Below are 54,863 nucleotides of genomic sequence, written 5' to 3' on the forward strand. Positions count from 1 at the left end.
ACGAGGCTCGCGCCGTCCTTCGACCAGGGTGTCGCAGCATGTCCGGCGGCTGCACCCGGGCGAGGTCTGGTGCGTTCTTCCGGGGCGCCGCTGCGGCGCTCGGCATGCAGAAGGAGGAAAGCCATGGCCGACCGGACACCCGAGATGGCACGGGCCCAGATCGCGTTCGCATTGCAGGCCAAGCGGGATTCCCTGGCGGCCGCGTCCCTCGCCCTAGAGGCATCCCCCGAGGATCCCGAGGTGCGGCGCATGGTCGAGCGACTGAGCGAGGATGTCGGCCGCCTGGAGATCCAGCTGCGCGGCGCCGTCTGAACGTCCCGTGAATCCGTGCCGCGAAGCCGTGGACGAGGCGTCGGTCGTCCGGCGCTTCGCCCGCCCGCGGTCGTGTCGGGTCGCAGGCTCTGCCGCCGCGTCGGCCGGCTCGTTGCCGGGCCGGTTCAGACGACCTGCGGCGGACCCTTGAGATAGCCCTTCGCCCGAAGATAATCCCGCAGGATCAGGCAGATCGCTTCGCCGCGGGAGCGCTGCTCCACGGCCGCGAACTCCGTCAGCGCCAGCGCGAGATCGTCCGGGATATGGAAGGCCTCCTCGTCGCCGGGATCGGTCGAGCCGGCATGAGGCGTCGTCGGATCGGGCGTCTCGGCGGGGTCGGTCATCGGGCGCCTCCGGCTCCGTCGGGTATCGCGCCGTCGCGGCGATCGTTCCATGCCGGTTCTTCCCGCCGGTTCATTCCGCCGGACCCTTCGGCCTGATCCCCCGCCCGTACCGCGGCCGGTCGACCCCGATCGGCGGAAGGAGCGGGGCGACGCCGCCAGAGGGGGCGCTTGCCCGGCCGCCGGCTTCCGGCGGAGAACGGGTCTCCGCGCGGCGGGGGAGAGGGGCATGAGGTCGATTCGGGAGGGCGACCTGCGGTCGATCGCGCGTTGGGCAGGCCTCGCCTGCCTGCCCGCGCTGGTCTGGCTGTCGTGGATCCCCAAGGCATGGGAGGTCCGCACCGGCGCCGTGGGTCAGCTCGAGCACCTCGTCGCCTATGCGGGTACGGCCGGGCTCCTCGCCCTGGGTTGTCCCCGCGTGCCGGCCTGGCGCATCGGCCTCGGCCTCGCGATCCTCGCGGGCATCCTCGAGATCGGGCAGGTCTGGGTGCCGGGCCGTACCGCCCAGGTCATCGATGTCGCGGCGAGCGCCGGCGGCGCATTCCTGGGGCTCGCCGCCCGCACCCTCGCCGGAAGCCGTCTGGGACCCGGGTGAGAACGACCGGGCGCTGCCGTCAGGCAGCGCGAATGCTGCCGTCAGGCAGCGCGAATGCTGCCGTCAGGCAGCCCGGACCATCCGCGGCCGGGCCGGTCGCGGCGCCAGGCCGAGGCGCACCGGCTCCTCCGGTCCGCGCACCGTGAGGGCGAGGCTCACGGTCAGGACCGGCTCCCCGGTCCGGTCGCGGACCCGCACCTTCAGGTCGGAGAGGTCGGCGCCCGGCAGACCCGCACCGGCGAACGCGATCGCCGTCCGGGTGGCCTCGCTGCGGATCTCGTCCTGGCTGCACAGGATCAGACCGATATCGTCCTGGCACTGCCAGCCGCCGGCACTCAGATCGAAGAAGTAGCGCTGCACACCGTCCTCCCCTGTCATTCTGGAAAGAGATGTGCACAGACCGTCAGGTCTATGCTTTAACAAATTTGAAACGCATCGCCGAGACGGCACGCTGGCGTCCGGTCCGGTCCGCCTCCGGGGTCGAACCCGCCGCCGCCCGAGGTGCCGCCATGCCGGTGCGGACGGAAGACGCGTCGATCGACGATCACGATGCCTCGGCCGGCGCCTCTCAGCCTGACGGTGTCGTGGAGAAACTGCCGTCTTGCATGGCCATCGATGGCATCGGTCCTGCGCGGGCCGGCCCGCGCGGCCTGCCACGCCACGATGCCGGGCATCGGCATCCCGCCGGGCCGAAGCCTGGGCCAGGACGGTGCGCGCCGCTCGCGGCGGCCGGCCCGCGGCCCGCCTCGTACCCTCGATGAGGCGCTCGTGCGGGTGCCCTCCTGCGGATGCCCATGAAGAAGGGCGGCCCCGCCGGGCCGCCCTGTTCGGGGACGCCGACCCATTTCGGGATCGGACATCGAGGGCGGAAGGCTGGACGCGTGCCGCCCCGCCTCCGTGGACCGATCCTCAGATCGACCGCACGGCCCCGCCATCCACCCGGATCATGCTGCCGGTGACGTAGGAGGCGCGCTCCGAGGCCAGGAAGCAGGCCACGTCGGCGAATTCCTGCACGCGGCCGTAGCGCTTGGCGGGGATCGCCGCGCGGGCGGCCTCGGCGATCTCCTCGCGCGACTTGCCCTGCGCCTTGGCGTTGGCGGTGTCGAGCTCGCCGGTGCGGTCGGTCTCGATGCGGCCGGGCAGGATCATGTTGACGGTGACGCCGTCCGCCGCGACCTCGGCCGAGAGCGTCTTGGCCCAGCCGGCGATCGAGGCGCGCAGGGCGTTCGACATCACCAGGTTCGGGATCGGCTGCTCGACGCCGCTCGAGGCCACCACCACGATGCGGCCGAAACCGGCCTGGCGCATGCCCGGCAGGACGAGGCCGGCGAGGCGGAAGACCGGGGTTACCATCGCCTCGAACTGGGGCGTCCAGGCCTCCGGCTGCACGGTCAGCGCGGTGCCGGCCGGCGGACCGCCGGTATTGGCGATCAGGATGTCGACGCCGCCGAGATGCTCCTGCGCCGCAGCAAAGATCGCCTCGACGTTCTCCTTCAGGCTGCCCACGAAGGCGTGCGCGCGGCCCTGGCCGCGGGCGTTGATCGCCGCCACCGCCTCGTCGAGGCGCTCGGCGGTGCGGGCGGTGAGCAGCACGTCCGCGCCCTCGGCCGCCAGGGCCTCGGCGATGCCGCGCCCGAGGCCGCGGCTGGACGACAGGACGAGGGCGCGCTTGCCCTTGAGACCGAGATCCATGGTGTGTCCTCCCGTGATTGCGAAGCTCGTTCGATCGCGGCAGGCACTAACACGAGTGCCCGCCCACTCCCACCCGCCGCTCAGGCCGTCTCGCCGGCGAGCCGCTTGAGCCAGCCTTCCGCCTGCGCCCGCACGTTGTCCGGGGCGGTGCCGCCGTAGCTGGTGCGGCTCTTCACCGAGTTCTCGACCCCGAGCACGGCGTAGACCGCCTCGGTGATCCGCGGCTCCTCCGCCTGCATCACCGCCAGCGGCAGCGCCTCGAGGCCGATGCCGCGGGACGAGGCCTCGCCGACGAGGCGGCCCGTCACGTGGTGGGCGTCGCGGAAGGGAAGGCCGAGCTCGCGCACCAGCCAGTCGGCCAGATCCGTGGCGGTGGCGTAGCCGGAGCCGGCCGCGCTTTTCAGCACCTCCGGCACCGGCTCAAGGTCCCGCACCATGCCGGCCATGGCGGCGAGGCACAGCGAGAGGGTCTGGAGCGCGTCGAAGGTGCCCTCCTTGTCCTCCTGCATGTCCTTCGAATAGGCGAGCGGCAGGCCCTTCATGACGATGAGCAGGCCCGACAGGGCGCCGATGATCCGGCCGGACTTCGCCCGCACCAGCTCGGCGGCGTCGGGGTTGCGCTTCTGGGGCATGATCGAGGAGCCGGTGGTGAACCGGTCCGACAGCTTGACGAAGCCGAACTGGGCCGAGGTCCAGACCACGATCTCCTCGGCGAAGCGCGACAGGTGCACGGCGGCGATGGCCGCCGCCGACAGGGCTTCGAGGGCGAAGTCGCGGTCGGCGACCGAATCGAGCGAGTTCGCGGTCGGCCGGTCGAAGCCGAGGTTCTTCGCCGTGGCATGGCGGTCGATCGGGAACGAGGTGCCGGCGAGCGCCGCGGCCCCGAGCGGGCACTCGTTGAGGCGGGCGCGGGCGTCGCGGAACCGGCCGCGGTCGCGGTTCAGCATCTCGACATAGGCCAGCAGATGGTGGCCGAAGGTGACGGGCTGGGCCGATTGCAGGTGGGTGAAGCCCGGCATCACCGTGCCGGCGTGCTTGAGCGCCAGCTCGGCCATGGCCTGCTGCAGGTCGGCGGCCTGGGCGTCGAGGGCGTCGAGGGTGTCGCGCACCCACAGCCGCATGTCGGTGGCGACCTGGTCGTTGCGCGAGCGCGCGGTGTGGAGCCGCCCGGCCGCCGGGCCGACGATCTCGCGCAACCGGCTCTCCACGCTCATGTGGATGTCCTCGAGGTCGCGCCGGAACGCGAACGAGCCGGCCTCGATCTCGTCCCGGACGGTCTTGAGCCCGGCCTCGATCTTCGCCACATCCTCGGCCGGCAGGATCCCCGCCTGGCCCAGCATCGCGACGTGGGCGAGCGAGCCCCGGATGTCCTGGGGGGCGAGGCGCTTGTCGAAGCCGATGGAGGCGTTGATCTCCTCCATGATCTCGGCGGGGCCGCTCGCGAAGCGCCCGCCCCACATCCGGTTGCTCATGTCCTCACCTCGCCTCGCATCCTCGCGGACCGCCCGCCTCGCCCTCGCGGGGGGCCTTCTCGCCGTCCTCGGCCTCGGGGCTGCCCTATACGGGCTTGGCCACCGGAGCAACGGCGGCGCCTGCCCGCTCGGGGCCGCCACCGCCGCCCGGGTCGCACCGCTCTCCCGCGGCGAGGTCGCGGCGCTCCAGGTCGATCCCGACCCGAAGCCCGCGCCGGCCATCACCTTCACCGGGCCGGACGGGCAGCCGCGCACCCTGGCCGACCTCAAGGGCCGCACGGTGCTGCTCAACCTGTGGGCGACGTGGTGCGCGCCGTGCAAGGCGGAGATGCCGGCCCTCGACCGGCTGCAGGGCACGCTCGGAGGACAGGACTTCGAGGTGGTGGCGCTCAACCTCGACACCCGCAACCTCGACCGGCCGCCGCTCTGGATGAAGGAGAACGGGATCACGCGGCTCGCCTACTACGCCGACCCGGCCGGCCGGGCGCTGCCGGTGCTGCAGAAGAGCGGCGAGGTCGTCGGGCTGCCCACCACCCTGCTGATCGACCCGGCCGGCTGCGAGATCGGCGTGATGAAGGGCCCGGCGGAATGGGCGAGCGAGGACGCCTTGAGGCTGGTGCGGGCGGCGCTCGGGCGGGGGTGAGCCGGCCCGCGTTGATCCAGCTCACGATTCCTGGCAGGCCCGGGCCCATGCAGGACACCCGCTCCCCTCGCCCCTACCCCCGGCGCCTGCCGCGCCCGCTCTCGGCCCTGCGCAACCTGCTGGTCAGCAGCGCCGGCGGCGGCCTCGTGCTGATGGCGAGCGCGGTGCTGGCGCTCATCGTCGCCAACGGCCCCTACGGCGACGGCTACGCCCGGGCGCTGCACGCGTATCTCGGCCCGTTGAGCCTGCTGCACTGGATCAACGACGGCCTGATGGCGGTGTTCTTCCTGCTCGTCGGGCTCGAGATCAAGCGCGAGATCCTGGACGGGGGCCTGCGCACCTGGCCCGACCGGGCGCTGCCGGGCATCGCGGCGCTCGGCGGCATGGCGATGCCGGCGCTCGTCTACGTCGCGGTCAACCTCTCCTCCCCGGCGACCCTGCGGGGCTGGGCGATCCCGGCGGCCACCGACATCGCCTTCGCGCTCGGCGTGCTGGCGGTGCTGGGCAACCGGGCGCCGGTCTCGCTCAAGGTCTTCCTCACCGCCCTCGCGATCCTCGACGACCTCGGGGCCGTGGTGATCATCGCGCTGTTCTACACCGCCGACCTGTCCTGGCCGATGCTGGCGCTCGCCGGCGCGGTGACGGCGATGCTGGCGGTGCTCAACCGCGTGGGGCTGCGGCGGCTCGGGCCCTACCTGATCCTCGGCGCGGTGCTGTGGCTCCTGGTGCTGCGCTCCGGCCTCCACGCCACCGTAGCGGGCGTGGTCCTGGCGCTGGCGATCCCCTTGCGGGCGAGCCCCGGCCGGCCCGACGACGGGCACTCGCCGCTGCACCTCCTCGAGCACGCGCTCCAGCCCTGGGTCGCCTACGGCATCCTGCCGGTCTTCGGCTTCGCCAATGCGGGCGTCTCGCTCGCCGGGCTGACGCCCTCGGCGCTGCTCGCCCCCGTCACCCTCGGGGTCGCGGCGGGCCTGTTTCTCGGCAAGCAGGTCGGGGTGTTCGGCGGCGTCTGGCTCGCGGTGCGCACCGGCCTCGCGCCCAAGCCCGCGGGCGCCACCTGGCGCCACGTCTACGGCGTGGCGCTCCTCTGCGGCATCGGCTTCACCATGAGCCTGTTCATCGGCGGCCTCGCCTTCGCGGGCGCGCCCGAGTTCGACACCGAGACGAAGCTCGGGGTGATCCTGGGCTCGGTGCTCTCCACGCTCGCCGGCGCCCTGGTTCTGTCGCTGGGCGGGAGAGAGGCGGTGAAGCCGGCGGTTGCGGAGTAGGGTCGCGCTGGCGGGACGCGACGCCTCCGGAAGGTGATATTCTCGACACGGTGCCGTTCATCCAACCCGCGACCTCATCCTGAGGTGCTGTGCGATCGAAGATCGTACAGCCTCGAAGGAGGCCTCCAGAGACCTTGGCGATGTCTGGAAGCCTCCTTCGAGGCGAGCAAAGCTCGCACCTCAGGATGAGGTCGTGAGCAGGATGAAACGCTTTCTACGGTCGAACAGGCGCGTCAGTTCGCCGGCTGCGAGGCCGCGACGCGGTTGCGGTTCGCGCCTTCGGTGCGCTTGCCGGTCTCCGGCGTCTTGCCCTCGCCCGGCTTCGCGGCTTCGCCGGCCTTGGCGGCGGGCTTGGCCTCGGACGGCTTGCCTTCGGCGGGCTTGGTCTCGGCCTTCTTCGCGGGCGCCGGATTGAGCCCGTCGACCTTCGCGGTGGTAGCCTCGTGGTGGGCGGCCGGGGTCGGGTGCAGGCGCGCGGTGACCTTCTTCGGCAGGGGCACGGCCGGCGAGATCGCCGCGACCGGGGTGGTGTCGGCGGCCGGCAGGGCGGCGGGGGCGACCGGGGGCGCCGCCGGGGCGCCGCCGAACAGGTTGCCGAGGAGCTTGCGGTAGCCGGACAGGTCGCCGTCGGCGCTCGCCACCGTGATGGGGGCGGCCGGAGAGGCCGGGGCCGCGGCGGCCGCGGCGGCCGCCTCGCGGGTCGGGATCGGCGCCGGGTTCGACGCCGGCGCCGCGAAGGCGAGGGCCGTGGGCTTGGTGCCGGGCTTGGTCTTGTCGTGCTTCGGGTCGTTCTTGGCCAGCAGGACCGGCTTCGCCTTCGGCTCGATGACGATTTCCTCCGGCGCCGCCGCCAGGGCCTCGGGCCGGCTGATCACCCCCATGTTCGGCCGCGGCTGAGCCTGCTCGGCGAAGAGCTGGGTGCTCGGCGAGGAGTCGCGGAAGAACGGGTGCTGGCCGCCGTCCTGGTAGACGAGGCGGGTCGCCGCGGTGCCCTTGGCGACCAGCTCAGCCACCTCGACCTCGTCCTTCTCGCGCTTGGCGACGACGACGGGGTCGACCTTGGGGTTGCAGGCGCCCGCCGCGGCGTCCTGGCCGCCGAAGACGTAGCGCGTGCCACACACCCCGACCCGCGGCTCCTCGTGCAGGGCCTCGAAGTAGTCCGAGCCCTCCTTCAGGTTCTTCCAGAAGCCGATATGCGGGTCGTTGCGGAACTTGGCGAGGTTCTGCGCCGTCATCCGGAACGGGTAGGACTGGAACTGGAACGCCCGCTGCCCCCCCGCGAAGGCTTCGCGGGCGATGGCGTAGATCTCCGAGATCGCCTCGTCCGTCATCGCGAAGCAGCCGGCCGAGGAGCAGGTGCCGTGCACCATCAGGTAGCTGCCGGTGCGGCCGTTGGCGCGGTCGAAGGCGTTGGGATAGCCGGTGTCGAAGGAGAGGTAGTAGGACGAGTTCGGGTTCATCTGGCCCATCGTGATGGGATAGAACCCTTCGGGCGCCTGCCGGTCGCCCTCCCGGACCTTCGGCCCGAGCTGGCCCGACCAGCGGCAGATCGGGAAGGTCTTCAGGAGCGCGTACTGGCCGTCCGCCCCGCGCTTCCACACCTCCATCTCCGATTCCTTCTTGAAGGCCCGGATCAGGATCGGGTCGCGGGGCGACATGTTCTTGGTCGCCATCAGGGCGACGGTCTTCTGCGGGATCGGCTCGCGGGCGCGGGCCGAGCCGGCGGCGGAGAAGCCCGCATCCTGGCACGCCCCGAGGGACAGGGCGAGGGCGAGGCCACTCGCCGCCAGCACCGGACGCATCGCCAGACGCCCTTTCAGCCGCACCATGGGAACCCCGCCTTCTCGCCGTCGGACCGCCGGCACCCTGACGCCGCGGACCGGTCTTCCCAACCCCATAGCTTCGTTAAACTTACCCGGCTCTTACCGCAAGAACGGCCAAGATTGCGGGGATTCGCTCAACAGGCGCGCCGGCCAAGCAAGCCGGCGCACACTCACACGGGGCTCATGCGCGAAGACATCCGCCCCGTCTTCGGCAAATTGAAGGCCGGCGCGTGTCTGGCTCGTGCCATTTGTGAGGGGCTGTGGATGGCGGGGATTGCCCCGGGTCAGAGGCTCCGGCCGATCTCCAGGAACTTCTGCGCCCGGCGGTCGCGCAGGGCGTCGGCATCGAGGGCGGAGAGCGGCTCCAGGGCCGCGGCGATCGCCTCGCCGGTCGCCCGGATCGCCGCTTGGCCGTCGCGGTGGGCGCCGCCGGTGGGCTCGGGCACGATGCCGTCGATGACGCCGAGGCGCAAAAGATCCTGGGCGGTGATCTTCATGGCGGTGGCGGCATCCTGGGCCCGGCCGGCATCGCGCCACAGGATCGAGGCGGCGCCCTCCGGCGAGATCACGCTGTAGATCGCGTGTTCGAGCATCAGGACCGTGTTGGCGGTGGCGAGGGCGATGGCGCCGCCCGAGCCCCCCTCCCCGATCACCACCGTGACGTTGGGGGTCGGCAGGCCGAGGCAGGCCTCCGTGGAGCGGGCGATGGCCTCGGCCTGGCCGCGCTCCTCCGCCTCGATGCCCGGATAGGCGCCCGCGGTGTCGACGAAGGTGAGGACCGGCAGGCCGAAGCGGCCGGCGAGCCCCATCAGGCGCACCGCCTTGCGGTAGCCCTCGGGCTTGGCCATGCCGAAATTGTGCCGGATGCGGGCCTCGGTGTTGGCGCCCTTCTCCTGGCCGATGACGCAGACCGGCCGGCCGCGGAAGCGGCCGAAGCCGCCGACCACCGCCTCGTCCTCGCCGAAGGCCCGGTCGCCGGCGAGCGGCTGGAACTCCTCGATCAGCCCGGCGCAGTAATCGACGAAGTGCGGCCGCTGCGGATGGCGGGCGACCTGCGTCTTCTGCCAGGGGGTCAGGCCGGCATAGAGCTCGGCGAGGGCCGCCGCGGCCTTGGCCTCGAGCCGCGCCACGTCCTCGCTGATCGCCACCGCGCCGTCGCGGTCGCCGAGGGCCTTCAGCTCCTCCAGCTTCGCCTCGAGTTCGGCGACGGGCTTTTCGAAGTCGAGGTAGGAGCGCATCGGGACCTGTGCTGTGTCGGGCCGGCGTCGCGGGGGCGTTGGGGCTTCGGGAGACCCCTGCGGGCGGCCGGTCCACCCGGGACCGGGCGGCGCGGGGGCGTGGCGGAGGGGGGCTTGGCGGAGGGGCCGGCCCGTGTCAACCCGGCAGGGGCGGTGCGCGCCACCCTCCGCCGGACGGGCGCGCGGGGCGTGTGCCGCGGGCGGCCGGAAGGCTTGTCTCGCGGCAGTGCAGCATCATCTTACCGCCGAGATTCGCGCGGCGGCCGAGGGAGGCCGCCAGGAGCGGAGGCACGATGGACGAGCCGGGTCAGGCGGGGCGAGACGAGTGCCGGGTGCTGGTGCTGCAGGGCGGCGGGGCGCTCGGCTCCTATCAGGCCGGCGTCGCCGAGGCGATGCAGGAGACGGGTCTCCCGCCGGACTGGGTCGCCGGCATCTCGATCGGGGCGATCAACGCCGCGCTCATCGCCGGCAACCCGCCGGAGCGCCGGGTCGAGCGGCTGCGCGCCTTCTGGGAAAGGGTGTCGTCCGCGATCACCGTCTCGCCGTGGTGGCCCGGCGAGCAGGCCCGCGAGGCGTTCAACGCCTGGAGCGCCGCCTTCGGGGCGACGGTCGGGGTCCCGGGCTTCTTCGCCCCGCGCTGGCCCCCGGCGGCCCTCTACCCGGCGGGCGCGCCGCAGGCGCTCAGCTACTACGACACCGCGCCGCTGCGGCAGACGCTCCTCGACCTGATCGACTTCGACCGCATCAACCGGCGCGAGACCCGGCTCAGCGTAGGCGCCGTCAACATCCGCACCGGCAACTTCGTCTATTTCGACAACCACCGCGACCGGATCGGCCCCGAGCACGTCATGGCCTCCGGCGCCCTGCCGCCGGGCTTCCCGCCGGTCGAGATCGACGGCGAGATGTACTGGGACGGCGGCATCGTCTCGAACACGCCGCTGCAATACGTGCTCGACGAGGAGCGGCTGCGCGACCTCGCGGTGTTCCAGGTCGACCTGTTCAGCGCGCGCGGCCCGCTCCCCCGCACCCTGTCCGAGGCGGCCGAGCGCGAGAAGGACATCCGGTATTCGAGCCGCACGCGGCTCAACACCAATGACCAGATCGAGATCCACAAGGCCAAGACGGCGTTCCGGCGCCTGTTCGACAAGCTGCCGCCCGAGCTGCGCCAGGACCCGGACGTCGCCTTCCTGTCGGAGGTGAGCCACCAGAACGCGGTGACGATCATGCAGCTGATCTACCGGGCCAAGAACTACGAGAGCGACGCCAAGGACTACGAGTTCTCCCGCGCCACGATGCTGGAGCACTGGAAGGCCGGCCGCAACGACGTGCGCCGCTCGCTGCGCCACCGGCACTGGATCGAGCGCTGCCGGCCCGAGGCGGGCGTCAGCGTGTTCGACCTCACCCGCGACGCGCGGGACTGATCTCTGACAGAGGAAGGAACGCCGCATGACCCGCGACGAGATCCTGAAAGCCCCCTCGATGCCGGCCTTCAGCCCGAGCTACCCGCACGGGCCCTACCGGTTCCTGCGGCGCGAATACCTGATCATCACCTACGAGACCGACCCGGAGGCGCTCCGCGCCGCTTTGCCCGAGCCGCTAGAGCCGGCCCCCGGCAACCTCGCCTTCTACGAGTGGATGAAGATGCCGGATTCCTCCGGCTTCGGCGATTACGAGGAGAGCGGGTCTGCGATCGTCGCGACCTACAAGGGCGAGCCCTGCAACTACTCGGTCCAGATGTACCTCGACGACGAGCCGCCGATCACCGCCGGCCGCGAGATCTGGGGCTTCCCGAAGAAGTACGGCGTGCCCCGGCTCAAGGTGACGAAGGACACGCTCACCGGCACCCTGCACTACGACGACGAGCGGGTGGCGATGGGCACGATGACCTACAAGCACCACAGCCTCGAGGACCGTCTCGACAAGGTCCGCGACGGGATCGGCCAGCTCAACGTCAACCTGAAGCTGATCCCCGACGTCGATGGCGGCGTGAAGGTGGCGCAGCTCGTAGGCTACCGGCTGCAAGATATCCAGGTCCACGGCGCCTGGGAGGGCGAGGCCCGGCTGCACCTGATCCCGCACGTCAATTGCCGCGTCGCCGACCTGCCGGTGCGCCGGATCGTCCGCGGTCGCCACCAGATCGTCGACTTCACCCTGCCGTACGGCCACGTGCTGCACGACTACCTGGCCTGACAATTTGGCCTGTGACATTCCGGCCCGAGGAGAAAGCTCATGTCCCTGCAATCGAAGACCGCCCTCGTCACCGGCTCGACGAGCGGCATCGGCCTCGGCATCGCCCGGGCGCTGGCGCAGGCCGGCGCCAACGTCGTCATCAACGGCTTCGGCAAGACCGACGCCATCGAGACGGAGCGGGCCGCCATCGAATCCGAGTTCGGCGTCAAGGCGCACTATTCCGCCGCCGACATGACCAAGCCCGCCGAGATCGCCGCCATGGTGGCGGAGGCCGAACAGACATTCGGCGCGGTCGACATCCTCGTCAACAATGCCGGCATCCAGTACGTCTCGGCGATCGAGGAATTTCCGGTCGAGAAGTGGGACCAGATCATCGCGATCAACCTGTCCTCGGCCTTCCACACCATGCGGGCGGCGATCCCCGGCATGAAGAGCCGCGGCTGGGGCCGGATCATCAACACCGCCTCGGCCCACTCCCTCGTCGCCTCGCCCTTCAAGTCGGCCTACGTCGCGGCCAAGCACGGCATCGCGGGCCTGACCAAGACCGCGGCGCTCGAACTCGCCACCCACAAGATCACCGTCAACTGCATCTCGCCGGGCTATGTCTGGACCCCTCTGGTCGAGGCCCAGATCCCCGACACCATGAAGGCCCGGGGGATGACCAAGGACCAGGTGATCGACGAGGTGCTGCTGAAGGCCCAGCCGACCAAGGAATTCGTCACCGTCGAGCAGGTCGCGGCGATCGCGGCCTTCCTGTGCACGGAGGCCGCGAGCCAGATCACCGGCACGAACCTGTCGGTGGATGGGGGGTGGACGGCGCAGTAGGCGCGCGGGCCACTCCCGCGCGAGCGCCACTCACGACTCTTGGCCGCCGTGACCGACGCCGGATCTCACCCCGATCCGGCGTCGGTTCCGTCTAGATGACGCGGTATCTCGAAGAAATCTTCGCCGTTATCCTGGCGGTTTTCCGATCAGGCCGAAAGGTTGACGGTTTTTGATCAAGTAGACAGACTTAAGCGCCTGCGCTGCATTTGCAAATTGAAGCCGCGGCAACCACCAAGGCGCTCAGCGCCGCCCATGCACCAGCAGCGACAGGCCGTAGCCAACGGCCCCAGCAATGAGCAGGGCGAGGAGCGGCGTCTCCTCCACATAGTGGGTCACCGTCCGGGCGCCGTGCCGCGCCGCGTGTCGGCCGCGATCATAGGCGTCCTCGGCATACTCGATGGCGGTGTCGGCGGCGTCGCGCAGGGCGTCGCGGGCCTCGCCGGCGAGCTGCTCGCCGCGTCCCTGCGCCTCGCGGTAGCGACCTTCGAACTGCGTGCGCTGGTCGCCCGCGAGGTCGCCCAAGGCGGCCTGGGCCTTGCCGCCGAGTTCGCGGGCGGCACCGGTGATGCGATCGCTGTCGACCATCTGTCTCTCCCTTGCCGGAGGCGTGCGACGCGCGCCATGTGACGACAGGTGGGACGAACGGGCTTCGCGGCAATGGCTCCGCGCCAGTTTCGGCGAAGGGACCGGCGCGAACGCCCTCGCGCCGTGCGATCGGGACGGCCGCGGGTGAGGTGTGTCGGCTCAGGGCCGATCCGACTTGGCTTGCATGTTCGTCCCAACCCACGACCTCATCCTGAGGTGTCAGTCGATTGACAATCGACTGACCTCGAAGGAGGGCTCCAGGGATCGCACAGAGTTCTGGAACCCTCCTTCGAGGCGCGCTTCGCGCGCACCTCAGGATGAGGTCGCGGGCGGGATCGAACGCAGTCTCGCGAGACGGGCTCTGCGAACAGGGCCTCAGTCGCGGTCGAGGATCTCCTTCGAGGCGACGGTAGTGTCGTCCTTCAGGCGGTAGACCAGCGGCACGCCGGTGGCGAGTTCGAGGCCCGGGATCGTCTCGGTGGTGAGCCCGTCGAGCACCATCACGAGGGCGCGCAGCGAATTGCCGTGGGCGGCGACCAGCACGCGCTCGCCGCGCATCACCCGGGGCAGGATCTCGCGCATGGTGTAGGGCAGCACGCGCGCCACGGTGTCCTTCAGGCTCTCGCCGCCGGGCGGGGGCACGTCGTAGGAGCGGCGCCAGACATGGACCTGATCCTCGCCCCACTTGGCGCGGGCGTCGTCCTTGTTGAGGCCCGAGAGGTCGCCGTAGTCGCGCTCGTTGAGGGCGGCGTCGGCATGGGTCGGCAGGCCGGACTGGCCGAGCTCCTCCAGGATCAGCGCGCAGGTGCGCTGGGCGCGGGTCAGGGCCGAGGTGAAGGCGACGTCGAACTGCACGCCCTTCGCCTTGAGCCGCCGCCCGGCCGCCCGCGCCTCCTCGACGCCGAGGTCGGTCAGCCCCGGGTCCTTCCAGCCGGTGAACAGGTTCTTCAGGTTCCACTCGCTCTGGCCGTGGCGCGCGAGGACGAGAAGACGCTCCATGATGCGTGTCGCTCCGTTGTCGATGAGAGGAGGGGTCAGAGGCCCAGCACGTCGTCCATGCCGTAGAGGCCGGGCTCGCGGTCGCGGGCCCAGAGGGCGGCCCGGATCGCGCCGGCGGCGAAGAGGCCGCGGTCGCTCGCGAGATGGGTGAGCTCCAGGCGCTCGCCGGCGCCGGCGAAGATCACGCTGTGCTCGCCGACGACGCTGCCGCCCCGCAGGGTGGCGAACCCGATCGTGCCGGGCTCGCGCGCACCGGTATGGCCGTCGCGCACCGCGACCTTGCGCTGGCTGAGCGCCACGCCGCGCCCTTCCGCGGCGGCCTCGCCGAGCAGCAGCGCGGTGCCGGACGGCGCATCCACCTTGTGGCGGTGGTGCATCTCCAGGATCTCGATGTCGTACTCGTCGCCCAAGGTCGCCGCGACCTTGCGCACGAGCCCCGCCAGCAGGTTGACGCCGAGCGACATGTTGCCGGACTGCACGATGCGGGCGTGGAAGGCGGCCGCCTTCAGCTTCGCCATATCGTCCGGCGACAGGCCGGTGGTGCCGACCACGTGGACGATGCGGGCCTGGGCGGCGAGCTCGGCGTAGAACACCGTGGCGGCCGGCGCCGTGAAGTCGAGGACGCCGTCGGCCTCGGCGAAGGCCGGCAGGGGATCGTCGGTGACCGGCACCCCGAGGGGCGGGAGCCCGGCGAGCACGCCCGCATCCTCGCCGAGGGCGGGCGCGCCCTCGCGCTCGATGGCGGCCGAGAGCGCGCAGCCCTCGGCCCCGGCCACGGCCTGGATCAGCATCCGCCCCATGCGACCGGAGGCGCCGACGACGACGAGACGCATAGGTCCAGGCATGGGTCCAGGGATGGGTCCGGGCATGGGATCCGCTCCTCACTCCTGCCGATCGCGCCCCGGCAGGACCGCGACGGTTCTCTTCGCCTGGCGGCGGGGACCGCCTGGCCCGGGCGTCGTACAGGGGCGGGGCGGTGCTGCCAAGGCGGGACGGCTCCTTCGCGATGCCGTGGTACCGGCACAGGGGATATGCGGCGGACCGCGAAGGTCCCATCTTGTTTCGCGGTGCAGCATCGCGCGGGAGATCCCATGGCCTTTCGGTTCGTACCAGGACGCACCACCCGCCGCGCGGCCACCGGCGCCGTCCGGATCCTGCGCGCCACCGCCAAGGCCAACGCGGCCGCGGCCCGCCAGACCGGCGCGCTGATGCGGCGCGGCGCCGAGGCGCTGAGGACGGCCGAGCCGGCGCACAGGCCGCCGGGCCGCTTCATCGAGGTCGACGGGGTGCGGGTGCACGTCATCGCCCGCGGCAAGGGCCGGCCGGTGGTGCTGATCCACGGCAACGGCACCATGGCGGAGGATTTCGTCATCTGCGGGCTGGTGGAGCAGCTCGCCAGGACCTACCGCGTCATCGTGATCGACCGGCCGGGCTTCGGCCATACCGAGCGGCCGCGGCACCGGGTCTGGACTGCCGCCGCCCAGGCGCGGCTGATCGGGCACGCGCTCGCCGCGCTCAACGTCGAGCGCCCGGTGATCGTCGGGCATTCCTGGGGGACGATCGTGGCCCTCGCCCTCGCGGCGAACGAGGGGATCGACCTGCGCGGGCTGGTGCTGCTCTCGGGCTATTACTACCCGGGCCGGCGGGCCGACGTGGCGCTGATCGCGCCGCTGGCCGTGCCCGGCGTCGGCGATGCGGCGCGGGCGATGATGCCGGGGGCGGTCGGCCAGATGCTGGCGCCGCAGGTCTTCCGCCACGTGTTCAAGCCGCAGGCCGTGCCGGCGCGGTTCACGGCGCGCTTCCCCGTGGCGCTCTCGCTGAGCCCGACGCAAGGGAGGGCGAGCGCCGAGGACACCGCCAGCATGAACACCGCCGTCGCCCTGCTGCAGCCGCACTACGCGTCCTTGCGGCTGCCGGTGGCGATCCTGTCGGGCGACGCCGACGCCGTCGTCGATCCGCGCGAGCAGTCGTGCCGCCTGCACGAGGAAGTGGCCGGCAGCACGCTCACCCTGCTGCCGGGCCAGGGCCACATGATCCACTATGCGGCGAAGGCCCGGATCGTCCGGGCGGTCGAGGCCCAGATGGCGCTCACCGGCCGAACCCTGGCCTGGCGTTCGCGATGAGCGGGCCCAGGACGTCGGTGACGCCGGTGAGGGTGATCTGGGTGCCGACGCAGAGGAGCAGGAAGGCGGCGAGCCGCCCCAGCACCCGGGCCCGGGCATGGCCGAGCCGCTCCACCAGCCGGTCGGCCGAGGCGTAGGCGAAGACCACCAGGAGCGCGATGGCGAGCGAGGCTGCCGAGGCGCCCGCCAGGTAGGCGATCCTGTCCGCGCCGCCCTCCGGCCGGCCGGCGCCCAGCGCGATCGCCACCGCGATGGTGCCCGGCCCGGTGGTGAAGGGGAGCGTCAGGGGGAAGAACGCCACCTCCGCCAGGGCGGCGGGCTCGGGGTCGTCCTCGCTGCCCTGGACCGGCTCGGCCTGCGCGGTCTTGCGGGCCTCGCGCTGCTCGGGCGCCGCGAGGAGGCTCCAGGCCTGCGCCGCCACCACGAGGCCGCCGGCGATGCGCAGGGCCGCGAGCGAGATGCCGAAGAAGCTGAGCACCGAGGCCCCGGCCCAGAGCGAGACCAGCATCACCGCCGCCGCATAGGCGCCGATGCGGCGGGCAAGCCAGCTGCGCTCGGCGTGGCTTCGTCCCGCCGTCACCTGGGCGAAGATCAGCGCGGCACCCGGCGGGTTGACGATCGAGAACAAAGCCGAGAAGGCGAGGAGGAAGCTCTGCAGCGCGGCGTCCGCGCCCGGGAACGGCATCGTCACGCCCCGCCCGGCACCGGGGCGGGCACCGGCACCGGGGCCGGCACCAGCACCCGGGCGCCGATTCGCGCCGCCCGGCGGGCCTGGACGGTGACCGGGCGGTAGAGCTGCTTCGACGCCTCGACCACGTGCAGCCCCGCGAAGGGCAGCGACAGGCCCGTGCCGACCCGCTCCCAGGCGCTCGCGGTGCGCAGGGTCAGCCAGCCCTCCACGGGCGGCACGTACAGGGTCTCGGCCCAGTCCTCGGGCGCGAAGAGCGTGTCGCGCATCAGGCGGCCGAGCTGCGAGCGGCTGTAGGGCTGGCCGTGGCCGAAGGGCGTGGCGTCTCGCCGCGCCCACAGGCCGCGGCGATTCGGCACCGCCACGATCAGCCGGCCGCCGGGGGTGAGGACGCGCCAGACCTCCTGCATCAGCTCGGCCGGGCTCTCCACCGCCTCGATGGCGTGGATCAGGAGCACCCGGTCGAGGGCCGCATCGGGCAGCGGCATCATGGTCGGGTCGACGAGGCACGAGGCGGAGCGGCCGGAGCCGGGCCAGTTCGTCACCCCCTGCGTCGCCGGCATGAAGGCGAGCGTGCGTTCGGCGGCGTGCCGCACCGGCCCGAGATACGGCACCGCGTAGCCGAGGCCCATCACCCGAAGCCCCGAGACCGAGCCGAGCATGCGGTGGACCGTGCGGCCCACGAGCCGCTGCGCCACCGCCCCGAGGGGGCTGGCGTAGAAGGCGCGCAGGTCGGTGACGTCGAGGCTCATCGGTTCATCAAGGACGTGCCGGCGGCGCGTCGCGCTCCGCCCTCCGGGGCATCAATGGGGAGTCGCGCAAAGCGCGGCAAGGCGTCAACCCGCAGGCTGCCGTTGCGCTCCCCGCTATTTCCCGGACACCGTTTATGGGCTCAAGCCCCGTCGCGCGGCGGCACGGCGCGCCCTATCTCCCGGGGCGTGAGACTGTCGCCAGGACGCGCCGCCATGCCCGAGATCCGCCCCCAGATCCGCACCTTCCCGTGCCGGAGCGACAATATCGGCGTGCTGATGCGCGACCCCGAGACCGGCGCCTGCGCGGCGATCGACGTGCCGGAGGCGGCCGCCGTGCTGCGCGCCCTCGACGAGACCGGCTGGCGCCTCACCGACATCCTGGTCACCCACCGCCACGGCGACCACGTCGAGGGCATCCCGGAGGTGAAGGCGCGGACCAGGGCCCGGGTGACGGCCCCGGCGAAGGCCGGCTCGGCCGTGCCGCAGGTCGACGCCACGGTGCGCGAGGGGGACGTCGTGACGGTGGGCTCGCTCGCGGCTGCCGTCTGGGAGACGCCCGGCCATTGCGACGACCACGTCACGTACTGGTTCGAGGAGGCGGGGATCGCCTTCGCGGGCGACACCCTGTTCACCCTCGGCTGCGGCCGGGTGCTCGAGGGGCAGCCCCAGGTGCTGTGGCGCTCGCTGTCGCGCTTCCTGGCCCTGCCGGACGAGAGCGTGATCTATTCGGGCCACGACTACGTGCTGTCGAATGCCCGCTTCGCGCTCGCCGCCGAGCCGGAGAACGGCAACCTCAAGGCCCGGGCGGCGCTCGCCGAGACGGCCAAGGCCGAGGGCCGCTTCCTGGTACCGACGACGCTGGGTGAGGAGAAGGCCACCAACCCGTTCCTGCGCGCCACCGAACCGGCGCTGGCCCGCGCGGTCGGAATGGCGCCCGGCGCCGACCCGGCGGCGGTGTTCACGGCTTTGCGCGAATGGAAGAACCGGTTCTGAACCCGATGCAGACCCTGACCGCCGCCGAGGTCGTGCGCCTTCTCGACCTCAAGCCCCACCCGGAGGGCGGGCATTACCGCGAGACCTTCCGGGACAGCCGCGAGATCGACGGCCGGCCGGCCTCGACCGCGATCTACTACCTGCTCGACATCGGCGAGACCTCGGAATGGCACCGGGTCGACGCCGCCGAGGTCTGGCTCTGGCACGCCGGGGCCCCGATGGTGATCACCACCAGCCCCAACGGCCACGACGCCGAGGCGCGCCACCTCGGCCCCGACCTCGCCCGGGGCCATCGGCCGCAGATCGTGGTGCCGGCCGGGCACTGGCAGACCGCCACCAGCCTCGGCGCCTGGACGCTGGTGAGCTGCACCGTGGCCCCGGGCTTCCGGTTCGAGGGCTTCGAGCTGGCGCCGCCGGACTGGCGGCCGATGCCGCGGGGGTGAATTCCCGGCCCTCGGCGGCCCACGCCTGAACGCGGCCGCCGAGGTCTCGGATAAACGATGGGAGACAATCGCGAGGGCTGCTGCCGATCCGCTCACTGGCTCGCAGGCACGTACAATTGCCGTGAGTACCAGGGGAGCGAAACGGCGCTCACCAGTTGGTGCGATCCGTCGAACAGCCTGCCGAGGAGGCCGCCCGTGGCCTTGAACGTCAGGCCTTTGGCCTTGTCGACGCCGTTCGCCGCGCTCACGAGGACGACCGTGCCCTGGTCGATCCGGTAGGTCCGGCGCACCCGGCCATCGACCGCCGACACGTTGCGGGAATCGAATTGCGCGCGGCTCGGCTGCAGCCGCTCGTAGCCGATCTGGAAGCTGATCCGCTCACCCCCGTTGCCTGCGACCGACCACGTCTCCTCGATGGTCCCCTTCAGGTTCGCCACGCGAAGGCTGCGCTCGGCCGTCACCGTCGCGGGCTTGCCCGCCTTGTAGAAGCCCGGTGCGGTTTCGGCATCGCCGTAGGCTTCGATGATGGCGAAGGCGGACTCGGCGCCGTTCTTGGCCGGAATCGACAGGATGACGCTCGCCTCTTCCCCTCCTGCTGCCTTGCCGTCCTGGTCGACCGTCGCCAGCCGCTCGGAGAACACGACGGCGAGGTTGGCGCCCTTGGCAGGTCCCTGGGCGATCGGCGCGAGCGTCCAGCCATCGGGCAGAAGCTTCTGCACGACCTCGTCGCCGACCTTGAACGTGAGGACCGTGCGGGTCTCGGCGACCGCGCCGGAATAGACCCCCAATGTGTCGGCAGGCGGCAGGGGCGCTTGGGCGAAAGCCGGGATCCCACAAGAAACGAGGAGTATAGAAGCAATCAAGGCATTCCGCATGGCAGCTGCCCTCCTCCCATTTTTGTTTCTAGATCGTCACTATGCGCCGCAATTTTCAATCTGGCAATCTTCCGGATCAATCAATGCAAAGGATGCACGCAGTTCGAGAATCAGATAAATCAATACAACCCCCGCAACCGGCCCTGGAGATTTCTGGATCCAGGTCTCGGGGCCAAGTTCCGCTCGGCCTGACCTGCTGAGGAGCAAAGTTGATCGGGTCTTGGCGCTGACCTCGTCGGCGGCTGCTCTCCACCGCCGCCTCCCGCGCGCGCGTCGCCACCAGGGCGCCGGCCACGATGAGCCCGCAGGCGAGCGCCAGGGATCCGGTCGCCGCATGTCTCCGGGCCTCTCGAGCGTGCCTTGCGGCCCGCCGCTGTGCCGCAGGGTAATTTTGGGCTGGACAGCCATGTCGGCGCCGCCTAAATTGGCGCTACTTGATTGATGGCACGAAAGTTGACAATGATGACGGTGCGCTGGCAGAATGAAGGTCTCTTCATCCCGCGCGTGCTCGTCAGCAACTCAGCAGCCGACATGATCTCGTTGCTACACCCGTCCGACGAGACCGCAGCTTCTGCGACGGCAGCGGCGATCAAGGCGAGCGTTCTCGATCCTGCTAAGGTCAACAAGCTCGTCGGCGTCGACAATGCCTTCGTCGCACGCGCCGGAGAATTGCAGGTTTTCTTCAAGATCGAGGGCGATACGATCGTCATTACATCGATCCTCGCGCAGACCTGATGGCGAAGCGCTTTGCTTGCCGAGTTCAAGATCCTCCTCGGCACCACCACCGCTCTCGCTGAGCGCGATCAGGGTCTCGCCAGTTTCAGACGATAGCCCTATCCCTGCGCGAAGATCGGGCAGTCCAACGCGCGTGGGCGTCGGCGACCTGATCGGGCATGCGTCTCGGATCCTTCCACATGTCCGGACCGGCCTCACCGTCCGCCGTGCCGGCACGGACGATCTCTGCCTGATCGAGGTCGAAGGTGCATCCGCCCGACACATCTTCGAAGTGAGCGCGGGACCGGCCCGTGGGCCTGCGCGTTCGACAAGGGCTTCAGTCAGGTCGTCGACTGATAGCGTCGCGCCCACCCTCGTGACCGTCGACGAGCTCGACCGCGATTTCGGGGTGTGGATCAGCCCGAGAACATCGCCCGCTCGGAACAACCGGGCTCGGCCACTGGGATCCCTTAGCGGCCGCTCTCCGCCGCCGCCTCCCGCGCCCCGCCCGCCCGCGTTGCCACCAGGGCGCCGGCCACGATGAGCCCGCAGGCGAGCGCCAGCGACCAGGTCGCCGGGGCGTAGCCGGCGGCGACGAGGAGCAGGGTCGAGAGGACCGGGGCGGCGTAGGAGCCGACGCCGAGGAGGCGGATGTCGCCGCGCTTGACGCCGATGTCCCAGAGGTAGAACGCCGCCCCGACCGGGCCGAGGCCGAGCGCCGCCACGGCCGCCCATTGCGCCGCGCCGTGCGGCCAGACCGTCGTCTCGAAGGCGAGGTGGCAGGCGAGGCTCAAGGCCGCGGTGGCGAGGCAGAAGCCCGCGACGGCATCCGTCGGCACCGCGCCGACCCGGCGCGACAGCACCGAGTAGCCCGACCACAGGAAGGCGCAGGCCGCGGCCGCGGCGTAGCCCGGCAGGGCGGCGGCCTCGAAGCTCAGCGAACCGCGGCCGAGGAAGAGCGTGACGACGCCGGACAGGCCCAGGAGCGCGCCCGCGAGGTGGGCGGCGCGCAGGCCCCCCTCCCCCGGCAGCAGGGCGGAGAACAGCACGATCAGCAGCGGCCAGAGATAGCTGATGAGCCCGGCCTCCGCCGGCGGCGCGAGGCGCAGGGCCGCGAAGTAGAGCGCGTGGTAGCCGAACAGGCCGCCGATGCCGAGGGCCCAGACCGCGACGGGCTGGCGCAAGGCGGCGAGGCCCGAGGGGCGCACGATCCAGCTGGCGCAGCCGAGGAGCCCGCCGACCAGGAAGGTCATCGCGGCGAGCTGGAAGGGCGGCACCGCGCCGGAGGCCGCGGTGAACAGGGCGAGCAGCGACCAGAGCAGGATGGCGCCGGAGCCGATCAGGGTGGCGGTGCGGACGGTCATAGTACGCCTTCAGCTTCACCGGCGCGGCCCTACCACGGCGGCCCTGCCGGCTCACCCGGAAATCGGCTACGAGGCCTCGTGCGGAGGATCCCACCCCTGATCGAACTCGCCCCCGGCCTGATCCACCATCCGGGCTATCTCGATGCCGAGGCGCAGGCCGCGCTCGCCGCCGACCTCGCGGCTGTTTTGCGCGACGCCCCGCCCTTCACCCCCACCATGCCGCGCACGGACAAGCCGTTCTCCGTCCGGATGACGAATTGCGGCCCCCTCGGCTGGGTCTCCGACCGGGCCGGCTACCGCTACCAGGCGGCGCATCCGGAGACCGGCCGGCCCTGGCCCCGGATGCCGGCGGCGTTGCTGCGGGCCTGGGACGACCTCGCCCGTTGCCCGGCCGAGCCCGAGGCCTGCCTCGTCAACCTCTACGGGCCCGGCACCCGGATGGGCCAGCACCAGGACCGGGACGAGGCGGAGCTCGCCGCCCCCGTTCTCTCGCTGTCCCTCGGGGCGACCGCCCTGTTTCGCTACGGCGGGGTGAATCGCACCGACCCGACCCGGTCGGTGCGGCTGTCCTCCGGCGACGCCCTGGTGATCGGCGGGCCCTCGCGCCTGATCTTCCACGGCGTCGACCGCATCCTGCCCGCCGCCCCCGACCTCCTGGCGCCCGGAGCCGGGCCGGTCCTGCCCGACCCGGTGCCCGAGGGCGGGCGCCTCAACCTGACCTTGCGGCGCGTCTCGGCGTTCCGCCGCGCTTGACAGACCGGCCCGGGCGGCCGACGCATCCCCGCGATGATCCGGCGCCCGCCCGCTCCCGGGCGGCGTCGACCGACCCCCGACCGCCGCCCGCTCCCGGGCGGCGTCAGCCGAGACGAGTCTGATGCCGACGAGTCCCCTGTCGCTGCGCGCCCGTCTGGTGCGCGTCCTGGCGCTCCTCTCCTGCCTCGCCGGCCTGCCGGCCGGGGCCCTGGCGGCCGATCCGGTCTACCCGCCGGGCTCGCGCTTCGGCTTCGAGCCGGCGAAGGAGATGGTGATCTCGCGCCGCTTCACCGGCTTCGAGCGGCAGGGCGGCGGCGCCACGGTCTCGGTGGTCGAACTGCCGCCGCAGGCCTACAAGGACCTCACCGCCAACTTCACCGACGAGAACCTGAAGAGCCAGGGCCTGGTGGTGAAGACCCGCGAGACGCTGAAGCTCGCCGACGGGCGGGAGGGCCTGCTGTTCACCGGCGAGCAGCCGATCGATCAGGCTCCCGGCACGCCGGCCCTGCACAAGTGGGTCTTCCTCGTCTCCGATCCGACCGTCACCGGCATCGTGATCGGCCAGACTCTCCCCGGGGCCGAGGCCGACGAGACGATGCGCGCGATGCTGACCAGCGTGCGGGTGCGCCCGGCGCTGACCATCGACCAGCAGGTCGCGGCCCTCCCCTTCCGGGTCACCGAGACCGCGGGCTTCCGCCCGGTGCGGGTGCTCGGCGGCAACTCGGTGCTCTACACCGACGGGCCGAAGGACCAGATGATGAACCTGGAGCAGCCGATCCTGGTCCTCGCCGAGGCGGTGCAGCCGGCCCCGGCGGCCGAGCAGCGCGACGCCTTCGCCAAGGCCGCCCTGTACTCGAACCAGACCATGAAGGACTTCGCGATCGAGCGGTCGCAGGGCTTCCGCCAGAACGGGGCCGACTGGCACGAGATCGTGGCGCGGGCGGTCGACGTGCCGTCGGGCACGCCCGTGGTGGTGTCGCAGACCATCCGCTTCCAGCCCGACGGCTATTTCCGCGCCGTCGGCGTGGTCCGGGCCGCCGACCGCGACGCGATGCTGCCGCGCTTCCGCAAGGTGGTGGACAGCGTCGGGTTCTGAGCTCCGGGGAAGGCGGGGTGCCTCACTCCGGCTTGAGGCCCGAGCGCGCCTCGAGCTCCTTCAGGGTCCGGCGGGCGACGCTGGCGCCGGGCAGGCGGCGCTCGCGCTCGAAGCGCGCCAAAGCCGCGCGGGTGCCCGGTCCGGCGATGCCGTCGACCGTGAGCGGGCCGTAGCCGAGCTTCACCAGGGCGCGCTGGGCATAGGCGACCGACTTGTCGGCCTTGGCCGCGGCGGCCGGCGGCGCGGCGTGGAGCGCCTTCGCGGCGTCCGGCGCCTTCGCCTCCCGGACCGAGGCCGGCGGGCGGACCTCAGGCGCGGACTTGGCCGCCTCCTTGCCCACAGCCTCCTTGACCGCCGCTTCCTTGACCGCACTCTCCCTGGGCGGCGCCTTCGCGGGCTTCGCGGGCGCGGCCTTCGGGCTCACCGAGGCGGTGGTGTGGTCGTCGCGGCCGATCAATGCGCCGATGCCATCCGCCGCCCCGGCCTTCGGCGCGTCCGGCCTTCCGGCCCGGGCCGCGTCGGCCCGGACCGTCGGAGCGGGGGCGGGGTCGGCCGCCGGGCGCGGCGGCGCCTTGGCGAAGAGCGGAGCCGGATGGCGCCCGGTCTGGAAGCTGAGAGCGTTCGCTGCCACCGCCGCCACGGCTCCCAGGGCGAGGAGAAGGCCGACGATGCCGGCCGGGTGACGCACGATCCGGTCGGCCCGGCCCCGCAGGCGGTCGAGGGCGCCGGCGGGCCGCGGCACGACCCGGGGCGCGCGCGCCGCCCGCGGGGCCGACCGCGGACGCGGTGCGGGCCGCGCCTCGGCCGTCAGCCCCACGTCGGGATCGCGCCGGCGCGCCGTCGCCTCGCCGGAGGGCCGGGCCGTTGCTTCGGCGGGTGGCCGGGCTGGCGCCTCGGACATCACGTCTCCTTCCGGCTTCGGGCGGGCCAAGATCGGGCGGGCTTGAAGTTCGGGCAGGTCCCGCTCGCGCGGGACCCAGGCTCAGCCGGTCAGCCGCATCGTCGCGGGCGCCCCGGCCGGGGCAGGCCCGACGAGGGCGGCGGTGCGGATCGGCACGGGGCCGCCGGGCGCGGACCGGCCGCCGCGGCAATCGAGCGGCAGGCTCACCACCACCCGGGTCCCCCGGGACGGGCTGCTCTCGACCGAGAGCTCGCCGTGGTGCAGCCCGACGAGGCCGCGCACCACCGAGAGGCCGAGGCCGGTGCCCTCGTGCGACCGGCCATAGGCGGCGCCGGCGCCGAGGCCGGCCTGGAAGAACGGGTCGCCCAGCCGCGGCAGGTCGGCCTCCGCGATGCCGATCCCGGTATCGGTCACCGCCATCTCGATCCGGTCGAACATCCGACGCACCGAGAGCACCACCTCGCCGCCCCGGGGCGTGAACTTCACGGCGTTCGACAGGAGGTTGATCAGCATCTGCCGGCACGCCCGGGGATCGGCGGTGACCTCCGGCAGGTCGGCGGCGACCTCGCGCCGCAGGCGCACGCCGCCCTGGTCGGCGCGGATCTGCATCAGGTCGCAGCAGCCCTGGGCGAGGCCCGCGAGATCGAACGGCTCGGGCACGTAGTCGAAGTTGCCGCTCTGGATCCGGGACATGTCGAGGAGGGCATTGACCACCTCGAGGAGGTGCCTCCCCGAGGTGTGGATGATGCCGGCATATTCCCGCCGCCGGTCGGGGCCGAGCGCCAGGGTCGATTCGCTCTCCAGCATCTCGGAGAAGCCGATGATGGCGTTGAGCGGCGTGCGCAGCTCATGGCTCACCGTGGCGAGGAAGCGGCTCTTGACCTCGTCGGCGCGCTCGGCCGCGGCCCGGGCCTGGTCGAGCTCCTCGGCGTGGCGCCGGTGCTCGGAAACGTCGCGGGTCACCGCCACCACGGCGGCCTCGCCGACCGCCGCCGGCACCGCCGCGCCCGGCACCCGGTGGGCGCGCATCTCGGCCCAGATCACCCGGCCGGCCTCGCCCGCCTCGCCGGCGGCGTGCAGGCGGAACTGCACCCTCACCGGCTGGGCCTGGCCGGCGGCGTCGCTGAGCGCCGTCAGGAAGGCCGGCCGGTCTGAGACGTGGACGCGGTTGAACAGGCCGCGGCCCTCGAGGGCGTCCGGCGTCGTCCCGGCGAGCGAGCGGGCGGCGGGGCTGGCCTGCAGCACGCTGCCGTTGCGGTCGTGCCAGGTGACGAGGTCGTCGATGGCGTCGAGGAGCAGGGCGTCGCGCAGGGTCGCGGCCTGGAGGCGATCGCTCCAGCGGCCCTCGCGGCGGTGGTGCTCGAGGGAGAGCGCCAGCACGTGACAGATCGCCGTGATGGCAAAGACCGGCATCGCCAGGGCCGCCGGCCAGGCGAAGAAGCCGAAACCCGCGGCGGGCTCGACGAGAGCGACCGCCACCGCCCCCAGGATGGCGAAGGCCGCCGCCATCAGGGCGGCCCGGTGCGATCCGGCGAGCAGCGCCTCGACCGGGATCATCACCAGCCAGATGCTCGCCGCCGAGGTCGGTCCGCCGGTCAGGCTCGCCAGGCAGACGACCAGCCCGGTCAGCGCCGCCGAGGAGAGGCCGTGGGCGAGCGTCAGGTTGCCGGTCCGCGCCAGCAGCAGGGCCGCGGCGACCGGGAGCATCAGGCAGGCCGCGGCCGCCGCCTCGACCGGCGTCGGCACGCCGCGCCAGAGGAGATAGGGCGGAAGCAGCGCCATCAGCACGGCGCCGGTGGCCAGCCGGGAGATCAGGAACCGCTCGTGGCGGGCCCGCTCGGCCGGGTCGCCCGCGGCGGAGTCATGGACGAGGCCCGCCAGATGGGCATCGATCAGGGACGCAAAGGCACTGTTGATACGCACACCGCCACGCCAGCGCGGGAGACCTCGCGGCCCCGGCGCCCCTACACTGCGAACTGCGAAAACCCTCGCAGAGGCGGCTTAAACGAACGTTAGAGCGCGGGGCGGCCAGGGCGACTGTCCCCGGGCTTCCACCGGGGCCGCCGTTTCCGGCCTCGACCTCGGGCGGTGGTCCATCCCCGCGACCTCAGCCGGTCATTGTCCCTGCGACCTCAGCCGGTCATGGCCTCGGCATCATAGCCGGCGCGGCCGAGCGCCGCGGCCACGTCGAGGGCTTGGGCGGCGGTGACGACGGCGACGCGGCCGCGCTCAAGATCCACGCTCACCTGCGCCCCCGGGTCGAGGCGCTGGATCGCCTTCGTCACCGCCGCCACGCAGCCCTGGCAGGTCATGCCCTCGACCTTCATCAGGAGGTCCATCCGCTCGTCGACCCGGTCGATCGTCATCGTGTCGTCCTCGTCCCACCGCGATCCGTCGTTACCGTCCGTGCGGCTGCAGCGCACCGCTCCGGCCCTTCAGGGCCGCGCAAGCCACATACGGCCCGTCAGGGCCGCGCAAGCCATGTCGGGTACTGCGGCACTTCGGACAAGGGTGCGGCGAAATCCGTGGGCAGCCCCTGGTGGCGGCTTGCGGGCATCCGGCGCCTCGGCGACAAACGTTAACGAGGCCGGTCTCCGCGGAACCCGGCGCGTCCTGAATGCGTAAGAGGAATCGCATGGCCCTCAAGACCGGCCGGCGGGCCGGCGGGTCGTCGGCGGGCCGGATCACCCTCATCCTGTCGTGCCTCCTGGCGGGCGGGCTCTGCCTCGCCGTGGCCTTCCTGTCCGCGCCGCTCCTCGGTGCGGTGGCCGGAACCGCGCTCGCGGCGGCGTTCCTGGCCGGGGTGGCGACGGTGTTCGCCCTCCGGCGGTCCGCGCGCCTCGGCCGGCAGGTCGACGTGCTGTCCGGCGAGATCGACCTGCTCTCGCGCCGCCTGCTGACGCTGGAGCAGCAGGGAGCGGCGCCGGCCGCGGCGCCGGCTCAGAACCCCGCCACGGCGACCCTGGAGAGTGGCCTGTCCGAGATCACGGCCGAGATCGGACTTCTCGGCGGCATCGTGCGCGAGCTCGCGATGGCGGTCGCCGCGCAGGACGAGGACCTGACCCGCCTCAAGGCCGTGCCCGCCGCAGGTCCGGCGATGCCGGCCCCGCCTGAGCAGGCGCCGCCGGCTCCCATGGCGCAGGGCCTGCAGGCGCCGGTCGCGCCGGCTCAGGGGGCGCAGACCTACGCGCCTCCGGTGCAGGCGCCGCCCGCGCCGGCCCACTCCTCCCGGCAGGCTCCCCCGGCCTACACCCAGGCGCCGGTGCCGCCGGCGGCCCAGGATCCTTACGCCGCGGCCAATCCCCCGCAGCCTGCCCCGGCCGCGCCGGCGGCGCCCTGGCCGGCCGATCCGATCCTGCCGCGGGAGGCCGGTCCGGCGCCGCGCCGCCCGTTCGTGCCCGAGCCCGCCGCCGAGGCGCAGCCGGAGGCCGAGATCCTCGCGGCCCTCGGCCAGGGACTCGAGGTTCACCTGCAGCCGATCGTCAGCCTGCCGCAGCGCAAGGTCGCGTTCTACGAGGCCCTCGCCCGCCTGCGGGTCGGCGAGGCGGTGCTCTCGCCGGCGGAGTTCATGCGCGTGCTCGAGCGGCACGGGCGGACCACCGAGCTCGACCGGCTGATGCTCGCCCGCGTGACCGCGATCGGGCAGCACCTCGCCGCCCGCGGCAGCGAGACGCCGGTAGCCTACGCCCTGTCGCCGGGCTCGCTGTTCGAGCCGGGCTTCCTGCGGGCGGTCGGCCGCCTGATCGACCTGCACCCGGAACTCGCCGGCCGGCTGATCCTGGCGCTGCCGCAGCGGAGCTGGCACAGCCTCGACGCCGAGCAGGCGGCAGCGCTCCAGGCTCTGCGCGGGCGGATCGGGCTCGCGGTCGACCGGGTGGTGGAGCCGCGCCTCGACGCGGCCGCCCTCGCGGCCCGCGGGGCGGGCTACGCCAAGGTCGGGATCGAGACCCTGCTCGGCGAGCACGGCGTCCCCCTCGCCGCCGCCCTGGCGCGGGCCGGGATCCGGCTCGTCGCGGAGGGCGTCGAGCAGGAGGCCGACGTCCCCGACCTCATCGACCTCGACCTGCCGCTCGCGCAAGGGACGGTGTTCTCGCCCCCGCGCATCGTGCGCCCGGAGGTGCTCTCGCCCCCCGCCACGCCCCCCGCGCCCGAGCCGACGCCGCCGGCGGACGACCCGCCCCCGCCGGTGCGGCGGGCCTTCCGGGACGTGCTGCGCCGGGCGGTCTGATGGGGCGCGCAGGCTGACGAAGCGGTAGCGGGCCGGCCTGCGACCGCCTAGCATCGCGCGGTCTTCCCCCGCCAGAAAGGCCACCGATGTCGGACCTCATCGCCCGCCGGATCGCGCAAGGGGCAGGCCGCGCGCCCGCCGACCTGGTGATCCGGGGGGCCCGCCTCCTCGACCTCGTCACCGGCGAGCTGGTGGAGACCGACATCGCGGTCTGCGGCGACACGGTGGTGGGTACCTACGGCACCTATGAGGGCGCGCGGGTGATCGAGGCGCAGGGGCGCGTCGCCGTGCCGGGCTTCATCGATACCCACCTGCACGTCGAATCGTCCCTGATCACCCCGCACGAATTCGATCGCTGCGTGCTGCCCCACGGCGTCACGACGGCGATCTGGGACCCGCACGAGCTCGCCAACGTGCTGGGCGCCGCCGCCTTCGACTACGCCCTCGCGGCGGTGGGCGAGACCGTGATGGACATCCGGGTCCAGCTCTCCTCCTGCGTGCCGGCGACCGACCTCGAGAGCGCCGGCGCCCGGATCGACGCGGAGGACCTCCTGCCCTACCGCGACCATCCCCGGGCGCTCGGCCTCGCCGAGTTCATGAACTTCCCGGGCGTGGTCGCGGCCGATCCGGGGTGCCTGGCCAAGCTCGCGGCCTTTTCGGGCCGCCACGTCGACGGCCACGCGCCGCTGCTCTCGGGGTCGTCGCTCAACGCCTACGCGGCCGCCGGCATTCGCACCGACCACGAGGCGACGAGCGCCGCGGAGGCGCTGGAGAAGATCCGCAAGGGCATGACGGTGCTGATCCGCGAGGGCTCGGTCTCGAAGGACCTGCACGCGCTGGCCCCGCTCCTCACCGAGCGGACGGCGCCGTTCCTCGCCTTCTGCACCGACGACCGCAACCCCCTCGACATCGCCGAGGAGGGCCATCTCGACCACCTGATCCGCACGGCGATCGCGCTCGGCGTGCCGCCGCTCGCCGCCTACCGGGCCGCCTCGCTCAGCGCCGCCGCCGCCTTCGGGCTCACCGACCGCGGGATGATCGCTCCGGGCAAGCGCGCCGACATCGTGCTCCTCGACGACCTCGAGGCCTGCGCGGTCTCGGCCGTGATCTCCGCCGGCCGGCCCGTCGACGCGGCGCTGTTCGCGGCCCGGACGATCACGCCGGCCCCGGGCCGCCGCAGCGTGCGGGCCGAACCGGTGACGCCGGAGGACCTCGCGATCGTCCCGCCCCAGGGCGAGACCTCGGTGATCGGCGTCGTGCCGGGCCGCATCATCACCGAGCACCGGCGGCTGACCCTGTCCGGGCTGCCCGATCCGGGCCAGGACGTGGTGGCGGTCGCGGTGGTGGCGCGCCACGGCACGCGCAGCATCGGCCGCGGCCTGGTGCAGGGCTTCGGGCTCCGGCGCGGGGCCATCGCATCCTCGGTCGGGCATGACAGCCACAACCTCTGCGTCGTCGGGGCCGATCCGGCCGCCATGGCGCGGGCGGTCAACCGGCTGATCGAACTCCAGGGCGGCTTCGTGGTGGCGGACGAGGGCGGGATCCTGGCCGAGCTGGCCCTGCCGATCGCCGGCCTGATGAGCGACCTTCCCTTCGAGGCGGTGCGGGACGCCCTGCCGCCCCTGCGCGAGGCCGCCCGGCGGCTCGGCTGCACCCTGCCCGAGCCGTTCCTGCAGGTCGCGTTCCTGCCGCTCCCGGTGATCCCGCACCTGAAGATCACCGACCGCGGCCTCGTCGACGTCGACCGGATGGCGATCCTGCCGCCGGATTTTGTGTAAACGTTTTCATGAAACCCGTTGCATTCGGGTCGGGCGGCCTTTAAGGCCTGCTGGGCTTTCTGCTGCAATGCAGCACGGGGGAGGCGGGCATGGCCGAGAGGATTCGCGCGGCGCATCCGGGCGAGGTGGCGATCCTGGACGGGATCGCCGGCATCGCGCCCGGCTTCGACCTGATCCTGTGCGACGTCTGGGGCGTGCTGCATGACGGCGTCCAGGCCCATCGCGGGGCGTCCGAGGCGCTGACGCGCTTCCGCGCCCTGCCGGGCGGGCGGCCGCGCCGGGTGGTGCTGGTCTCGAACGCGCCGCGCCCCGGCAGCGCCGTGCAGGCGCAGCTCGACAGCTTCGGCGTGCCGCGCAGCGCCTACGACGCCATCGTCACCTCGGGCGACCTGACGCGGCGCCTGCTGGCGGAGCGGGCGGCGGCGCCGATGCACCATCTCGGGCCCGACCGCGACCTGCCGGTCTTCGACGGCCTCGACCTCGCCCGCGGCGGGCCGCAGGACGCCGCCCACGTGGTCGTCACGGGGCTCCTCGACGACGAGACCGAGACGGCGGAGGATTACCGGGACCGGCTCGCGCCCTGGGCGGCCCGGGGCGTGACGCTGATCTGCGCCAACCCCGACCTCGTGGTCGAGCGCGGCGAGCGGCTGATTCCCTGCGCCGGCGCCGTGGCGGCGCTCTACGAGGAACTCGGCGGCACGGTCGTGTATGCCGGCAAGCCGCACGTCCCGGTCTACGAGGCGGCGGTCGCCACGGCCGAGGCGCTCGACGGCGCCGGCCCCCTCCCCCGCGACCGTGTGCTGGCGGTCGGCGACGCGATCCGCACCGACATCGCCGGCGCGCGGGCCTTCGGCATCGCGTCCCTGCTGGTGGCGCGCGGCATCCATGCCGAGGAGCTCGGCGTCGCGGCGGGTGCCCCGCTCGGCGGCATCGCGGACTGGCTCGAGGCGCAGGCCGTCCACCCGGACGGCGTGATCGACCTCCTGCGCTGGTAGACGACAAGAAGCCGGGGCGCGACGGCGCACCCCGGTTCCTTCACGTCGCGCTCACGCGTCCATCAGGAGAACAGGGCGTCGATCGCGTCCTGCGGCGTTTCCGGTCCCTTGAGCTGCGGGCCGTTGAGCATCAGCGATTCGGCGCGGGCCTTGCGGCGCGCCTCCTCCGGGTCGTACTCGACCTCGCCGTCGCGCACGTTCACCACGGTGGAGAACTGCGACAGGCGCTTCTCGAGCTGCCCCAGGGCCTCGACCACCTTGGAGATGCGCTGCCCGGTAATGTCCTGGAAGGTGCAGGCCTCGAAGATGTCGCCGATATGGGCCTCGACCTTGGTACGGTACTCGTCGAGCGTCCGGGCCTCGATCGAGAGCATCGACTCCGCCGATTCCATGATGCGGTTCGTGGCGCTGGCGGTGGCCGCGACCACGCTGCCGAGCTCGTCATGCGCCATCGGGATGCGGTCGCGAGTCAGTTCCTGCGCCCGCAGGGCGGAGATGCCCTTCTTCAGCTTGGTGATGTATTCGGCGATCTCGAGCAGCTCGGTCACCGGGACCGTCTGGCTCATCGCCGGAACCTTGCCCGCGCGGGCCATGGGCGCTTCGCCTCCGAGCAATCGAACGAGTGCGGACCGCGGCCCTGCTGTCATCTGCCTGAGCACGTGAGCGCTCCCCCCGGGTCGTTGTCTCGGGCCGGCGGGGGCCGGCGATCCGGCGGGGTACGGGCTGCGCTCGGCACCGCCGCACAGTGTCCGCGCCCCGGAGCGCCCTTCCCCCGACCGACGACCGCCTGGATCAGGCGCCGCAGACGGCCTCGATCTTGGTCTTCAGCGTCTGGGCGTTGAACGGCTTGACGATGTAGTTGTTCACGCCGGCCTTCTTCGCCGCGATGACGTTCTCGGTCTTCGACTCGGCGGTGACCATGATGAACGGCGTCGTGCGCAGGGCGTCGTCGGCCCGGACGTGGCGCAGCAGCTCGTACCCGGTCATCGGCTCCATGTTCCAGTCGGAGATGACGAGGCCGTACTTCTTCTGCTTCAGCTTCGCCAGGGCGCCGGTGCCGTCCGACGCATCGTCGACGTCCTCGAAGCCGAGCTGCTTCAGCAGGTTGCGGATGATGCGGACCATCGTCTGGTAGTCGTCCACCACGAGGATCGGCATGCCGAGGTCAAGGGCCATGGCTTACGGCTCCGTTCGCGGGCGCGACGCATCCCCGTGCGCGACGAATCCCGCTTGGATCATGAGAGGAGGCACCGGGTGGCGCCTCTGTCCTCAGCTTGTAGATCCGTCCCCCTTGAGAAGGGGTTAACCCCGGAAACGGGCCGACCCCGGAACCGAATCCGGCCGCGAGCCCGGCGTCCCATCCGGCTTGACCCACGGGACGGATTTCGACAGGGTCCGGCCGCCTCGACGCCCCCCTCTCCGAGCCAAGGATCCGCATGCCGCGCGACGAGACTGCCCCGCGCCCCGTCGCGTCGCCCTTCCCCGTCCACCGCGACGGCGAGCCGGTGCCGGAGGGCTTGAGCGGTGCGGTCGCGGCGCTCGGCAATTTCGACGGCATCCACCAGGGCCACCGGGCCCTGATCGCGGCGGTGCGGGAGATGGCGGCGGGTCTCGGCCGGCCGAGCGCGGTCCTCACCTTCGAGCCGCATCCGCGCGTCTTCTTCTCCCCCGACAAGGCGATGTTCCGCCTCACCGGCGAGGGCGGGAAGCTCGCGGTGCTGCAGCGCCTCGGCGTCGACGGCGCCTTCGTGCGCCGCTTCGACGCGGCGCTCGCCGGAACCGGGGCGGCGGCCTTCGTGGCCGACACCCTCAGGGGCGAGCTCGGCCTGTCAGGCGTGGTGATCGGGCACGACTTCCATTTCGGCCGCGGCCGCGAGGGCACCCCGGCGATGCTGGAGGCGCTCTGCGCCGAGAACGGGCTCGCCTGCCGGATCGTGCCGGCGGTGGCGGCCGGCGGCGGCGAGGCGCCGGTCTCCTCGAGCGCGATCCGGGCGGCGCTCGAGGCCGGCGACGTCCGAACCGCCAACCACCTCCTCGGCTACCGCTGGTTCGTCGAGGGCGAGGTGCGCCACGGCGACAAGCGCGGCCGCACCCTCGGCTTCCCCACCGCCAACGTGGCGCTCGACTCCTGCGCGCTCGCCCACGGCATCTACGCCGTGCGCGCGCGCCTGCGCGACGGCAGCGTCCGCGACGGCGTGGCGAGCTACGGCCGCCGCCCGACCTTCGACGACGGCGCGCCGCTCCTCGAGACATACCTGTTCGACTTCGCCGGCGACCTCTACGGCCAGCGCATCGCGGTCGAGTTCGTCGGCTTCATCCGCGGCGAGGCGCGGTTCGACAGCGCCGAGGCGCTGGTGGCGCGCATGCACGAGGACGCGGCGGAGGCGAAGCGGATGCTGGCCGCGGACCGCACGCCCTCGATGCTGGGGTGAAGCGCAGGTTAGCTCACGTTATTCCGGCCGGCTATTCGGGAATGAACTCGCGGATCGGCGCCTCGGTGTCGGTGTTCCGATCCCGCGGGCGCTTGGCCCGCCGCATCGGCCCGATGTCCTCGTCGGGAATCAGCAGCGGGTCGGTGGGCGTCACCGTGCCGGTGGCGTCGATGTCCTCCGGGACGGGCCGCGGCGGGACCTGCCGGTCGCGGGCGGCGGCCGGGATGGTCAGCAGGGCGGCGAGCGCGAGGGCGGAGAACGGCGTCCTCATGGTGAAGCTCCGTGTACAGGCTTCCGCAGGATCAACCGAGCGACGCCGCGCCCCGTTCCGGTCCACGACTCCGAGACGATCATGACCCTCCTGGCCGATCTCGGCGTCGCGGTCGCCCTGTTCGCCTCGACCAATCTCGACGACGTCTTCGTGCTGATCGGCTTCTTCTCCGATCCGCGCTACCGCCCGCGGCAGGTCGCGATCGGCCAGGTCCTCGGCATCTCCGCCCTGGTGCTGGCCGCGCTCGCGAGCGCGCTCCTGTCCGTCATGCTGGCTCCGGCCTGGCTCGGCCTCATGGGCCTCGTGCCCGTCGCGCTCGGGGTACGGGGGCTTCTGACGCACCGGAAGGACGAGGAGGACGACGCCGTGACCGGGACCGCGTCCATCGGCAACGCCCTCGCGGTCGCCGGCGTGACGATCGCCAACGGGGGCGACAATATCGGCGTCTACACCCCGGTCTTCGCCACGTCGCCGGGACCCCGGCTCGTCCTGTTCGTCGCGGTCTTCGCCGTGATGGTCGCGCTCTGGCTCGCCCTCGCCCGTTGGCTGGTGCACCACCCGGCCCTCGGGAGCCCGATCCGGCGGATCGGGCGGGTCGCGACGCCTGTGGTGCTGATCGGGATCGGGGTCATGGTGCTGGCCGAGGCCGGGACGCTGTCGCTAATCATCGGGCGGGCGGTACCGTGATCAGGTGCGTCGCAGTTCCCCCGGCTTCCTGGAAGCCGAGACGCCGGTAGAGCGCTGCCGACTTCGGCGAGGCCGCGCGCAGCCGCACGACCTGGAACTGGCCCTCGGCGGCCCGCAGCATCTGCCGCACCAGTGCTGCGCCGACACCGTGGCGCCGGTGCGTCTCCAAGACGTAGACGTGCCGCAAGCGGCCGATCCCGTACTCCACGACGTAAGGATCGCGGTTCAGGCCGCCGAGGCCGACGAGGCGGGGGCCGTGCCAGGCGCCGAGCAAGATCTCCCCGGGCTGGTCGAACCGGTTCTCACCCGTCGCCCAGTCGTTGAAAAGGCGGCGCACGAAGTCGATGCCGTGCCGCTCGGCCTCGGCGCGCAGGGGCTCGGCAGGATCGAGGGCAGTGAGGGAAGTGACCGTGAGGGCGGGCAGCCCGACGGGCGCACCGGCTTGCGCCTCAAAACTCGACATCCCGTAGCCCACCGTCGCGTTGGGGTAGATCGGCAGCCTCGAGGGGCGCAGACAAGAGCAGCCGACCGAAGGACGGTACCTGGACCGAGGAATGCCTGTCGGTATCAGGCGCGGTCACATCGGCGGATCCGTGCCGCAGCAGATATCCGCATTGCGTGATCGTCTCGCCGCGCGGCCGCGAGAAGACCGGTGCAGAGCCACACAGGACGAAACCGAGCTTCATCAGCACGCGCCCCGAGGCCGGATTGTCGCGGGCGTGCCCGGCCCGCAGCACCGTCACGCCGGTGCGCCCAAAGGCGAAGCGGACCAGGGCGGCCCCGGCCTCGGTTGCGTAGCCGCGGCCCCAGACGGCGCGATCGAACCAGTAGCCCAGATGGGCCTCGCCTCGCACGATCCCGTCGAGGTCGACCACGCCGATCATCGTGCCATCGTGCTCGACGGCGAACCGATAGGCCTCGCCCGCCTGCCACTCGCGCTGGTGATCGGCGAACCACCGCTCGGTCTCGCGTGGATCGGGCGGGAACGACGCCCGGCTCAGCATGCGCGCCACGTCCCAGTCCGTGCGGATGGCGATGGCGCGCGCAGCATCGGCCGGCTGCGTCGGGCGCAAGGCGAGCCGCTCGGTCGTGATCGTGCGGGGACGGATCGGCATGAATGGTGAGGATGGGTGCGAGGTGCCGCTGTTGACGCAACAGTATCATGGCGTGCCCATGAGTCCGACCGACCCTGACGGTCCGGCGCAACACTCCGCTTCCCCCGCCCGCCCGCCGCTGCTAGAAGCGCCGGATGACCGAATCGCACCCGCGTTGCGCCGTCATACGGCGAATTACGAGCCCGGCTTCCGCCTGAGGGCCGCGCTCGCGCGGCCGCGCGGAAGGCCGGGTTGCCCCGTTTCGCCGCTGCGATTCCCTCAAGGGCCGCGCCTTCCGCGCCCCAGACGAGCCTCGACCACCATGACCGAGCCAAAACCCGCCGCCGGGCGCGACTATTCCGAGACGCTGTTCCTGCCGGTCACCGACTTCCCGATGCGGGCCGGGCTGCCGCAGCGCGAGCCGGAGATCCTGGAGCGCTGGGCCCGGATCGGCCTCTATGCCCGCATCCGCGAGGCGGCGGCCGGCCGGCCGAAATTCGTGCTGCACGACGGCCCGCCCTATGCCAACGGCCACATCCACATCGGCACGGCGCTCAACAAGATCCTGAAGGACATCGTCGTCCGGACGCAGGGCGCGCTCGGCCAGGATGCCAACTACGTCCCGGGCTGGGACTGCCACGGCCTGCCGATCGAGTGGAAGATCGAGGAGCAGTACCGCGCCGCCGGCCGCAACAAGGACGACGTCCCGGTCGTCGAGTTCCGGCGCGAGTGCCGGGCCTTCGCCGAGCACTGGCTGTCGGTGCAACGTGAAGAATTCAAGCGCCTCGGCGTCACCGGCGACTGGGACCACCCCTACCTGACCATGGCCTACCCGGCCGAGGCCGCGATCGCCCGCGAGCTGATGACCTTCGCCACCACCGGCCAGCTCTATCGCGGCTCGAAGCCGGTGATGTGGTCGGTGGTCGAGAAGACGGCGCTCGCCGAGGCCGAGGTCGAGTACGAGGACCACGTCAGCGACACCATCTGGGCCGCCTTCCCGGTCGTCGAGTCGAAGACGGCCCCGGACTTGCAGGGTGCCCGCATCGTCATCTGGACCACCACCCCGTGGACGATTCCCGCCAACCGGGCCGTCGCCTATTCCCGAAAAGTATCTTACGGACTGTATCGTGTCGTTGCTGCGCCTCAAGAGAACTGGTCTCAACCTGGTGTTCGTTACGTTGTTGCTGACAAACTGGCGGGCGACGTCTTCAAGGCAGCGCGCGTCGAGAGCTTCGAGCGACTGAGCGACGTCTCCCCGGAGGCGCTCGCCGGCCTGACACTGGCGCATCCGCTGGCGGCCTGGAACCCCGGTTACGGCTACGCCGTGCCGATGCTGGAGGGCGAGCACGTCACCGACGAGGCCGGGACCGGGTTCGTCCACACCGCACCCGGCCACGGCCGCGAGGATTTCGAGGTCTGGATGGCGAACGGCCGCGCCTTGCGCGAGCGCGGCATCGAGACGGCGATCCCCTACACGGTCGATGCCGACGGCGTGCTGACCGAGGCCGCGCCCGGCCTCGCCGGCAAGCGCGTCCTCGACGAGAAGGGCCAGAAGGGCGACGCCAACAAGGCGGTGATCGCGGCCCTGACCGCGGCGGGGACGCTCGTCGGCCGCGGCACGCTCAAGCACAGCTACCCGCATTCCTGGCGCTCGAAGAAGCCGGTCATCTTCCGCAACACGCCGCAATGGTTCATCGCCCTCGACAAGCCGGTGGCGACGCTCCACGACGCCACCTTGCGCGACGTGGCCCTGCGGGAGATCGCCGCGACCCAGTGGGTGCCGCCGCAGGGGCAGAACCGCATCACCGGCATGATCGCCAACCGGCCCGACTGGGTGGTGTCGCGCCAGCGCGCCTGGGGCGTGCCGATCACGGTCTTCGTCCACCGGGAGACCGGCGAGATCCTGCGCGATGAGACGGTGAACGCCCGCATCCACGCCGCCTTCGCGGCGGAGGGGGCCGATGCCTGGTTCGCCGACGCCGACGGCGCCCGGTTCCTCGCGCCGGACTACGACCCGGCCGCGTACGAGAAGGTGACGGACGTCCTCGACGTCTGGTTCGATTCAGGCTCCACCCACGCCTTCACGCTCGACGACCCCGAGCACTTCCCGGGGCTCGCCGGCATCCGCCGCCGCCGCGACGGCGGTGACGACACGGTGATGTATCTCGAGGGCTCGGACCAGCACCGCGGCTGGTTCCACTCGTCGCTCCTCGAATCCTGCGGCACCCGCGACCGCGCTCCTTACGACGTGGTGCTCACCCACGGCTTCGTCCTCGACCCCAAGGGCGAGAAGATGTCGAAGTCGAAGGGCAACGTCGTCGCGCCCCAGGACGTCATCAAGGGGTCGGGCGCCGACATCCTGCGGCTGTGGGTGGCGGCCTCGGACTATACCGACGACCTGCGCATCGGCCCGGAGATCATCAAGACCTTCTCGGAGACCTACCGCAAGCTGCGCAACTCGCTGCGCTGGATGCTGGGCACCCTGGCCCATCACCGGCCCGAGGACCGGGTCGAGGCGGCGCAGATGCCGGAGCTCGAGCGCTTCATCCTGCATCGGCTGGCCGAGCTCGACGGCGAGATCCGCGACGCCTTCCGCACCTTCGACACCAAGCGGGTGGTGGCGCTGCTCAACGCGTTCATGACCGGCGACCTGTCGTCGTTCTACTTCGACGTGCGCAAGGACGCGCTCTACTGCGATCCCGTCTCGTCGCGGACGCGGCGCGCGGCGCTCACCGTCGTCGACGAGGTCTTTCGGCGCGTCACCGTCTGGCTCGCCCCGGTCCTCGCCTTCACGGCCGAGGAGGCCTGGCTCGCGCGCACCCCGTCCGAGACCGGCTCGGTCCATACCGAGACGCTGCCGGCGACGCCGGCTTCCTGGCGCGACGAGGCCCTGGCCAAGCGCTGGGCCAAGATCCGCCGGGTGCGCCGGGTGGTGACCGGGGCGCTCGAGATCGAGCGCGCGGGCAAGCGCATCGGCGCGAGCCTGGAGGCGGCCCCGAAGGTCTTCGTCGCGGATCCGGAACTCCTGGCGAGCCTCGAGGGCATCGACTTCGCGGAGGTCTGCATCACGTCGGACATCGCGGTCGAGGCGGGCGAGGGACCGGCGGACGCCTTCCGGCTCGACGAGGTGCGGGGCGTCGCGGTGGTGCCGGCCCTGGCGGAAGGGCGCAAATGCGCCCGGTCGTGGAAGGTGCTGGGAAGCGTCGGCAGCGACCCGGACTACCCGGACGTGACGCCCCGCGACGCGCAGGCCCTGCGCGAGTGGGATGCGCTCCACGCCGAGGCGGCCGAGTAAGGGCAAGGACAAGGGCGAGGAAAAGATATGCGTCCCCTCCCCTTCGGCCTCCTGGTCGCGCTCGTCACGCTCGTCCTCGACCAGGCGAGCAAGCTCGGCCTCCTCTTTCTCGCCGACCTGCCCGTGCGCGAGCCGGTGGTGCTCGCGCCCTTCGCGCAGCTGATCGTGGTGTGGAACCGCGGCGTCTCCTACGGGCTGTTCCAGCAGGATTCGGCGCTCGGGCGCTGGGTCCTGGTCGCAGTCTCGCTCGTGGCCTCCGTGGCGCTCTCGGTGTGGCTGGCGCGGGCCGGCAGCCGCTGGCTCGCCGGGTCGCTCGGCCTGATCGTCGGGGGAGCGGTCGGCAACGCCATCGACCGCGCCGCCTACGGGGCGGTGTTCGACTTCGTCCACCTGCATGCCGGCGGCTGGTCCTGGTACGTCTTCAACGTGGCGGATGCCGGCATCGTCTTCGGCGTCGTCGGGCTGGTCTATGACGGGCTGGTGCTGGAGCGCCGCCGCGACCTGGCAACCCGCGAGCGGGCCTGAAAACCCCTGTGTGTCGCGGGCGCCACGCCGGCGCCCGGCGTTGCGTCGGCTTACGGCCACGCCATACCTTCGCCCGAAACCGCCACCACCCAAGCTCTCAAACATGGGGCGGAACAGGCAGGGGCCAGCATGCTTCACAAGCGCACGACACTCGCCGCGGTGACGGCCGCGGGGCTCGCCACGAGTTTCGCGGCCTCCTGGGGCGCGCACGCCCAGGAGGGCGTCGCGATGAAGAACGCCCTGTCGTCGATCGGACTCATCGAGCCGGAGCGGCCGACGATCACCTATCGGGAGCGCGCACCCCTGGTGCTGCCGCCGAAGATGGACAAGGCCGCCCTGCCGCCGCCGGTCGACCGCGGCGCCGTGCGCGAGGCCAACCCGCAATGGCCGACCGATCCCGAGACCGCGGCCCGCGACCGCCGCGCCGCCGAGGACCGCAAGCCGATCACCCGCGGCTATGGCGGCCGGATGAGCGACAACAACGCGACGCTGCCGATCCAGGAGATGCGGGCCGGCCGGCGCGAGGGCGCGAGCGTGCCGACGGAGCCGACCTACAAGCCGGGCGACAACAACCGGGCGTCGTTCTGGCTCAACCCGATGGAGCTCCTCGCCGGCAAGAAGGATGACGACGCGACGGTCTCGGACGTCGAGCCCTCCCGCGACATCCTGACCGATCCGCCGACCGGCTACCGCAAGCCGCCGAACGGCAAGCTCGCCCGCACCGAGAGCGGCCCGAAGGGCATGAAGAGCGACCGCGAGGAGGCCGATCCAGGCGCCTATCTGCGCTCGCGCCAGTAACGTTTTCGAGATCCGAATCAATCTCGCCCCGGGCCGCACCAGCAGCCCGGGGTTTTTTGATGTGAAGGCCTGCGTCGAGCGCAGAGCGGCATCGGCCGCTCGCGCGAGGGCCGATCCGGCCGACTGCAAGCCCAAGCTTCCGGGCGAGATTCTGGCCACGCTTCATCTGCCGGAACCCGGGCCCGATCTGAGGCTCGTGCATTTCTCGGCAGTCTTCGGGTCCACCCTGCCACAAAATGCTCTAGAACAGGGTCTCTAACGGCCGGCGTTCCCGGTGGCCGGCCCACCGGGCCGGTTCGCCCTTCCGCTGGCCCGTGACTCGCATGGGCCGCAAGCCTCGCTTAAGTGAGCCGGTCCACGATGCAACACGGGTGGCCCCTCCGGGCCGCCCGGCTAAGGTAGATCAGGATGCCCCCACACAGGATGCGCCCCGCCCCCGGCCTCGTCTGCCCCGTCAGCGCCACCCTGCGCACCGACGCGGCGCCCTTCGGCCGTGCGGAGGCGGGCGGTCCCGAAGTGGCGTCCTTCGTCCTCGACAACGGCCTCGACGTCGTGGTGGTGCCCGACCACCGCGCGCCCGTGGTCACCCACATGGTCTGGTACCGCAACGGCTCGGCCGACGATCCGCTCGGCCAGTCGGGGATCGCCCACTTCCTCGAGCACCTGATGTTCAAGGGCACCGAGACGCATCCGGTCGGCGCCTTCTCGAAGGCGGTGTCGAGCCTGGGCGGCCAGGAGAACGCCTTCACCTCCTTCGACTACACCGCCTACTTCCAGCGCGTCGCCCGCGACAACCTGAAGACCATGATGAGCTTCGAGGCGGACCGGATGACCGGCCTGATCCTCGACGACGCCGTGGTGGCGCCGGAGCGCGACGTGGTGCTGGAGGAGCGCCGGATGCGGGTCGAGACCGACCCGGCGGCGCAGCTCTCCGAGGCGATGGCGGCCTCGCTGTTCGTGCACCACCCCTACGGCATTCCGATCATCGGCTGGATGCACGAGATCGAGGAGCTGAACCGCACCCACGCCCTCGACTATTACCGCCGCTTCTACACCCCGGAGAACGCCATCCTGGTGGTCGCCGGCGACGTCACGGCCGACGAGGTCCGGCGGCTCGCCGACGACACCTACGGCGTGGTCGCCCCCCGGGGCGCCCGGCCGCAGCGCCTGCGGCCGCGGGAGCCGGAGCCCCGGGCGGCGCGCCGCCTCAGCGTCGCCGACCCGAAGGTGGAGCAGCCGACCCTGCAGCGGCTCTATCTCACCCCCTCCTGCATCACCGCCCGCGACGGGGAGAGCCACGCCCTCGAGCTCCTGGCCGAGGTCCTGGGCGGCGGGCCCACCTCCTACCTCTACCGCAGCCTGGTGCTGGACCAGGGCGTCGCGGTGAATGCCGGCGCCTGGTACATGGGCTCGGCGATCGACGACACCCGCTTCTCGGTCTACGCCGTACCGGCGGAGGGCGTGACCCTGGAGGCTCTGGAGGAGGCCCTCGACCGGGCGCTCGCCCGGGCTCCGTCCGAGGCGCTGTCCGCCGACGCGATCGAGCGGGCGAAGACCCGCCTCGTCGCCGAGACGGTCTATTCCTCCGACAGCCAGTCCTCGCTCGCCCGCATCTTCGGCTCGGCGCTCGCCATCGGCGAGAGCATCGACGAGGTGCGCCGGTGGCCGTCCGAGATCGAGGCGGTGCAGGCCGCCCGCCTCGCCGCGGTGGCGGAGCGCTACCTGGTGCCGGCCCGCTCGGTCACCGGCTACCTGACCAAGAGCCGGGAACCCGCCGCCGCCGCGGCCTGAGCCGGCCGCGACCCCGCCCGGCGCGCCGCCGGGCGGATCCGCTGATCTTTCCAAGACAACAAGAGGTCCTCATGACCCCGGCCGACGCCGTCTCCCGCACTGCCGCCGCCTCGGAATCCTCGTCCCCGACCCAGGCGCGCCCCGTCCTCTCGGCCCGCGGCATCGAGGCCTGGCACGTCGAGTCGCCGATCGTCCCGCTGATCGCGCTGGCCTTCACCTTCGAGGGCGGCGCCGCGCAGGACCCCGAGGGCAAGGCCGGCACCGCCCAGATGCTCGCCCGCCTGCTCGACGAGGGCGCCGGCCCGCACGACTCTGACGCCTTCCAGGAGCGCCTGGCCGCCCGCGCCATCGAGCTGAGCTTCCATGCCGGGCCGGACGCGATCGGCGGCTCGCTCAAGATGCTGCTCAAGCACGCCGACGAGGCGATCGAGCTCCTGGCCCTGGCGCTCGCCCAGCCCCGCTTCGACCAGGCGGCGATCGAGCGGGTGCGGGCCCAGATGCTCGCCGGCCTGCGCTACCAGCAGAACGATCCCGGCGTGATGGCCTCCCGCCGCTTCTTCGCCGAGGCCTATCCGGGCCATCCCTACGGCCGTCCCTCCTCCGGCACGATCGAGAGCGTGTCGGCGATCACCCGCGACGACCTCGTGGCGATGCATCGCCGGCTCCTCGCCCGCGGCCGGGTCAAGGTCGCGGCGGTCGGCGCCATCGGCGAGGAGGCCCTGGTGCGCGCCCTCGACGCCGCCTTCGGCGCCCTGCCGGAGGGCGGGGACCTCACCGTCGTGCCGGCGACCGCGATCACGGGCCTCGGCCGGCGCATCGTCGTCGACCTCGACGTGCCGCAATCGGTGCTCCGCTTCGGCACCGACGGCGTGCCGTGGCGCGACCCCGACTTCATCCCGGCCTACGTGCTCAACCACATCCTGGGCGGCGGCGCCTTCACGTCCCGCCTGTTCCAGGAGGTGCGCGAGAAGCGCGGCCTCGCCTACTCGGTCGGCACCTCGCTGGTGAGTCATCGCGCCGCCTCGATGACCTGGGGCTACACCGCGACCAAGAACGAGCGCGTCGCCGAGTGCCTGACGGTGATCGCCGACGAGATCGCCCGCCTGACCCGCGACGGCCCCACCGACGACGAGTTGCAGAAGGCCAAGGACTACCTCACCGGCTCCTACGCGCTCGGCTTCGACACCTCGACCAAGATCGCCCACCAGCTGGTGCAGATCGCGTTCGAGGGCCTCGGCATCGACTACATCGCCCGCCGCAACGGCCTGATCGGCGCGGTGACGCAAGCCGACATCCGCCGGGCGGCCGCCCGGACGCTGGGCGACGGCAAGCTGCTGGTGGTGGCGGCCGGGCGACCGACGGCGATGTGAGGCGAACCGGGCAGGAAGCGATCCATTCCTGCCCTGGACCTCATCCCGAGGTTTGAGGGTCGGCGCGACGGCAATCTCCGATCGAACGTCGGCGGGTTCCTGCACGCTCGATCGGCGCTCACTCCTCCGCCATCACGTCCCCCTCCGGCGGCCGCACCGCGTCGAGCTCCGGCAGCAGCACCACGCTCTCCTGCTCGTTCGGGTCGGTGCGGGCGATCACCGCCGTGCAGGTCTCGGTCCGGCTGGCGTTGTAGGGCAGGTGCGGCACCCCGGCCGGGATGTAGACGAAATCGCCGGCCCGGCTCCACAGGTGGTGCTCGAGCCGCGGGCCGTACCAGGTGCCGGCGATGCCTGAGAGCACGTGGAGCGCCGTCTCGTGCGCCTCGTGCAGGTGGGCCTTGGCCCGCGCCCCCGGCGGCAGGGTGACGAGCTGCATGTGCAGCCCCTTCGACCCGACCGACTCGGCGGAGACCGCCGGCGCGTAGGTGAGCGCCTGCTTGCCGACGAACCCGGCCCCCGGGCGCACGACCCGACAGGAATCCCTCCCCGGATCCCGCTCCGACACCTCGTCCATGGCGCGTCCTCCGCTTGAGCGGAGGACAGTCTAGCGGATTCGGCGCCGGGAGCCCGCGATTTCGCGCCTGGCCGCCGACAAGGCCCGCTCGGGCGTCCCTCACCCCTCCCGGCGCATGAAGTCGAAGTCGCAGCCCTCGTCGGCCTGCGTGACGGTGTCGTGGAACAGCCGGGCATAGCCCCGCGCCGCCCAGTCGGGACGCTCCGGCGCCTTGAGGCTCTCGGCCCGGCGCGCCAGCTCGGCCTCGTCCACCAGAAGGTCGATCCGCCGGCCCGCGACGTCGAGCCGGATGCGGTCGCCGCTGCGCACCAGCGCCAGCGGCCCCCCCACCGCCGATTCCGGCGTGACGTGCAGCACGATCGTGCCGAACGCCGTCCCGCTCATCCGGGCGTCCGAGATCCGCACCATGTCCTTCACGCCCTGGCGCGCGAGCGTCTTCGGGATCGGCAGGTAGCCGGCCTCCGGCATCCCCGGCGCGCCCTTCGGGCCGGCGTTGCGCAGCACCAGCACGTCGTCGGGCCCGACATCGAGGTCGGGGTCGTCGATCCGCGCCGCCATGTCGGGGATCGACTCGAACACCAGCGCCCGGCCCTCGTGCTGGAGCAGCCGCGGGGTCGCGGCCGAGTGCTTGATGAGGGCACCCCGGGGCGCGAGGTTGCCGGTGAGCACCGCCATGGCGCCGACCGGCTTGATCGGGTCGGCGGGCGAGCGGATCACGGTCTGGCCCGGCACGTCCTCGGCCGCCGCCACGACGTCGCGCAGGGTCCTGCCCGTCACGGTCGGGACGTCGAGGTCGACGAGGTCGCCGAGCTCGCGCAGGAGCTTCGGCACGCCGCCGGCGTGGTGGAAATGCTCCATGTAGTGGTCGCCCGAGGGCTTGAGGTCGACGAGCACCGGCACGGCGCGGCCGATCTGGTCGAGGCTGTCGAGGTCGAGGTCGACGCCCGCCCGGTTCGCCATGGCGGTGAGGTGGATCACCCCGTTGGTCGAGCCGCCGATCGCCTGCATCACCACCTGCGCGTTGCGGAACGCCGACTTCGTCAGGATCTCGCTCGGGCGGGGTCCGCCGGTCTTGGCCATCGCGGCCGCGCAGGCGCCGCTCGCCTCGGCGAGGCGGATGCGCTCGGCGTGCGGCGCGGGAATCGTGCCGGCCATCGGCAGGGCCAAGCCCATCGCCTCGATCATGCAGGCCATGGTCGAGGCGGTGCCCATCACCATGCAGGTGCCGACCGAGGGGGCGAGGCGCCCGTTGACGGTCTCGATCTCCCGCTCGTCGATCTCGCCGGCCCGGTGCTGGCCCCACAGGCGCCGGCAATCGGTGCAGGCGCCCAGGACCTCGCCGCGGTGGTGCCCGACCACCATCGGGCCGACCGGGATCACCACGGTCGGCAGGTCGACGGAGGCCGCCGCCATCACCTGGGCCGGCAGGGTCTTGTCGCAGCCGCCGATGACGATCACCGCGTCCATCGGCTGGGCGCGGATCATCTCCTCGGTGTCCATCGCCATCAGGTTGCGCAGGTACATCGAGGTCGGGTGGGCGAAGCTCTCGTGGATCGAGATCGTCGGAAACACCATCGGCATGGCGCCGGCCAGCATCACCCCGCGCTTGGCCGCCTCGATCAGCTGGGCGGCGTTGCCGTGGCAGGGATTGTAGTCGGAGGCGGTGTTGGTGATGCCGACGATCGGGCGGTCGAGGGCATCGTCGGAATAGCCCGCCGCCTTGATGAACGCCTTGCGCAGGAAGAGCGAGAAGCCCGCATCCCCGTAGCTCGTCAGTCCCTTGCGCAGACCCTTGCCCATGGCGTGCTCCCTCCCGGCGATCCTCCGGGTTCTACGAGCGGGCGGAGGATTGTCAATGAAACACCCGGGAATTCGGGCTCGGCGCCGCAATGATCGGGACGACACGGCAACGTTATTGACAATCCGCGGCCCGCCACGGACGATGGGTCCAACAATCACGAGGGGAGGACGGCCGGATGGGCAGCGCGCGCGCCTGGGTGGCGACCATGATCGGGGCGGGCCTGCTGATGGCAGGCCCGGCCCTCGCGGCGGAGCCGGTCCAGATCACGATGTGGTCGAACTGGCCCGACGAGCCGGCCAAGAAGGAGTGGGTGACGGCGCGGGTCCGGGACTTCGAGGCCGCGAACAAGCAGTGCAGCGTCAAGCTGAGCTTCATCCCGAAGGCCGACATCTACACCCAGGCGAAGTCCGCCGTGCGCACCGGCCAGGCCCCGGACGTGTTCTACATGGAGCCGGACCAGCCCGAGTTCCTGGCCGGCGGCTTCCTCGAGCCCCTCGACGGCCACGTCGACCTGTCGCGGCTGGAGGACTGGGCAAAGCCCGCCTGGACGAGCAAGGGCAAGGTCTACGGCCTGCCGGTCGAGGCCTACACGGTCGAACTGTACTACAACAAGGATCTGGTGAAGAAGGTCGGGGTCGAGGTGCCGCCCTCGTTCCAGCTGACGCAGGGAGCCTTCGCGGATCTCGTCAAGAAGGGCGCCGCGGCCGGCATCACGCCGGTGTCGCAGGGCGTCGGCGACCGGCCGTTCCCGGGCGGCCTGCTGCTGTTCGAGTCGCTCCTGCGCAAGCTCGGCCCGGAGGATTACGGCAAGCTCCTGAACGGCGCCCTGTCGTTCCGGGATCCCCGCGTCCTCGAGGTGATGACGTGGTTCAAGGGGCTGGTCGATGCCGGCGCCTATCCGAAGAGCTTCGCGACGCTGAAGCTCGGCGAGTCGCACTACTACTTCTACCAGAAGCCCGGGGCGCTGACCTTCCCCGATCCGAGCTGGTTCACCGGGCGCGCCTTCGCGCCGCCGGAGAGCGGCGGCATGCCGGCCGATTTTCCCCTCGGCATCATGCAGTTCCCGGCCATGGACGGCGGCCTTTGCCCGAGTTGCAAGACCCTGGCGGTGGCCGGCAGCTTCGTGATGTATTCCCGCGGCAAGAACAAGGATTGCGCCGGCGCCCTCCTCAACGCCATGGCCACCCCGGGCAACGGCAACAAATGGATGGAGCAGGTCTCGCTGCAGACCGGGCTGAAGACCGATCCGTCGACGATCAAGTCGAGCCGGGCTGAGTATTTCGCCGAGCTGAACGCCCGGAACAAGGACGTGACGTATTTCTTCGGAACGCCGCTCCTGTATTACCGCGCGAAGTGCGCCGAGACCTACACCCAGGTGATGAACAACGCCTTCCCGGCGGGCCTGATCGGCGTCGACGAGGCCGCCGCCAAGATGGATGCGGCCTGCCGCAAGGGGAGCTGACGCGGTGGCCGACGCCGCGACCCCGGCGGGTGCGAGGGTCGCACGGCCTGCGCCCGTTCCGAAAGCCGGCCGGATGGCGGATCCGCGCCGCGCCGGCCTCTCCATCCTCCTGGTCTTCCTGGCGCCCGCCCTCCTCGTCTATCTCGGGCTCACCGCCTATCCGGCCGTGCGCACGGTCCTCGACAGCCTGTTCACGATCGAGGGGACGGAGCGCAGCTTCGTCGGGATCGCCAATTACCGCGACCTCCTCGCCGACGAGACGTTCCGGGTCGCGGTGCGCAACACCTTCGTGTGGGCCTTCGTGGCGCCTGTCCTCGACGTCGCGACCGGCCTGCTGCTCGCGCTGGCGCTCTATGCCGGCGTGCCGTTCGCGCGGTTCCTGCGGGTCGCCTGGTTCACGCCGGTGCTCCTGTCCTACGTCGTGGTCGCGATCCTCTGGATGTGGCTCTACAACTACGACTGGGGCGTGGTGAACGAGGCCTTGCGCGCCGTCGGGCTCGGCGCCCTTGCCCGCTCCTGGCTCGGCGACCCGAACACCGCGCTGTCCGCCCTCATCGTGACGCATGCCTGGAAATGGGCCGGCTTCAACATGGTGGTGTGCCTGGCGGCCATCCACTCGCTCCCCTCCGAGGTGCTGGAGGCGGCCGAGCTCGACAATTGCGGCTGGGGCGCGAAGCTGCGCCACGTCATCGTGCCGATGCTGTGGCCGACCCTGCTCAATCTCTACGTGCTCGCCTTCATCGGCAAGATGAAGGTCTTCGACCTCGTCTGGATCATGACCGGCGGCGGGCCGCTCTGGGCGACCGAGACGGTGTCGACCTACGTCTACAAGCGCGCCTTCAACTGGAACACCTTCGACCTCGGCTACCCGTCGGCGATCGCGACGGTGTGGTTCGGGGTGGTCTGCGCCGCGGTCATGATCCTCAACCGGGTGTTCCGATCCCGCGACCGGCTGGAGTATTGAGGATGCGCGCCACCCTCGCCCCGCGCCGGGGCGGTCTCCTGGCGAGCCGGGCCGCGCTCGGCCTCGTCATCGCCGCCTACACGGCCTACACGCTCGGGCCGTTCCTGTGGCTCGCCACCATGTCGGTGCGCACCACCGGCGAGATCTCGGCCGACCACTACGCCTGGCCAAGACCCTTCCACTGGGAGCAGTTCCGGGTCGCCTGGGTCGATTCCGATTTCGCGACGTATTTCTGGAACTCGACGGTCGTCGTCGTGACGGCGGTCGCCGCCGTGACCCTCATCGGCGCCGCCGCCGCCCATGCGCTGGCCCGCTACCACTTCCCCGGCAACCGCCTCATCTACGGCATCCTGTTCTCGTCGATCATCTTCCCGCCGCAGATCACCCTGATCTCGCTCTACCAGATCCTCGTCGATTACGGCCTCTACAACAGCCTGATCGGCCTGACGCTGGTCTACGTCTCGCTGCAGCTGCCGCTGACCGTCTACCTGCTCGAGGGCTTCTTCGCCCGCATCCCCCAGGACCTGTTCGACGCGGCGAAGATGGACGGCTACGGCGATCTCGAGATCTTCCGCCGCATCGTCCTGCCGATCGGCATGCCGGCGATCGCCACCACCCTGATCCTGAACTTCATCCAGCTCTGGAACGAGTTCCTGTTCGCGGTGGTGCTGGTCACCGATCCGGACAAGCGCACCCTGCCGATCGGCATCCGGGCCTTCATGGGCGACCACTTCCAGGACATCGGCATGATCGCCGCCGGGGTGATGATCTCGGTCGTCCCGGTGATCGTCGCCTACGTGTTCTTCTCCGAGAAGCTGATCCGCGGCATGACCGCGGGCGCCGTCAAGTAAGGGATCCGGGATGGCCGTCGTCCAGCTCTCCAAGATCTGCAAGCGCTACGGCTCGGCCGGGCCGGTCGTGGTCGACAACGTCGACGTCACGGTGGGCGACGGCGAGTTCATGGTGCTGCTCGGGCCGTCCGGCTGCGGCAAGTCCACCACCCTGCGGATGATCGCCGGGCTCGAGACGATCTCGTCCGGCACGCTGTCCATCGACGGGCGGACGGTGAACGACGTGCCGGCCAAGGACCGCGACATCGCCATGGTGTTCCAGTCCTACGCCCTCTACCCGCACATGAGTGTCGCCGAGAACCTCGCCTTCGGCTTGCGCCGCCGCCGCACCCCGCCGGCGGAGATCGAGCGGCGCGTCGGGGAGGTCGCCCGCATCCTGGGGTTGACGCCCTATCTCGCGCGCAAGCCGCAGGCCCTGTCGGGCGGGCAGCGCCAGCGCGTCGCCCTCGGGCGCGCCATGGTGCGCGAGCCGATGGTCTTCCTCTTCGACGAGCCGCTGTCGAACCTCGACGCCGCCCTGCGCGTCGCCACCCGCAACGAGCTGATCAAGCAGCACCACCGCCTCGCCGCGACGATGATCTACGTCACCCACGACCAGGTCGAGGCGATGACCATGGGAACGCGGATCTGCGTGATGAACGGGGGCCGCGTCGCCCAGGTCGGCGCGCCGCTCGACGTCTACTGGAACCCGGCCGACACCTTCGTCGCGCGCTTCCTCGGCTCGCCGCCGATGAACCTGTTCACCGTGCCGGTCGCCGGGGCCCGCGTCGGCACCGCGGCGATCGACGCCCCGCTCCTGCGCTGGAGCGGCGCCGCCCTGGCGCCGCTCGACGGCCGGGAGGCGGTGCTCGGGGTACGCGCCGAGGACCTGCACCTCGCACCCGAGGCCGCGGGAGCCGCGCCCGGCCGGATCCGCGGCCGGATCTTCGCGGTCGAGCCGCTCGGTGCCGAGACCCTGGTCGCGATCGAGACGGAAGGCGGGGCCGAGTGCACGGCGCGGCTGCCGCGGGACACGCGGGCCCGGGTCGGCGAGGTCGTGACGCTGCATTTCCGGCCGGAGGCCGCCTTCCTGTTCGATCCGCAGAGCCAGGCGGCGATTCCCGCCCTGCCGGCGGCCGGCCCGCTGCGCACCGGAGCCGTCCATTGAGTAGCCCGCATTCGCCCCTCAGGATCGGCCTGATCGGCGCCGGCTGGGTCACGCAGCATCATCTCGCGGGCTGGGCCCGCCTCGCGGGGCGCGCCACCGTCGCCGCCATCGCCGATCCCTCGGCCGAGCGGCGCGAGGCGCGCGCCCGCGACTTCGCGATCCCGCGCCACTTCGCGACCGCGCGCGAGATGTTCGAGGCCGGCGGCCTCGACGCGGTCGACATCGCGGCGCCCCGGGCGGTCCACGCCGAGCTCGTGCGCCTCGCCGCCGATCACGGGCTGCCGATCCTGTGCCAGAAGCCGCTGGCCCCGACGCTCGCGGAGGCGCAGGCCCTGGTCGCGGAGGTCGAGGGGCGGGTGCGCCTGATGGTGCACGAGAACTGGCGCTTCCGCGCCTATTACCGGGAGGCCGCCGCCTGGCTGCGCGCCGGGATGATCGGCCGGCCCTTCGCGGCGCGGCTCTCCGTGGTGACGAGCGGGACCCTGCCGGACGCGGGCGGGCGTTTCCCGGCCCTGGAGCGCCAGCCCTTCATGCGCGACGAGACCCGGATGCTCGTCGCCGAGGTGCTGATCCACCACCTCGACACCTTGCGCTGGCTCCTCGGGCCGCTCCGGGTCACCGCCTGCGCGCTCGGCCGCACCTGCGCCGACCTCGCGGGGGAGGACACCGCGCTGATCCAGCTCGCCGGGGCGGACGGTCTCGCGGTCCAGGTCTTCGCGACCTTCGCGGCGCACGGGGCGCCGCCGGCGGCGGCCGACCATCTCGAGATCCTCGGGCCCTCGGGCGCGATCCGGCTCGCGAATGGCGACCTGACGATGACCGGACGGGAGACGCGCGCCGTCGCCTACGACCTCGACGCCACCTACAGCGAGTCCTACGCCGCCACGATCGCCCATTTCGTCGACCGGCTCGCGGACGGCGCGCCCTTCGAGACGGGGCCGGCCGACAACCTCGAGACGCTGCGGCTCGTCGAGGCGTGCTACCGGCTCGCGGGCCGGGAGGACGCGCGGTGACCGACAGGCCCGACCCGCCGCAGCGCGACGGCATCGACGCCGTGGTGGCGTCGCTCGAGGAGGACATCATCTTCGGGCGCCTCGCGCCCGGCGCCCGCCTGACCGAGGACGCCCTGATGACGCGCTTTCGCGCCTCGCGGCACTTCATCCGCCAGGCGCTCGTCGCGATGGAGCGCCGGGGCGTCGTGCGGCGCGAGCGCCATGTCGGGGCGACGGTCCGCTCCTACTCCGCCGAGGAGGTGCGACAGATCTACGAGGTCCGCGAGATGCTGACCCGCCAGGCGCTGCTGATGCTCGACCTGCCGGCCCCGCCCGCTCTGGTCGCCCGCTTGCGGGCGCTGCAGGCCGCCTACCGGGACCGGGCCGCCTCGCGCGACCTGCGCGGCGTCCACGAGGCCAACGACGCCTTCCACCTCGCGCTGTTCGAGGCCTGCGGCAACCCCTACCTCGTGCGCACGCTCAACGACTACATGGGCCTGACGCTGCCGATGCGGGCCAAGAACCTGGCCGACGCCGACGGCCTGCTCCTGTCGATCCGCCAGCACGAGGTGATGATCGACCTTCTCGGCGGGCGCGACCGCTGGGCCCTGGCGCAGCTCGGCGTCGACCACATGCAGGCGAGCAAGGCGGATTACCTCGCCCGGATCGCGGGTCGCGAGGACGGGACGATCCCGGCGATCGGGCAGCGGACGATCGCCGCGAACGACCAGCGCCGGGCGGGGTGACGCCGGCGCCGCGGTGACGCCGGTTCCGGTGCCGGCCGCCGGCATCATCGCGGTGACCATCAAGTGCACGTCGTCGGCGGCATCATCGATGCACGCCTGAGGCTGGCATGCGCGCGAGCACCTCCCCGGCGGCGCAGGCCCGCGGCCGGGCCTGGGAGATCGGCGGCGGGTGCGCCTCCCGCTCACGCCCGTGGCTGGCGCCCTACTTGCCAGCCCGGATCGTTCCGCAGACAGCCGTCCATCGTCCTCAGAGGAGCGCCGCATGACCGAGACGCGGGAAAACAGCTACACGGGCGTCTTCGACGGCAGCGTCGGGTTCGGCAAGAAGCCGGCCGTCATCGTCATCGATCTGATCCGGGCCTACACCACCCCTGGCGAGGCCTTCTTCGCCGAGGGCGTCGTCAGCGCCGTGCGGGAATCGGTCGAGCTGCTGGACGCGTGCCGGCAGGTGGGCATCCCCGTCATCTACACGAAGGTCCTTTACCATCCTGGCGGGGCCGACGGAGGTCTGTTCGTCCGGAAGGTTCCGGCTCTGCGCAAGCTCGTCGCGGGCGAGCCGATGGCGGAGATCGACCCGCTCATCCCGCCTGCTCCCGACGATCTCGTCATCACCAAGAACTACCCGAGCTGCTTCTTCGGGACGACGCTCGCCTCGACATTGTTCGGTCTCGGCGTCGACACGACGATCCTGATCGGGTGCTCGACGAGCGGCTGCGTGCGCGCGACCGCGATCGATGCCATTCAGTACGGCTTCCGGGTCATCGTACCCCGCGAATGCGTCGGGGACCGCCATGACGGACCGCACGACGCCAATCTCTTCGACATCAATGCCAAGTACGGAGACGTGCTGGCGAAGGCGGAGGTGATCGACCTCGTGCGCGCCCTCGCGGCGTCCCCGGCGCGCGCGGCCTGACCCGGGACGGGCGGACTCGTCCTGAAGCGGGCTCTCGCACCGTCGTGCGGCCGGCGGCCCCGGTCACCGCGCCGGTGCCAGCGGCGGATCGACGTCGCGGTACAGGCGCTCGAGAGCGCTCCGAAAGGCGGGCCCGGCCTTCTCGCGGGTGCCCGCGACCGGGTCGGCGCCCGCCAGGAGGGTGTCGCTCGCCGCGCGCGAGAGATCGAGGGCGAAGCGCGCCCGGCTGCCCCGGCGCGCCTCGACCGCGCCGGGGACCGCGGCGATCGCTCCGTTCGCGAGGGCGGCCCGGATCGCGTCGGCCGTGCTGCACCCGTCCTCGATCGATTGCGTGGCGCCCTGGCCCAGGGTCGGGATCATCGGATGGGCGGCGTCGCCGACGAGCACGACCGGCCAGCCGGCCGGCGCGTACAGGATCGCGTCCTCCTGCACCCGGGCCCAGTGAATGCTGCCGACGTGGCGGGCGATCCCCTCGATCAGGTAGCCCGCCGCCCGCGACGGCGGCCCGGAGGCCGGCCGGTAGAGCCCGCGCAGGATCTCGGCGTCCTTCATCGCCGCCGGGACGGGGGCATCGGGCGGGTCGAGCGGGAAGGTGCCGGCGCAGTAGACGAGATCGCCCGGCACCCGGAAGGCCAGCAGGCGGTTCGGCCCGTTGAACCACTGGCCGTAATCGTCGATCGGGCAGGCGGGGCCCGCCTCCCACAGGGCGCGGTACATCACGATGCCGAGGTGCCGCGGCTGCGACGGACCGGCGATCAGGCGTCGCAGGCGCGAGTAGCGGCCATCCGCCGCCACCACGAGGTCGACGTCCGGGATGGTCTCCGGTCCGGCCGGCGTCGCGACCCGGACGCTCGCCCGGCCGTCCGGCTGGCGCAGGAGGTCGGTCGCCTCGCAGCCGTAGCGGACGGGCAGGCCGCGCCGGAGGATCCGGTAGAGTTCGGCCCAGCGGATGCGCAGGCCCGGCCCCCGCGCCAGGGCCGCCACGTCGAGGTCGAGGAGGCGCGTGCCGTCGGTGAGGTCGGCCGTCCAGCGCCGCCAGGGCAGGCCGGCCGCCGCGAGCGTCCCGGCGAGGTCCGGCAGGTGGAGGCGCAGGGCCGTCATGGCGTTGGGGCCGATGTTGAGGCCGGTCCCGGCCTCGTCCTGATCCCCGGCCGGGCTGCGCTCGAGGCAGATCACCTCCGCGGGCATGCGCGCGAGCCCGTGGGCGGTCACGGCCCCGGCGACGCCCGCGCCCGCGATCACGATGCGGGCTCGACGCATCAGCGCGGCTCGCGAAGGACGGGCGCGCGGCGGCGCGCGGGACGAGGATGCGGCATGGAACCTCCACAGGGCCGCCCGGCCGAGCAGGAACGGTGCCGCTCCCCGGACCTGAGGAGGCCGCATCGGACGGGCCCGGCGCCGGCTCCTCGGCGGATCAGGCCCGAACGCGTGGCCTGGGGCTTGCTGGCTCTCGCGGCGGTGATC

The 54,863-nt window shown here is 72.1% G+C and carries 54 protein-coding genes; 30 read left to right on the top strand and 24 right to left on the bottom strand.

The window, feature by feature from the left end; all coding sequences use genetic code 11:
• Positions 1-123: 123 nt before the first annotated feature.
• Positions 124-312, top strand: a complete 189-nt coding sequence (locus tag EU555_RS24155) for a hypothetical protein (RefSeq protein WP_135417772.1) — start codon at positions 124-126, stop codon at positions 310-312.
• 125 nt (positions 313-437) lie between these two features.
• Here EU555_RS24155 and EU555_RS24160 read toward each other — a convergent pair whose 3' ends face one another.
• Positions 438-656 (bottom strand): ribbon-helix-helix domain-containing protein, encoded by a 219-nt coding sequence (locus EU555_RS24160; RefSeq protein WP_135417773.1) that lies wholly within the window; start codon positions 654-656, stop codon positions 438-440.
• 226 nt (positions 657-882) lie between these two features.
• Between EU555_RS24160 and EU555_RS24165 the strand changes: the two genes are divergently transcribed.
• Positions 883-1,248 (top strand): VanZ family protein, encoded by a 366-nt coding sequence (locus tag EU555_RS24165; RefSeq protein ID WP_135417774.1) that lies wholly within the window; start codon positions 883-885, stop codon positions 1,246-1,248.
• A 63-nt stretch (positions 1,249-1,311) separates the two neighbouring features.
• On the opposite strand, the gene EU555_RS24170 is transcribed toward EU555_RS24165, so the two are convergent.
• The 3 genes from EU555_RS24170 to argH form a co-directional block, all read right to left on the bottom strand.
• Positions 1,312-1,608, bottom strand: a complete 297-nt coding sequence (locus EU555_RS24170; RefSeq protein WP_135417775.1) for a DUF6894 family protein — start codon at positions 1,606-1,608, stop codon at positions 1,312-1,314.
• A gap of 549 nt (positions 1,609-2,157) precedes the next feature.
• Complete coding sequence (locus EU555_RS24175) at positions 2,158-2,940, bottom strand: SDR family oxidoreductase (RefSeq protein ID WP_135417776.1); 783 nt, start codon at positions 2,938-2,940, stop codon at positions 2,158-2,160.
• Positions 2,941-3,020: 80 nt separating this feature from the next.
• On the bottom strand, positions 3,021-4,412 hold the full coding sequence (gene argH / locus EU555_RS24180; RefSeq protein ID WP_135417777.1) for an argininosuccinate lyase: 1,392 nt from the start codon (positions 4,410-4,412) through the stop codon (positions 3,021-3,023).
• On the opposite strand from argH, the gene tlpA reads away from it, so the two are divergent.
• Positions 4,411-5,055: a thiol:disulfide interchange protein TlpA gene (tlpA, locus tag EU555_RS24185; RefSeq protein ID WP_135417778.1), complete on the top strand. Its 645-nt coding sequence runs from the start codon at positions 4,411-4,413 to the stop codon at positions 5,053-5,055. The genes argH and tlpA overlap by 2 nt on opposite strands.
• 47 nt (positions 5,056-5,102) lie before the next feature.
• On the top strand, positions 5,103-6,323 hold the full coding sequence (gene nhaA / locus EU555_RS24190; protein ID WP_135417779.1) for a Na+/H+ antiporter NhaA: 1,221 nt from the start codon (positions 5,103-5,105) through the stop codon (positions 6,321-6,323).
• 233 nt (positions 6,324-6,556) lie between these two features.
• Here the strand turns inward: nhaA and EU555_RS24195 are convergent, their stop codons facing one another.
• Positions 6,557-8,152 carry a L,D-transpeptidase family protein gene (locus EU555_RS24195; RefSeq protein WP_245524461.1) on the bottom strand — a complete coding sequence of 532 codons (1,596 nt, stop codon included), beginning with the start codon at positions 8,150-8,152 and terminating at the stop codon, positions 6,557-6,559.
• A 278-nt stretch (positions 8,153-8,430) separates the two neighbouring features.
• Positions 8,431-9,384 (bottom strand): acetyl-CoA carboxylase carboxyltransferase subunit alpha, encoded by a 954-nt coding sequence (locus tag EU555_RS24200; protein ID WP_135417780.1) that lies wholly within the window; start codon positions 9,382-9,384, stop codon positions 8,431-8,433.
• A 293-nt stretch (positions 9,385-9,677) separates the two neighbouring features.
• Between EU555_RS24200 and EU555_RS24205 the strand changes: the two genes are divergently transcribed.
• From EU555_RS24205 to EU555_RS24215, 3 genes are read left to right on the top strand one after another with little or no spacing between them, the layout of a single operon-like run.
• Entirely contained in the window at positions 9,678-10,805 is a 1,128-nt protein-coding gene (locus tag EU555_RS24205; protein ID WP_135417781.1) for a patatin-like phospholipase family protein, read from the top strand.
• Between the two features lie 25 nt (positions 10,806-10,830).
• A complete protein-coding gene (locus tag EU555_RS24210; protein ID WP_135417782.1) occupies positions 10,831-11,574 on the top strand; it encodes an acetoacetate decarboxylase in 744 nt (247 codons plus the stop codon).
• Between the two features lie 39 nt (positions 11,575-11,613).
• Positions 11,614-12,399, top strand: a complete 786-nt coding sequence (locus EU555_RS24215) for a 3-hydroxybutyrate dehydrogenase (protein WP_135417783.1) — start codon at positions 11,614-11,616, stop codon at positions 12,397-12,399.
• A 240-nt stretch (positions 12,400-12,639) separates the two neighbouring features.
• Here EU555_RS24215 and EU555_RS24220 read toward each other — a convergent pair whose 3' ends face one another.
• The 3 genes from EU555_RS24220 to dapB form a co-directional block, all read right to left on the bottom strand.
• Positions 12,640-12,984, bottom strand: coding sequence for a CsbD family protein (locus EU555_RS24220; protein ID WP_135417784.1), 345 nt, complete (start codon positions 12,982-12,984; stop codon positions 12,640-12,642).
• A gap of 375 nt (positions 12,985-13,359) precedes the next feature.
• The gene (locus EU555_RS24225) at positions 13,360-13,983 is read right to left on the bottom strand and encodes a 2,3-bisphosphoglycerate-dependent phosphoglycerate mutase (RefSeq protein WP_135417785.1); all 624 of its coding nucleotides are present in this window, start codon (positions 13,981-13,983) and stop codon (positions 13,360-13,362) included.
• A 35-nt stretch (positions 13,984-14,018) separates the two neighbouring features.
• On the bottom strand, positions 14,019-14,816 hold the full coding sequence (gene dapB / locus EU555_RS24230) for a 4-hydroxy-tetrahydrodipicolinate reductase (protein WP_135417786.1): 798 nt from the start codon (positions 14,814-14,816) through the stop codon (positions 14,019-14,021).
• A 258-nt stretch (positions 14,817-15,074) separates the two neighbouring features.
• On the opposite strand from dapB, the gene EU555_RS24235 reads away from it, so the two are divergent.
• Positions 15,075-16,106 carry an alpha/beta fold hydrolase gene (locus EU555_RS24235; RefSeq protein WP_135417787.1) on the top strand — a complete coding sequence of 344 codons (1,032 nt, stop codon included), beginning with the start codon at positions 15,075-15,077 and terminating at the stop codon, positions 16,104-16,106.
• Here the strand turns inward: EU555_RS24235 and EU555_RS24240 are convergent.
• Both EU555_RS24240 and EU555_RS24245 read right to left on the bottom strand, forming a co-directional pair.
• On the bottom strand, positions 16,072-16,791 hold the full coding sequence (locus EU555_RS24240) for a MarC family protein (protein ID WP_135417830.1): 720 nt from the start codon (positions 16,789-16,791) through the stop codon (positions 16,072-16,074). The two genes, EU555_RS24235 and EU555_RS24240, sit on opposite strands and share 35 nt — an antisense overlap.
• 2 nt (positions 16,792-16,793) lie before the next feature.
• Positions 16,794-17,546, bottom strand: coding sequence for a class I SAM-dependent methyltransferase (locus tag EU555_RS24245; RefSeq protein ID WP_135417788.1), 753 nt, complete (start codon positions 17,544-17,546; stop codon positions 16,794-16,796).
• 213 nt (positions 17,547-17,759) lie between these two features.
• On the opposite strand from EU555_RS24245, the gene gloB reads away from it, so the two are divergent.
• Both gloB and EU555_RS24255 read left to right on the top strand, forming a co-directional pair.
• Positions 17,760-18,539, top strand: coding sequence for a hydroxyacylglutathione hydrolase (gene gloB / locus EU555_RS24250; protein ID WP_135417789.1), 780 nt, complete (start codon positions 17,760-17,762; stop codon positions 18,537-18,539).
• A 5-nt stretch (positions 18,540-18,544) separates the two neighbouring features.
• Positions 18,545-18,982: a cupin domain-containing protein gene (locus tag EU555_RS24255; protein ID WP_135417790.1), complete on the top strand. Its 438-nt coding sequence runs from the start codon at positions 18,545-18,547 to the stop codon at positions 18,980-18,982.
• Between the two features lie 92 nt (positions 18,983-19,074).
• Here the strand turns inward: EU555_RS24255 and EU555_RS24260 are convergent, their stop codons facing one another.
• Entirely contained in the window at positions 19,075-19,857 is a 783-nt protein-coding gene (locus tag EU555_RS24260) for a hypothetical protein (protein WP_135417791.1), read from the bottom strand.
• 459 nt (positions 19,858-20,316) lie between these two features.
• Between EU555_RS24260 and EU555_RS24265 the strand changes: the two genes are divergently transcribed.
• Positions 20,317-20,592, top strand: coding sequence for a hypothetical protein (locus EU555_RS24265; protein ID WP_135417792.1), 276 nt, complete (start codon positions 20,317-20,319; stop codon positions 20,590-20,592).
• A gap of 449 nt (positions 20,593-21,041) precedes the next feature.
• On the opposite strand, the gene yddG is transcribed toward EU555_RS24265, so the two are convergent.
• On the bottom strand, positions 21,042-21,935 hold the full coding sequence (yddG, locus tag EU555_RS24270) for an aromatic amino acid exporter YddG (RefSeq protein WP_135417793.1): 894 nt from the start codon (positions 21,933-21,935) through the stop codon (positions 21,042-21,044).
• Positions 21,936-22,022: 87 nt separating this feature from the next.
• Between yddG and EU555_RS24275 the strand changes: the two genes are divergently transcribed.
• Complete coding sequence (locus EU555_RS24275) at positions 22,023-22,688, top strand: alpha-ketoglutarate-dependent dioxygenase AlkB (protein WP_167858649.1); 666 nt, start codon at positions 22,023-22,025, stop codon at positions 22,686-22,688.
• 121 nt (positions 22,689-22,809) lie between these two features.
• The gene (locus EU555_RS24280) at positions 22,810-23,784 is read left to right on the top strand and encodes a hypothetical protein (RefSeq protein ID WP_245524462.1); all 975 of its coding nucleotides are present in this window, start codon (positions 22,810-22,812) and stop codon (positions 23,782-23,784) included.
• Between the two features lie 22 nt (positions 23,785-23,806).
• Here EU555_RS24280 and EU555_RS24285 read toward each other — a convergent pair whose 3' ends face one another.
• The 3 genes from EU555_RS24285 to EU555_RS24295 form a co-directional block, all read right to left on the bottom strand.
• Positions 23,807-24,685: a peptidoglycan-binding domain-containing protein gene (locus EU555_RS24285; protein ID WP_135417794.1), complete on the bottom strand. Its 879-nt coding sequence runs from the start codon at positions 24,683-24,685 to the stop codon at positions 23,807-23,809.
• An 81-nt stretch (positions 24,686-24,766) separates the two neighbouring features.
• Positions 24,767-26,608 carry a sensor histidine kinase gene (locus EU555_RS24290; protein WP_135417795.1) on the bottom strand — a complete coding sequence of 614 codons (1,842 nt, stop codon included), beginning with the start codon at positions 26,606-26,608 and terminating at the stop codon, positions 24,767-24,769.
• A gap of 209 nt (positions 26,609-26,817) precedes the next feature.
• Complete coding sequence (locus EU555_RS24295; RefSeq protein ID WP_245524463.1) at positions 26,818-27,051, bottom strand: heavy-metal-associated domain-containing protein; 234 nt, start codon at positions 27,049-27,051, stop codon at positions 26,818-26,820.
• Positions 27,052-27,320: 269 nt separating this feature from the next.
• Here EU555_RS24295 and EU555_RS24300 point away from each other — a divergent pair, with 269 nt between their 5' ends.
• From EU555_RS24300 to EU555_RS24310, 3 genes are all read left to right on the top strand, one after another.
• Positions 27,321-28,913 carry an EAL domain-containing protein gene (locus EU555_RS24300; protein ID WP_135417796.1) on the top strand — a complete coding sequence of 531 codons (1,593 nt, stop codon included), beginning with the start codon at positions 27,321-27,323 and terminating at the stop codon, positions 28,911-28,913.
• A gap of 86 nt (positions 28,914-28,999) precedes the next feature.
• Positions 29,000-30,691, top strand: coding sequence for an adenine deaminase (gene ade / locus EU555_RS24305; RefSeq protein WP_135417797.1), 1,692 nt, complete (start codon positions 29,000-29,002; stop codon positions 30,689-30,691).
• A gap of 89 nt (positions 30,692-30,780) precedes the next feature.
• Positions 30,781-31,686, top strand: coding sequence for a TIGR01459 family HAD-type hydrolase (locus EU555_RS24310; RefSeq protein ID WP_135417798.1), 906 nt, complete (start codon positions 30,781-30,783; stop codon positions 31,684-31,686).
• Positions 31,687-31,748: 62 nt separating this feature from the next.
• Here EU555_RS24310 and EU555_RS24315 read toward each other — a convergent pair whose 3' ends face one another.
• Both EU555_RS24315 and EU555_RS24320 read right to left on the bottom strand, forming a co-directional pair.
• Positions 31,749-32,279 (bottom strand): protein phosphatase CheZ, encoded by a 531-nt coding sequence (locus EU555_RS24315; protein WP_135417799.1) that lies wholly within the window; start codon positions 32,277-32,279, stop codon positions 31,749-31,751.
• 199 nt (positions 32,280-32,478) lie between these two features.
• Positions 32,479-32,862, bottom strand: coding sequence for a response regulator (locus EU555_RS24320; RefSeq protein WP_048427618.1), 384 nt, complete (start codon positions 32,860-32,862; stop codon positions 32,479-32,481).
• 260 nt (positions 32,863-33,122) lie between these two features.
• Between EU555_RS24320 and EU555_RS24325 the strand changes: the two genes are divergently transcribed.
• The gene (locus tag EU555_RS24325) at positions 33,123-34,118 is read left to right on the top strand and encodes a bifunctional riboflavin kinase/FAD synthetase (RefSeq protein ID WP_135417800.1); all 996 of its coding nucleotides are present in this window, start codon (positions 33,123-33,125) and stop codon (positions 34,116-34,118) included.
• 31 nt (positions 34,119-34,149) lie between these two features.
• On the opposite strand, the gene EU555_RS24330 is transcribed toward EU555_RS24325, so the two are convergent.
• The gene (locus tag EU555_RS24330; protein WP_135417801.1) at positions 34,150-34,389 is read right to left on the bottom strand and encodes a hypothetical protein; all 240 of its coding nucleotides are present in this window, start codon (positions 34,387-34,389) and stop codon (positions 34,150-34,152) included.
• 81 nt (positions 34,390-34,470) lie between these two features.
• Here EU555_RS24330 and EU555_RS24335 point away from each other — a divergent pair, with 81 nt between their 5' ends.
• Positions 34,471-35,076: a cadmium resistance transporter gene (locus EU555_RS24335; protein ID WP_135417802.1), complete on the top strand. Its 606-nt coding sequence runs from the start codon at positions 34,471-34,473 to the stop codon at positions 35,074-35,076.
• Here EU555_RS24335 and EU555_RS24340 read toward each other — a convergent pair.
• Together EU555_RS24340 and EU555_RS24345 are read right to left on the bottom strand one after the other, a co-directional pair.
• The gene (locus EU555_RS24340) at positions 35,054-35,539 is read right to left on the bottom strand and encodes a GNAT family N-acetyltransferase (protein WP_135417803.1); all 486 of its coding nucleotides are present in this window, start codon (positions 35,537-35,539) and stop codon (positions 35,054-35,056) included. The genes EU555_RS24335 and EU555_RS24340 overlap by 23 nt on opposite strands.
• On the bottom strand, positions 35,526-36,191 hold the full coding sequence (locus tag EU555_RS24345; protein ID WP_135417804.1) for a GNAT family N-acetyltransferase: 666 nt from the start codon (positions 36,189-36,191) through the stop codon (positions 35,526-35,528). Before EU555_RS24345 ends, EU555_RS24340 begins: the two co-directional genes overlap by 14 nt.
• A gap of 301 nt (positions 36,192-36,492) precedes the next feature.
• Here EU555_RS24345 and ileS point away from each other — a divergent pair, with 301 nt between their 5' ends.
• The 5 genes from ileS (at position 36,493) to EU555_RS24370 (ending at position 43,949) form a co-directional block, all read left to right on the top strand.
• The gene (ileS, locus tag EU555_RS24350) at positions 36,493-39,465 is read left to right on the top strand and encodes an isoleucine--tRNA ligase (RefSeq protein ID WP_135417805.1); all 2,973 of its coding nucleotides are present in this window, start codon (positions 36,493-36,495) and stop codon (positions 39,463-39,465) included.
• A gap of 27 nt (positions 39,466-39,492) precedes the next feature.
• Complete coding sequence (gene lspA, locus EU555_RS24355) at positions 39,493-39,990, top strand: signal peptidase II (protein ID WP_135417806.1); 498 nt, start codon at positions 39,493-39,495, stop codon at positions 39,988-39,990.
• 129 nt (positions 39,991-40,119) lie between these two features.
• The gene (locus EU555_RS24360; RefSeq protein ID WP_135417807.1) at positions 40,120-40,788 is read left to right on the top strand and encodes a hypothetical protein; all 669 of its coding nucleotides are present in this window, start codon (positions 40,120-40,122) and stop codon (positions 40,786-40,788) included.
• Between the two features lie 423 nt (positions 40,789-41,211).
• The gene (locus EU555_RS24365; RefSeq protein ID WP_245524464.1) at positions 41,212-42,579 is read left to right on the top strand and encodes a M16 family metallopeptidase; all 1,368 of its coding nucleotides are present in this window, start codon (positions 41,212-41,214) and stop codon (positions 42,577-42,579) included.
• Positions 42,580-42,650: 71 nt separating this feature from the next.
• Positions 42,651-43,949: a M16 family metallopeptidase gene (locus tag EU555_RS24370; RefSeq protein WP_135417809.1), complete on the top strand. Its 1,299-nt coding sequence runs from the start codon at positions 42,651-42,653 to the stop codon at positions 43,947-43,949.
• A 118-nt stretch (positions 43,950-44,067) separates the two neighbouring features.
• Here EU555_RS24370 and EU555_RS24375 read toward each other — a convergent pair whose 3' ends face one another.
• Together EU555_RS24375 and EU555_RS24380 are read right to left on the bottom strand one after the other, a co-directional pair.
• On the bottom strand, positions 44,068-44,523 hold the full coding sequence (locus tag EU555_RS24375; RefSeq protein WP_135417810.1) for a cupin domain-containing protein: 456 nt from the start codon (positions 44,521-44,523) through the stop codon (positions 44,068-44,070).
• 99 nt (positions 44,524-44,622) lie between these two features.
• Entirely contained in the window at positions 44,623-46,323 is a 1,701-nt protein-coding gene (locus EU555_RS24380; RefSeq protein ID WP_135417811.1) for an IlvD/Edd family dehydratase, read from the bottom strand.
• A 176-nt stretch (positions 46,324-46,499) separates the two neighbouring features.
• Between EU555_RS24380 and EU555_RS24385 the strand changes: the two genes are divergently transcribed.
• The 7 genes from EU555_RS24385 (at position 46,500) to EU555_RS24415 (ending at position 53,399) form a co-directional block, all read left to right on the top strand.
• The gene (locus EU555_RS24385) at positions 46,500-47,786 is read left to right on the top strand and encodes an ABC transporter substrate-binding protein (protein ID WP_245524465.1); all 1,287 of its coding nucleotides are present in this window, start codon (positions 46,500-46,502) and stop codon (positions 47,784-47,786) included.
• 73 nt (positions 47,787-47,859) lie between these two features.
• Positions 47,860-48,750, top strand: a complete 891-nt coding sequence (locus EU555_RS24390; protein WP_245524466.1) for a carbohydrate ABC transporter permease — start codon at positions 47,860-47,862, stop codon at positions 48,748-48,750.
• Positions 48,751-48,752: 2 nt separating this feature from the next.
• Entirely contained in the window at positions 48,753-49,601 is an 849-nt protein-coding gene (locus EU555_RS24395) for a carbohydrate ABC transporter permease (protein WP_135417813.1), read from the top strand.
• Between the two features lie 10 nt (positions 49,602-49,611).
• Positions 49,612-50,748 (top strand): ABC transporter ATP-binding protein, encoded by a 1,137-nt coding sequence (locus EU555_RS24400; protein ID WP_135417814.1) that lies wholly within the window; start codon positions 49,612-49,614, stop codon positions 50,746-50,748.
• Positions 50,745-51,761 (top strand): Gfo/Idh/MocA family protein, encoded by a 1,017-nt coding sequence (locus EU555_RS24405; RefSeq protein ID WP_135417815.1) that lies wholly within the window; start codon positions 50,745-50,747, stop codon positions 51,759-51,761. Before EU555_RS24400 ends, EU555_RS24405 begins: the two co-directional genes overlap by 4 nt.
• Positions 51,758-52,486: a GntR family transcriptional regulator gene (locus EU555_RS24410; RefSeq protein WP_135417816.1), complete on the top strand. Its 729-nt coding sequence runs from the start codon at positions 51,758-51,760 to the stop codon at positions 52,484-52,486. Before EU555_RS24405 ends, EU555_RS24410 begins: the two co-directional genes overlap by 4 nt.
• 169 nt (positions 52,487-52,655) lie before the next feature.
• Entirely contained in the window at positions 52,656-53,399 is a 744-nt protein-coding gene (locus tag EU555_RS24415; RefSeq protein WP_245524467.1) for an isochorismatase family protein, read from the top strand.
• Between the two features lie 63 nt (positions 53,400-53,462).
• Here the strand turns inward: EU555_RS24415 and EU555_RS24420 are convergent, their stop codons facing one another.
• On the bottom strand, positions 53,463-54,659 hold the full coding sequence (locus EU555_RS24420) for an FAD-dependent oxidoreductase (protein ID WP_135417817.1): 1,197 nt from the start codon (positions 54,657-54,659) through the stop codon (positions 53,463-53,465).
• Positions 54,660-54,863 lie beyond the last annotated feature (204 nt).

This window comes from Methylobacterium nonmethylotrophicum (assembly GCF_004745635.1).
GTDB lineage: Bacteria > Pseudomonadota > Alphaproteobacteria > Rhizobiales > Beijerinckiaceae > Methylobacterium > Methylobacterium nonmethylotrophicum.

Coding starts and splice junctions, on each gene's coding strand:
- ileS (WP_135417805.1), top strand. CDS start 36,493: ATGACCGAGCCAAAACCCGCCGCCGGGCGCGACTATTCCGAGACGCTG.
- EU555_RS24200 (WP_135417780.1), bottom strand. CDS start 9,384: ATGCGCTCCTACCTCGACTTCGAAAAGCCCGTCGCCGAACTCGAGGCG.
- EU555_RS24195 (WP_245524461.1), bottom strand. CDS start 8,152: ATGGTGCGGCTGAAAGGGCGTCTGGCGATGCGTCCGGTGCTGGCGGCG.
- EU555_RS24205 (WP_135417781.1), top strand. CDS start 9,678: ATGGACGAGCCGGGTCAGGCGGGGCGAGACGAGTGCCGGGTGCTGGTG.
- EU555_RS24255 (WP_135417790.1), top strand. CDS start 18,545: ATGCAGACCCTGACCGCCGCCGAGGTCGTGCGCCTTCTCGACCTCAAG.
- EU555_RS24375 (WP_135417810.1), bottom strand. CDS start 44,523: ATGGACGAGGTGTCGGAGCGGGATCCGGGGAGGGATTCCTGTCGGGTC.
- EU555_RS24160 (WP_135417773.1), bottom strand. CDS start 656: ATGACCGACCCCGCCGAGACGCCCGATCCGACGACGCCTCATGCCGGC.
- EU555_RS24165 (WP_135417774.1), top strand. CDS start 883: ATGAGGTCGATTCGGGAGGGCGACCTGCGGTCGATCGCGCGTTGGGCA.
- dapB (WP_135417786.1), bottom strand. CDS start 14,816: ATGCGTCTCGTCGTCGTCGGCGCCTCCGGTCGCATGGGGCGGATGCTG.
- EU555_RS24300 (WP_135417796.1), top strand. CDS start 27,321: ATGGCCCTCAAGACCGGCCGGCGGGCCGGCGGGTCGTCGGCGGGCCGG.
- EU555_RS24395 (WP_135417813.1), top strand. CDS start 48,753: ATGCGCGCCACCCTCGCCCCGCGCCGGGGCGGTCTCCTGGCGAGCCGG.
- EU555_RS24345 (WP_135417804.1), bottom strand. CDS start 36,191: ATGCCGATCCGTCCCCGCACGATCACGACCGAGCGGCTCGCCTTGCGC.
- EU555_RS24210 (WP_135417782.1), top strand. CDS start 10,831: ATGACCCGCGACGAGATCCTGAAAGCCCCCTCGATGCCGGCCTTCAGC.
- EU555_RS24400 (WP_135417814.1), top strand. CDS start 49,612: ATGGCCGTCGTCCAGCTCTCCAAGATCTGCAAGCGCTACGGCTCGGCC.
- EU555_RS24315 (WP_135417799.1), bottom strand. CDS start 32,279: ATGGCCCGCGCGGGCAAGGTTCCGGCGATGAGCCAGACGGTCCCGGTG.
- EU555_RS24310 (WP_135417798.1), top strand. CDS start 30,781: ATGGCCGAGAGGATTCGCGCGGCGCATCCGGGCGAGGTGGCGATCCTG.
- EU555_RS24175 (WP_135417776.1), bottom strand. CDS start 2,940: ATGGATCTCGGTCTCAAGGGCAAGCGCGCCCTCGTCCTGTCGTCCAGC.
- EU555_RS24320 (WP_048427618.1), bottom strand. CDS start 32,862: ATGGCCCTTGACCTCGGCATGCCGATCCTCGTGGTGGACGACTACCAG.
- yddG (WP_135417793.1), bottom strand. CDS start 21,935: ATGACCGTCCGCACCGCCACCCTGATCGGCTCCGGCGCCATCCTGCTC.
- EU555_RS24265 (WP_135417792.1), top strand. CDS start 20,317: ATGATGACGGTGCGCTGGCAGAATGAAGGTCTCTTCATCCCGCGCGTG.
- EU555_RS24220 (WP_135417784.1), bottom strand. CDS start 12,984: ATGGTCGACAGCGATCGCATCACCGGTGCCGCCCGCGAACTCGGCGGC.
- EU555_RS24260 (WP_135417791.1), bottom strand. CDS start 19,857: ATGCGGAATGCCTTGATTGCTTCTATACTCCTCGTTTCTTGTGGGATC.
- EU555_RS24390 (WP_245524466.1), top strand. CDS start 47,860: ATGGCGGATCCGCGCCGCGCCGGCCTCTCCATCCTCCTGGTCTTCCTG.
- argH (WP_135417777.1), bottom strand. CDS start 4,412: ATGAGCAACCGGATGTGGGGCGGGCGCTTCGCGAGCGGCCCCGCCGAG.
- EU555_RS24235 (WP_135417787.1), top strand. CDS start 15,075: ATGGCCTTTCGGTTCGTACCAGGACGCACCACCCGCCGCGCGGCCACC.
- EU555_RS24330 (WP_135417801.1), bottom strand. CDS start 34,389: ATGAGGACGCCGTTCTCCGCCCTCGCGCTCGCCGCCCTGCTGACCATC.
- nhaA (WP_135417779.1), top strand. CDS start 5,103: ATGCAGGACACCCGCTCCCCTCGCCCCTACCCCCGGCGCCTGCCGCGC.
- EU555_RS24420 (WP_135417817.1), bottom strand. CDS start 54,659: ATGCGTCGAGCCCGCATCGTGATCGCGGGCGCGGGCGTCGCCGGGGCC.
- EU555_RS24385 (WP_245524465.1), top strand. CDS start 46,500: ATGGGCAGCGCGCGCGCCTGGGTGGCGACCATGATCGGGGCGGGCCTG.
- tlpA (WP_135417778.1), top strand. CDS start 4,411: ATGTCCTCACCTCGCCTCGCATCCTCGCGGACCGCCCGCCTCGCCCTC.
- EU555_RS24380 (WP_135417811.1), bottom strand. CDS start 46,323: ATGGGCAAGGGTCTGCGCAAGGGACTGACGAGCTACGGGGATGCGGGC.
- EU555_RS24280 (WP_245524462.1), top strand. CDS start 22,810: ATGCCGACGAGTCCCCTGTCGCTGCGCGCCCGTCTGGTGCGCGTCCTG.
- EU555_RS24325 (WP_135417800.1), top strand. CDS start 33,123: ATGCCGCGCGACGAGACTGCCCCGCGCCCCGTCGCGTCGCCCTTCCCC.
- gloB (WP_135417789.1), top strand. CDS start 17,760: ATGCCCGAGATCCGCCCCCAGATCCGCACCTTCCCGTGCCGGAGCGAC.
- lspA (WP_135417806.1), top strand. CDS start 39,493: ATGCGTCCCCTCCCCTTCGGCCTCCTGGTCGCGCTCGTCACGCTCGTC.
- EU555_RS24225 (WP_135417785.1), bottom strand. CDS start 13,983: ATGGAGCGTCTTCTCGTCCTCGCGCGCCACGGCCAGAGCGAGTGGAAC.
- EU555_RS24215 (WP_135417783.1), top strand. CDS start 11,614: ATGTCCCTGCAATCGAAGACCGCCCTCGTCACCGGCTCGACGAGCGGC.
- EU555_RS24155 (WP_135417772.1), top strand. CDS start 124: ATGGCCGACCGGACACCCGAGATGGCACGGGCCCAGATCGCGTTCGCA.
- EU555_RS24340 (WP_135417803.1), bottom strand. CDS start 35,539: ATGTCGAGTTTTGAGGCGCAAGCCGGTGCGCCCGTCGGGCTGCCCGCC.
- EU555_RS24295 (WP_245524463.1), bottom strand. CDS start 27,051: ATGACGATCGACCGGGTCGACGAGCGGATGGACCTCCTGATGAAGGTC.
- EU555_RS24335 (WP_135417802.1), top strand. CDS start 34,471: ATGACCCTCCTGGCCGATCTCGGCGTCGCGGTCGCCCTGTTCGCCTCG.
- ade (WP_135417797.1), top strand. CDS start 29,000: ATGTCGGACCTCATCGCCCGCCGGATCGCGCAAGGGGCAGGCCGCGCG.
- EU555_RS24245 (WP_135417788.1), bottom strand. CDS start 17,546: ATGAGCCTCGACGTCACCGACCTGCGCGCCTTCTACGCCAGCCCCCTC.
- EU555_RS24365 (WP_245524464.1), top strand. CDS start 41,212: ATGCGCCCCGCCCCCGGCCTCGTCTGCCCCGTCAGCGCCACCCTGCGC.
- EU555_RS24370 (WP_135417809.1), top strand. CDS start 42,651: ATGACCCCGGCCGACGCCGTCTCCCGCACTGCCGCCGCCTCGGAATCC.
- EU555_RS24285 (WP_135417794.1), bottom strand. CDS start 24,685: ATGTCCGAGGCGCCAGCCCGGCCACCCGCCGAAGCAACGGCCCGGCCC.
- EU555_RS24360 (WP_135417807.1), top strand. CDS start 40,120: ATGCTTCACAAGCGCACGACACTCGCCGCGGTGACGGCCGCGGGGCTC.
- EU555_RS24240 (WP_135417830.1), bottom strand. CDS start 16,791: ATGCCGTTCCCGGGCGCGGACGCCGCGCTGCAGAGCTTCCTCCTCGCC.